59 protein-coding genes, 8 tRNA genes and 1 pseudogene (2 of these 68 only partly in view) are annotated in these 54,286 nt (G+C 62.7%); 52 read left to right on the top strand and 16 right to left on the bottom strand.

Annotation, left to right across the window (positions count from 1 at the left end; translation table 11 throughout):
* A protein-coding gene (locus AC6R19_RS11280) for a glutaminyl-peptide cyclotransferase (protein ID WP_500579915.1) crosses the window boundary here: on the bottom strand, window positions 1-122 show its 5' portion. The gene continues 655 nt to the left of window position 1, outside the view; only the first 122 of its 777 coding nucleotides appear in the window; it begins with the start codon at window positions 120-122; its stop codon lies beyond the left edge, outside the window.
* A gap of 12 nt (window positions 123-134) precedes the next feature.
* On the opposite strand from AC6R19_RS11280, the gene AC6R19_RS11275 reads away from it, so the two are divergent.
* Window positions 135-758, top strand: a complete 624-nt coding sequence (locus tag AC6R19_RS11275; protein WP_500579914.1) for a DUF502 domain-containing protein — start codon at window positions 135-137, stop codon at window positions 756-758.
* 139 nt (window positions 759-897) lie between these two features.
* Here AC6R19_RS11275 and mnmC1 read toward each other — a convergent pair whose 3' ends face one another.
* The 4 genes from mnmC1 to AC6R19_RS11255 all read right to left on the bottom strand — a co-directional run bounded on the left by mnmC1 (window position 898) and on the right by AC6R19_RS11255 (window position 4,865).
* On the bottom strand, window positions 898-3,042 hold the full coding sequence (mnmC1, locus tag AC6R19_RS11270; RefSeq protein WP_500579913.1) for an FAD-dependent 5-carboxymethylaminomethyl-2-thiouridine(34) oxidoreductase MnmC1: 2,145 nt from the start codon (window positions 3,040-3,042) through the stop codon (window positions 898-900).
* Window positions 3,043-3,058: 16 nt separating this feature from the next.
* Window positions 3,059-3,583 carry a flavodoxin FldB gene (gene fldB / locus AC6R19_RS11265; protein ID WP_500579912.1) on the bottom strand — a complete coding sequence of 175 codons (525 nt, stop codon included), beginning with the start codon at window positions 3,581-3,583 and terminating at the stop codon, window positions 3,059-3,061.
* A gap of 56 nt (window positions 3,584-3,639) precedes the next feature.
* The gene (gene trmL / locus AC6R19_RS11260) at window positions 3,640-4,110 is read right to left on the bottom strand and encodes a tRNA (uridine(34)/cytosine(34)/5-carboxymethylaminomethyluridine(34)-2'-O)-methyltransferase TrmL (protein ID WP_500579911.1); all 471 of its coding nucleotides are present in this window, start codon (window positions 4,108-4,110) and stop codon (window positions 3,640-3,642) included.
* A gap of 224 nt (window positions 4,111-4,334) precedes the next feature.
* Window positions 4,335-4,865: a glycine cleavage system transcriptional repressor gene (locus tag AC6R19_RS11255; protein WP_500579910.1), complete on the bottom strand. Its 531-nt coding sequence runs from the start codon at window positions 4,863-4,865 to the stop codon at window positions 4,335-4,337.
* A 135-nt stretch (window positions 4,866-5,000) separates the two neighbouring features.
* Here AC6R19_RS11255 and AC6R19_RS11250 point away from each other — a divergent pair, with 135 nt between their 5' ends.
* The 4 genes from AC6R19_RS11250 (at window position 5,001) to AC6R19_RS11235 (ending at window position 7,115) form a co-directional block, all read left to right on the top strand.
* Window positions 5,001-5,306 (top strand): MTH1187 family thiamine-binding protein, encoded by a 306-nt coding sequence (locus AC6R19_RS11250; protein ID WP_500579909.1) that lies wholly within the window; start codon window positions 5,001-5,003, stop codon window positions 5,304-5,306.
* 15 nt (window positions 5,307-5,321) lie between these two features.
* The gene (locus tag AC6R19_RS11245; RefSeq protein WP_500579908.1) at window positions 5,322-6,128 is read left to right on the top strand and encodes a class I SAM-dependent methyltransferase; all 807 of its coding nucleotides are present in this window, start codon (window positions 5,322-5,324) and stop codon (window positions 6,126-6,128) included.
* Window positions 6,129-6,250: 122 nt separating this feature from the next.
* Window positions 6,251-6,475: a YheU family protein gene (locus AC6R19_RS11240; protein ID WP_500579907.1), complete on the top strand. Its 225-nt coding sequence runs from the start codon at window positions 6,251-6,253 to the stop codon at window positions 6,473-6,475.
* Window positions 6,468-7,115 carry an alpha/beta family hydrolase gene (locus AC6R19_RS11235; protein WP_500579906.1) on the top strand — a complete coding sequence of 216 codons (648 nt, stop codon included), beginning with the start codon at window positions 6,468-6,470 and terminating at the stop codon, window positions 7,113-7,115. The genes AC6R19_RS11240 and AC6R19_RS11235 overlap by 8 nt, the downstream gene beginning before the upstream one ends.
* Here the strand turns inward: AC6R19_RS11235 and AC6R19_RS11230 are convergent.
* The gene (locus tag AC6R19_RS11230) at window positions 7,090-7,377 is read right to left on the bottom strand and encodes an antibiotic biosynthesis monooxygenase family protein (RefSeq protein ID WP_500579905.1); all 288 of its coding nucleotides are present in this window, start codon (window positions 7,375-7,377) and stop codon (window positions 7,090-7,092) included. The genes AC6R19_RS11235 and AC6R19_RS11230 overlap by 26 nt on opposite strands.
* Before the next feature lie 159 nt (window positions 7,378-7,536).
* Here AC6R19_RS11230 and tusA point away from each other — a divergent pair, with 159 nt between their 5' ends.
* Window positions 7,537-7,770, top strand: a complete 234-nt coding sequence (gene tusA / locus AC6R19_RS11225) for a sulfurtransferase TusA (protein ID WP_500579904.1) — start codon at window positions 7,537-7,539, stop codon at window positions 7,768-7,770.
* Between the two features lie 152 nt (window positions 7,771-7,922).
* Here tusA and AC6R19_RS11220 read toward each other — a convergent pair whose 3' ends face one another.
* Entirely contained in the window at window positions 7,923-8,609 is a 687-nt protein-coding gene (locus AC6R19_RS11220) for a hypothetical protein (protein ID WP_500579903.1), read from the bottom strand.
* A 242-nt stretch (window positions 8,610-8,851) separates the two neighbouring features.
* On the opposite strand from AC6R19_RS11220, the gene AC6R19_RS11215 reads away from it, so the two are divergent.
* The 5 genes from AC6R19_RS11215 to AC6R19_RS11195 are packed head-to-tail and all read left to right on the top strand — an operon-like array spanning window position 8,852 to window position 13,555.
* On the top strand, window positions 8,852-9,436 hold the full coding sequence (locus AC6R19_RS11215; RefSeq protein WP_500579902.1) for an elongation factor P hydroxylase: 585 nt from the start codon (window positions 8,852-8,854) through the stop codon (window positions 9,434-9,436).
* Entirely contained in the window at window positions 9,433-10,326 is an 894-nt protein-coding gene (locus AC6R19_RS11210; RefSeq protein WP_500579901.1) for a 5'-3' exonuclease, read from the top strand. Before AC6R19_RS11215 ends, AC6R19_RS11210 begins: the two co-directional genes overlap by 4 nt.
* Window positions 10,323-11,480, top strand: a complete 1,158-nt coding sequence (locus AC6R19_RS11205) for a 4-phosphoerythronate dehydrogenase (protein ID WP_500579900.1) — start codon at window positions 10,323-10,325, stop codon at window positions 11,478-11,480. Before AC6R19_RS11210 ends, AC6R19_RS11205 begins: the two co-directional genes overlap by 4 nt.
* Window positions 11,477-12,613 (top strand): ATP-NAD kinase family protein, encoded by a 1,137-nt coding sequence (locus AC6R19_RS11200; protein ID WP_500579899.1) that lies wholly within the window; start codon window positions 11,477-11,479, stop codon window positions 12,611-12,613. The genes AC6R19_RS11205 and AC6R19_RS11200 overlap by 4 nt, the downstream gene beginning before the upstream one ends.
* 6 nt (window positions 12,614-12,619) lie before the next feature.
* Window positions 12,620-13,555 carry a class I SAM-dependent methyltransferase gene (locus tag AC6R19_RS11195; protein WP_500579898.1) on the top strand — a complete coding sequence of 312 codons (936 nt, stop codon included), beginning with the start codon at window positions 12,620-12,622 and terminating at the stop codon, window positions 13,553-13,555.
* A 129-nt stretch (window positions 13,556-13,684) separates the two neighbouring features.
* Here the strand turns inward: AC6R19_RS11195 and AC6R19_RS11190 are convergent, their stop codons facing one another.
* Window positions 13,685-14,086 carry a hypothetical protein gene (locus tag AC6R19_RS11190; RefSeq protein ID WP_500579897.1) on the bottom strand — a complete coding sequence of 134 codons (402 nt, stop codon included), beginning with the start codon at window positions 14,084-14,086 and terminating at the stop codon, window positions 13,685-13,687.
* 28 nt (window positions 14,087-14,114) lie between these two features.
* Window positions 14,115-15,329, bottom strand: a complete 1,215-nt coding sequence (locus AC6R19_RS11185) for a pyridoxal phosphate-dependent aminotransferase (protein ID WP_500579896.1) — start codon at window positions 15,327-15,329, stop codon at window positions 14,115-14,117.
* Between the two features lie 240 nt (window positions 15,330-15,569).
* Here AC6R19_RS11185 and msrB point away from each other — a divergent pair, with 240 nt between their 5' ends.
* From msrB to AC6R19_RS11135, 10 genes are all read left to right on the top strand, one after another.
* Window positions 15,570-15,977 carry a peptide-methionine (R)-S-oxide reductase MsrB gene (gene msrB / locus AC6R19_RS11180; RefSeq protein ID WP_500579895.1) on the top strand — a complete coding sequence of 136 codons (408 nt, stop codon included), beginning with the start codon at window positions 15,570-15,572 and terminating at the stop codon, window positions 15,975-15,977.
* Window positions 15,974-16,741, top strand: coding sequence for a DUF1499 domain-containing protein (locus AC6R19_RS11175; RefSeq protein WP_500579894.1), 768 nt, complete (start codon window positions 15,974-15,976; stop codon window positions 16,739-16,741). Before msrB ends, AC6R19_RS11175 begins: the two co-directional genes overlap by 4 nt.
* Before the next feature lie 174 nt (window positions 16,742-16,915).
* Window positions 16,916-16,991: transfer RNA gene (locus AC6R19_RS11170), tRNA-Glu, on the top strand.
* Window positions 16,992-16,993: 2 nt separating this feature from the next.
* Window positions 16,994-17,069, top strand: a tRNA-Gly gene (locus tag AC6R19_RS11165).
* Window positions 17,070-17,215: 146 nt separating this feature from the next.
* Window positions 17,216-17,291, top strand: a tRNA-Glu gene (locus tag AC6R19_RS11160).
* 43 nt (window positions 17,292-17,334) lie between these two features.
* Window positions 17,335-17,410, top strand: a tRNA-Gly gene (locus AC6R19_RS11155).
* Between the two features lie 269 nt (window positions 17,411-17,679).
* Window positions 17,680-18,615, top strand: a complete 936-nt coding sequence (locus tag AC6R19_RS11150) for an ABC transporter ATP-binding protein (RefSeq protein ID WP_500579893.1) — start codon at window positions 17,680-17,682, stop codon at window positions 18,613-18,615.
* Window positions 18,612-19,385: an ABC transporter permease gene (locus tag AC6R19_RS11145; protein ID WP_500579892.1), complete on the top strand. Its 774-nt coding sequence runs from the start codon at window positions 18,612-18,614 to the stop codon at window positions 19,383-19,385. The genes AC6R19_RS11150 and AC6R19_RS11145 overlap by 4 nt, the downstream gene beginning before the upstream one ends.
* Before the next feature lie 75 nt (window positions 19,386-19,460).
* A complete protein-coding gene (gene queF / locus AC6R19_RS11140; RefSeq protein WP_500579891.1) occupies window positions 19,461-20,291 on the top strand; it encodes an NADPH-dependent 7-cyano-7-deazaguanine reductase QueF in 831 nt (276 codons plus the stop codon).
* A gap of 76 nt (window positions 20,292-20,367) precedes the next feature.
* The gene (locus AC6R19_RS11135; RefSeq protein WP_500579890.1) at window positions 20,368-20,889 is read left to right on the top strand and encodes an HdeD family acid-resistance protein; all 522 of its coding nucleotides are present in this window, start codon (window positions 20,368-20,370) and stop codon (window positions 20,887-20,889) included.
* Between the two features lie 122 nt (window positions 20,890-21,011).
* On the opposite strand, the gene AC6R19_RS11130 is transcribed toward AC6R19_RS11135, so the two are convergent.
* Window positions 21,012-22,406, bottom strand: a complete 1,395-nt coding sequence (locus AC6R19_RS11130; protein WP_500579889.1) for an adenylate/guanylate cyclase domain-containing protein — start codon at window positions 22,404-22,406, stop codon at window positions 21,012-21,014.
* 240 nt (window positions 22,407-22,646) lie between these two features.
* On the opposite strand from AC6R19_RS11130, the gene AC6R19_RS11125 reads away from it, so the two are divergent.
* The 10 genes and pseudogenes from AC6R19_RS11125 (at window position 22,647) to AC6R19_RS11080 (ending at window position 30,855) form a co-directional block, all read left to right on the top strand.
* Window positions 22,647-23,210 (top strand): nitroreductase family protein, encoded by a 564-nt coding sequence (locus AC6R19_RS11125; RefSeq protein ID WP_500579888.1) that lies wholly within the window; start codon window positions 22,647-22,649, stop codon window positions 23,208-23,210.
* A gap of 80 nt (window positions 23,211-23,290) precedes the next feature.
* Window positions 23,291-23,378: transfer RNA gene (locus tag AC6R19_RS11120), tRNA-Ser, on the top strand.
* Between the two features lie 535 nt (window positions 23,379-23,913).
* On the top strand, window positions 23,914-24,261 hold the full coding sequence (gene hdeA / locus AC6R19_RS11115; RefSeq protein WP_500579887.1) for an acid-activated periplasmic chaperone HdeA: 348 nt from the start codon (window positions 23,914-23,916) through the stop codon (window positions 24,259-24,261).
* 118 nt (window positions 24,262-24,379) lie between these two features.
* The gene (locus AC6R19_RS11110; RefSeq protein WP_500579886.1) at window positions 24,380-25,411 is read left to right on the top strand and encodes an isoaspartyl peptidase/L-asparaginase family protein; all 1,032 of its coding nucleotides are present in this window, start codon (window positions 24,380-24,382) and stop codon (window positions 25,409-25,411) included.
* A gap of 83 nt (window positions 25,412-25,494) precedes the next feature.
* A complete protein-coding gene (locus AC6R19_RS11105) occupies window positions 25,495-25,746 on the top strand; it encodes a L,D-transpeptidase (RefSeq protein WP_500579885.1) in 252 nt (83 codons plus the stop codon).
* A gap of 72 nt (window positions 25,747-25,818) precedes the next feature.
* Window positions 25,819-25,979, top strand: a pseudogene (locus AC6R19_RS11100) (MerR family DNA-binding transcriptional regulator); the annotation flags it as partial.
* Complete coding sequence (locus AC6R19_RS11095; RefSeq protein WP_500579928.1) at window positions 25,977-26,231, top strand: MerR family DNA-binding protein; 255 nt, start codon at window positions 25,977-25,979, stop codon at window positions 26,229-26,231. The pseudogene AC6R19_RS11100 and the gene AC6R19_RS11095, both read left to right, overlap by 3 nt.
* Window positions 26,232-26,566: 335 nt before the next feature.
* Window positions 26,567-28,651, top strand: a complete 2,085-nt coding sequence (locus AC6R19_RS11090) for a hypothetical protein (protein WP_500579884.1) — start codon at window positions 26,567-26,569, stop codon at window positions 28,649-28,651.
* A 4-nt stretch (window positions 28,652-28,655) separates the two neighbouring features.
* Window positions 28,656-29,066, top strand: a complete 411-nt coding sequence (locus AC6R19_RS11085) for a peptidase associated/transthyretin-like domain-containing protein (RefSeq protein ID WP_500579883.1) — start codon at window positions 28,656-28,658, stop codon at window positions 29,064-29,066.
* A gap of 10 nt (window positions 29,067-29,076) precedes the next feature.
* Window positions 29,077-30,855 (top strand): hypothetical protein, encoded by a 1,779-nt coding sequence (locus AC6R19_RS11080; protein ID WP_500579882.1) that lies wholly within the window; start codon window positions 29,077-29,079, stop codon window positions 30,853-30,855.
* Between the two features lie 607 nt (window positions 30,856-31,462).
* On the opposite strand, the gene AC6R19_RS11075 is transcribed toward AC6R19_RS11080, so the two are convergent.
* Entirely contained in the window at window positions 31,463-31,639 is a 177-nt protein-coding gene (locus tag AC6R19_RS11075; RefSeq protein ID WP_500579881.1) for a hypothetical protein, read from the bottom strand.
* Between the two features lie 27 nt (window positions 31,640-31,666).
* Here AC6R19_RS11075 and AC6R19_RS11070 point away from each other — a divergent pair, with 27 nt between their 5' ends.
* The 3 genes from AC6R19_RS11070 to AC6R19_RS11060 all read left to right on the top strand — a co-directional run bounded on the left by AC6R19_RS11070 (window position 31,667) and on the right by AC6R19_RS11060 (window position 32,942).
* A complete protein-coding gene (locus tag AC6R19_RS11070; RefSeq protein WP_500579880.1) occupies window positions 31,667-32,062 on the top strand; it encodes a hypothetical protein in 396 nt (131 codons plus the stop codon).
* A 5-nt stretch (window positions 32,063-32,067) separates the two neighbouring features.
* Window positions 32,068-32,697, top strand: coding sequence for a rhombosortase (gene rrtA / locus AC6R19_RS11065; protein ID WP_500579879.1), 630 nt, complete (start codon window positions 32,068-32,070; stop codon window positions 32,695-32,697).
* Window positions 32,698-32,813: 116 nt separating this feature from the next.
* The gene (locus tag AC6R19_RS11060) at window positions 32,814-32,942 is read left to right on the top strand and encodes a hypothetical protein (RefSeq protein WP_500579878.1); all 129 of its coding nucleotides are present in this window, start codon (window positions 32,814-32,816) and stop codon (window positions 32,940-32,942) included.
* Between the two features lie 20 nt (window positions 32,943-32,962).
* On the opposite strand, the gene AC6R19_RS11055 is transcribed toward AC6R19_RS11060, so the two are convergent.
* Window positions 32,963-33,038: transfer RNA gene (locus tag AC6R19_RS11055), tRNA-Arg, on the bottom strand.
* A gap of 446 nt (window positions 33,039-33,484) precedes the next feature.
* Between AC6R19_RS11055 and AC6R19_RS11050 the strand changes: the two genes are divergently transcribed.
* The 3 genes from AC6R19_RS11050 to AC6R19_RS11040 all read left to right on the top strand — a co-directional run bounded on the left by AC6R19_RS11050 (window position 33,485) and on the right by AC6R19_RS11040 (window position 36,202).
* Entirely contained in the window at window positions 33,485-33,667 is a 183-nt protein-coding gene (locus tag AC6R19_RS11050) for a PA3496 family putative envelope integrity protein (RefSeq protein WP_500579877.1), read from the top strand.
* A 442-nt stretch (window positions 33,668-34,109) separates the two neighbouring features.
* On the top strand, window positions 34,110-34,454 hold the full coding sequence (locus tag AC6R19_RS11045) for an STAS domain-containing protein (RefSeq protein ID WP_500579876.1): 345 nt from the start codon (window positions 34,110-34,112) through the stop codon (window positions 34,452-34,454).
* 14 nt (window positions 34,455-34,468) lie between these two features.
* Window positions 34,469-36,202, top strand: a complete 1,734-nt coding sequence (locus AC6R19_RS11040) for an ATP-binding SpoIIE family protein phosphatase (protein ID WP_500579875.1) — start codon at window positions 34,469-34,471, stop codon at window positions 36,200-36,202.
* A 130-nt stretch (window positions 36,203-36,332) separates the two neighbouring features.
* On the opposite strand, the gene AC6R19_RS11035 is transcribed toward AC6R19_RS11040, so the two are convergent.
* The gene (locus AC6R19_RS11035) at window positions 36,333-37,040 is read right to left on the bottom strand and encodes a 2OG-Fe(II) oxygenase (RefSeq protein WP_500579874.1); all 708 of its coding nucleotides are present in this window, start codon (window positions 37,038-37,040) and stop codon (window positions 36,333-36,335) included.
* 231 nt (window positions 37,041-37,271) lie between these two features.
* Between AC6R19_RS11035 and ccmA the strand changes: the two genes are divergently transcribed.
* From ccmA to AC6R19_RS10980, 11 genes are all read left to right on the top strand, one after another.
* Window positions 37,272-37,934 (top strand): cytochrome c biogenesis heme-transporting ATPase CcmA, encoded by a 663-nt coding sequence (gene ccmA, locus AC6R19_RS11030; RefSeq protein WP_500579873.1) that lies wholly within the window; start codon window positions 37,272-37,274, stop codon window positions 37,932-37,934.
* The gene (ccmB, locus tag AC6R19_RS11025; protein ID WP_500579872.1) at window positions 37,921-38,628 is read left to right on the top strand and encodes a heme exporter protein CcmB; all 708 of its coding nucleotides are present in this window, start codon (window positions 37,921-37,923) and stop codon (window positions 38,626-38,628) included. The genes ccmA and ccmB overlap by 14 nt, the downstream gene beginning before the upstream one ends.
* Window positions 38,629-38,639: 11 nt before the next feature.
* Complete coding sequence (locus AC6R19_RS11020; protein ID WP_500579871.1) at window positions 38,640-39,383, top strand: heme ABC transporter permease; 744 nt, start codon at window positions 38,640-38,642, stop codon at window positions 39,381-39,383.
* A gap of 1 nt (window position 39,384) precedes the next feature.
* Window positions 39,385-39,606 carry a heme exporter protein CcmD gene (ccmD, locus tag AC6R19_RS11015; RefSeq protein WP_500579870.1) on the top strand — a complete coding sequence of 74 codons (222 nt, stop codon included), beginning with the start codon at window positions 39,385-39,387 and terminating at the stop codon, window positions 39,604-39,606.
* A 176-nt stretch (window positions 39,607-39,782) separates the two neighbouring features.
* Window positions 39,783-40,244, top strand: coding sequence for a cytochrome c maturation protein CcmE (gene ccmE / locus AC6R19_RS11010; protein ID WP_500579869.1), 462 nt, complete (start codon window positions 39,783-39,785; stop codon window positions 40,242-40,244).
* Complete coding sequence (locus AC6R19_RS11005) at window positions 40,241-42,226, top strand: heme lyase CcmF/NrfE family subunit (RefSeq protein ID WP_500579868.1); 1,986 nt, start codon at window positions 40,241-40,243, stop codon at window positions 42,224-42,226. The genes ccmE and AC6R19_RS11005 overlap by 4 nt, the downstream gene beginning before the upstream one ends.
* A 37-nt stretch (window positions 42,227-42,263) precedes the next feature.
* Window positions 42,264-42,848, top strand: coding sequence for a DsbE family thiol:disulfide interchange protein (locus AC6R19_RS11000; RefSeq protein ID WP_500579867.1), 585 nt, complete (start codon window positions 42,264-42,266; stop codon window positions 42,846-42,848).
* Entirely contained in the window at window positions 42,811-43,413 is a 603-nt protein-coding gene (locus tag AC6R19_RS10995) for an IMPACT family protein (protein WP_500579866.1), read from the top strand. Before AC6R19_RS11000 ends, AC6R19_RS10995 begins: the two co-directional genes overlap by 38 nt.
* Window positions 43,414-43,718: 305 nt before the next feature.
* Entirely contained in the window at window positions 43,719-48,683 is a 4,965-nt protein-coding gene (locus AC6R19_RS10990) for an RHS repeat-associated core domain-containing protein (RefSeq protein ID WP_500579865.1), read from the top strand.
* Window positions 48,683-48,925, top strand: coding sequence for a hypothetical protein (locus AC6R19_RS10985; protein ID WP_500579864.1), 243 nt, complete (start codon window positions 48,683-48,685; stop codon window positions 48,923-48,925). The genes AC6R19_RS10990 and AC6R19_RS10985 overlap by 1 nt, the downstream gene beginning before the upstream one ends.
* A gap of 330 nt (window positions 48,926-49,255) precedes the next feature.
* On the top strand, window positions 49,256-49,597 hold the full coding sequence (locus AC6R19_RS10980; RefSeq protein WP_500579863.1) for a hypothetical protein: 342 nt from the start codon (window positions 49,256-49,258) through the stop codon (window positions 49,595-49,597).
* 131 nt (window positions 49,598-49,728) lie between these two features.
* On the opposite strand, the gene AC6R19_RS10975 is transcribed toward AC6R19_RS10980, so the two are convergent.
* Together AC6R19_RS10975 and AC6R19_RS10970 are read right to left on the bottom strand one after the other, a co-directional pair.
* Window positions 49,729-49,805 (bottom strand) — tRNA-Asp (locus tag AC6R19_RS10975).
* Window positions 49,806-49,832: 27 nt separating this feature from the next.
* Window positions 49,833-49,908 (bottom strand) — tRNA-Val (locus AC6R19_RS10970).
* 136 nt (window positions 49,909-50,044) lie between these two features.
* Here AC6R19_RS10970 and AC6R19_RS10965 point away from each other — a divergent pair.
* The 3 genes from AC6R19_RS10965 (at window position 50,045) to AC6R19_RS10955 (ending at window position 52,255) form a co-directional block, all read left to right on the top strand.
* Window positions 50,045-50,746 (top strand): DUF4197 domain-containing protein, encoded by a 702-nt coding sequence (locus AC6R19_RS10965; protein ID WP_500579862.1) that lies wholly within the window; start codon window positions 50,045-50,047, stop codon window positions 50,744-50,746.
* Window positions 50,747-51,090: 344 nt separating this feature from the next.
* On the top strand, window positions 51,091-51,429 hold the full coding sequence (locus AC6R19_RS10960; protein WP_500579861.1) for a hypothetical protein: 339 nt from the start codon (window positions 51,091-51,093) through the stop codon (window positions 51,427-51,429).
* 241 nt (window positions 51,430-51,670) lie between these two features.
* On the top strand, window positions 51,671-52,255 hold the full coding sequence (locus AC6R19_RS10955; protein ID WP_500579860.1) for a hypothetical protein: 585 nt from the start codon (window positions 51,671-51,673) through the stop codon (window positions 52,253-52,255).
* On the opposite strand, the gene AC6R19_RS10950 is transcribed toward AC6R19_RS10955, so the two are convergent.
* Window positions 52,235-53,530 carry a hypothetical protein gene (locus AC6R19_RS10950; protein ID WP_500579859.1) on the bottom strand — a complete coding sequence of 432 codons (1,296 nt, stop codon included), beginning with the start codon at window positions 53,528-53,530 and terminating at the stop codon, window positions 52,235-52,237. The genes AC6R19_RS10955 and AC6R19_RS10950 overlap by 21 nt on opposite strands.
* 59 nt (window positions 53,531-53,589) lie before the next feature.
* Between AC6R19_RS10950 and AC6R19_RS10945 the strand changes: the two genes are divergently transcribed.
* A protein-coding gene (locus AC6R19_RS10945) for a BCCT family transporter (RefSeq protein WP_500579858.1) crosses the window boundary here: on the top strand, window positions 53,590-54,286 show its 5' portion. 980 nt of this gene lie beyond the right edge of the window; only the first 697 of its 1,677 coding nucleotides appear in the window; it begins with the start codon at window positions 53,590-53,592; the stop codon falls past the right edge of the window.

Here is a 54,286-nt window from a genome sequence, read left to right as displayed (position 1 = left end):
GTGAAGTGGTCGGCGGGGCGCTCCCGCTCCTCCAGGACCGAGAAGGGCGTGGCCGGCAAGGTTGTCTTGGCGCTGGCGGCAAGAGGGAACAGGACCAGCAGCAGTAGTGTGAATTTGCGCATCAGAAGAAAGCTATGACCAGAGTAAAAACGTTTATTACCTTGACCCTTCTCGGTGGGCTGGCGGTGGTCCTGCCCATCGCCATATTTATCCTGCTGTTCCAGTGGCTGTTCGGCCAGATCAGCGAGCTGGTGGCGCCGGCCGTCCTGTGGCTGGAGGCGCATACCGATTTCAAGGATACCCTCGCCAAGCTGGCGGTGATAGCGCTGATACTGGGTGGCTGTTTCCTGATCGGCCTGCTGGTCAAGACCAGTGTGGGCCGCTGGATGCACCGGCACGTGGATCACTGGCTGGGTCGCCTGGCGCCGGGTTACAGCACCATCAAGGACCTGGTGCTGCAGTTTATCGGCGGTGGCGCCGGCGAGGGGGTACTCTCCGGCCCCGTGGCCAGGGTGCGGATTCACGGTGCGGGCAATCCGCTGTCGGTCACCGCGATCGTCACTTCCCGGCACGACAATGGCGACTTCACCGTCTATGTACCCACCGCACCGGTGCCCACCTCGGGCTTTGTGTTTCACGTGCCGGCGGACTGTGTGGAGATACTGCCGGATGTGACGGTGGAGGCGGCGATGAAGTCTATCGTTGCCTGTGGATCCGGAAGCGGCGCCCTGTTGGCGCCACCGGCGCAAAGCCAATGATCTTGCCCTTTCTGTAGGGTGGATAAGCCTCAAGCGAGTCCACGCCGGGCGCATCCGCCGCCTTGGTTGGTGGATGCGCTTAGCGCTTATCCACCCTACGATTTTCCCGAGTCCCGAGTCCCGAGTCCCGAGTCCCGAGCTAGCGGTTTTTGCCCAGATCGCGAATGGCGAAGCGCGCCGGGTGCAGCGCCTTCGCCAGTTCCGCCGGTACCGGCATCACTTCCCCGCACACCCAGGCGGCGAGCACTTCCGCCGCCAGCGGCGCATAGGTAAATCCCCGCGAGCCGAGGCCGCCGAGCACATAGAGGTGCGACTGGTAGTCGGCCCTTTGCGGAATCAGGAATTTGCGGTTTTTTTTCAGGTCGGCGTAGGTCGAATTTATGGAATCCCAATCCGGCACCGGGCCGGCCACCGGCAGGTAGTCGGGCGTCGCCGCGCGCAGGGCGGCGCGGCCGCTGAGGGGCTGGGCGGCAAATTCCTTTGCGACCTGCGGCAGCATCTCCGCCAGTGTTTCCAGATTTTCCCGGTGCTCTTCCTCGCGCAGGTCCGTTTCGGTTTCCTTTAATTTAAAAGTTGCGCCGAAGCTGTGGCGAGCGTGATGGGCCGGGGCGATATAGCCCTCGCCGCAGAGGGTGGTTTTCAGCTGTTGCGAATCTTCCGTTGCCGCGGCACTGGAGACCTGGCCGCGGATGGGGCGCAGGGGCAGGGCGGCTGTCTGCGGGAACTGGCGGATACCGTTGGCGGTGCAGATGACAACCGCGTCTGCAGATAAAGCTCCCCTCTCCCGCTTGCGGGATAGCGGGCGGGGGAGAGGGCGCGCCGGCGCTGCCGGCGCGGTGCCGAGCTGGAGCCCGGCGTTCCCAGGGGAGTTACCTTCCAGCAACCAGCCATTTTCTGTTGAAATCAGTTCCCCGATGCCTGTATCGAAATGCAGGTGGATATTGTCGTGCCGCAGAAGCGCCGCACAGACCTTTTGCGGCTCCAGCCAGCCGGCTGCGGGAAAATAGAGGCCGTCGAATTCGAGCGGCAGTCCGGCAATTTCTCCGGCCTCTTTGGCGCTCACCGCGCGGGCCAGTGCCTCTGCCTTGTGCAGGTCCAGCCACTGGCCTATCTGTTGCTGCAGCTGTTGTTCCTTTTCACCCTGCGCCAGCTGCAGCAGGCCGCTGAAGTGTGCCGCCTGCGGGCAATACTGCCGGTAGTAGCGCAGCGCGAACATCAGCGCGTGCAGGTTGAAGTCGCCGTTGGGACCGGGCTTGGGGGACAGCTTGGCGTAGAGGATGCCCTGGTCATTGCCGGAGGCGCCGGCGCCGGGTTGGGGGGCCTTGTCGAAGACGTGGACTTCCAGGCCGCGTTCGGCCAGGGCTCTGGCGGTTGTGGCGCCGGAGATTCCCGCGCCTATGACTGCAATTTTTAGTGGTTGCCGGCGAACCCGATCGCGGCCATGGGCCGCTCCTACAGGGGTTTGACTCTGCCTCTGTAGGAGCGGCCCATGGCCGCGATCGGACTGCCCGTTCGGCAGGTGCCAGGGCGTCGAAGTGATTTTGGTGGCTTCGGTTCTCTCCAACTCGCCCCGGAGCATCTCCCGCTTGCGCCCGAACCCCGGCACTTTCTCCAGCGCAAAGCCGGCATCCCCCAGGCCGCGCCTGACCAGCCCGGCGCAGGTAAAGGTCGCAAAGGTGGCGCCCGGCCTGCTCAGGGCGGCGATACTTTCGAACAGCTCCGGGGTCCACATGGCCGGGTTCTTGGCCGGTGCGAAGCCGTCCAGGAACCAGGCGTCGACCTGGCGATCGCGCGCGTCGTCGTCCAGCAGCAGGGAGAGGAAGGCCTCGCTGGCCTCGCCGATCACCAGGGTCAGGCTGACGCGGTCGAAGTGCAGCCGGTGTACCCCTACGGCCAGCAGGGGCGGGTATTTCCCGGCCAGCCGCTCCGCCAGCGGGCGCAGCTGTGGCCACAGATCCAGCGCGCGTCCCAGGTCCTGCGGGTGCAGGGGATATTTTTCCACCGAGATAAAGTGCAGCCGCGCGCCGGCCGGGGCGGTTTTCAGCCACAGCTCCCAGGCGGCGAGGAAATTGAGGCCGGTGCCGAAGCCGGTTTCACCGATGGTGAAGGTGTCGCCGTCTTGCAGTTCCGCCCAGCGTCCGGGCAGGTCGTTCTGTTGCAGGAAGACGTAGCGGCTTTCCTCCAGGCCGGAGGCAGTGGAGAAGTAGATATCGTCGAAGGCGCGGGACAGCGGCTGGCCGTCGTCGCGCCACTCGATATCGGCGTGGGGGTTGTTGTCCGTCACTGCTTTTTCTATCCGCTCAGGGCTGCAAGCCGAACTCGCGCATCACCTGGGCGCACCACTTGTCGAGGCGCTCGCCGCTGAGGTCGAACTCGTTCTCGTCGTCCAGGGCCAGGCCGACGAAGTGGGAGCCGTCGTCCGTCAGCCCTTTGGATTCCTCGAACTCGTAGCCCTCCGCCGGCCAGTAGCCCACAGCGCGGGCGCCGCAGGCCAGCAGCTGCGCGTGCAGGTAGCCCAGTGCGTCCTGGAACCACTGCGGGTAACCCTCCTGGTCGCCCTGGCCGTAAAGGGCCACCGTTTTGCCGGACAGGTTCAGCTGTGCCAGGTCGTCCCAGATATTTTCCCAGTCCTCCTGCAGTTCCCCGTAGTCCCAGGTGGGAATGCCGAAAATCAGGAAGTCGTACTGTTCCGCCAGGGCGATATCGTCCTCGGCCACATTGTGAATATCTATCCACTCGGCGCCGATGCGCTCACGGATCTTCTCCGCGGTCATTTCCGTGTAGCAAGTGCTGGAGCCGTAAAACAAACCGATGGGTGCGTTCATAAACGATCAAAACTTATGTTTCTGTGTAGGGTGTGATGAGTTCCGCGAATTACACCCTACTGGTTCAGGGCGCCGGCAAAGTCCAGCTGGCGCCAGGCCTCGTAGATGACCACCGCGGCGGCGTTGGAGAGATTGATGCTGCGGCTCTCGGGGCGCATCGGGATGCGCAGGGTGTGCTCGGGTCCCACCCGCTTGAGAAACTCCGCCGGCAGGCCGCGGGTCTCCGGGCCGAAGACGATGGCGTCGCCAGGGCGGTAGTCGATCTCCGCGTGGCTGCGTTTCCCCCTGGTGGAGAGTGCCAGCACCCGCTCAGGCCGCTCCGCCTCGACGAAGGCCGCCCAGTCCCGGTGGCGCTGCACGCGGCTGTATTCGCCGTAGTCAAGCCCGGCGCGGCGCAGGCGCTTGTCGTCCATCGCGAACCCCAGCGGCTCGATCAGGTGCAGCTCGGCTCCGGTGTTGGCGCAGAGGCGGATGATATTGCCGGTGTTGGGGGCGATTTCGGGTTGGTAGAGGACGATTTTGAACATGGAACCTGGGCGGTACTGAGTGCTGAATCAACGGTGGTGGCGGCCCTGCTGCCGGGGGCTTCTTGCCAGGCACGGGCTAGGCGCCCCCCTTAAATACATCCCTGTACGCTCTCCATTGCCATCCATGGCCGTGAAAGGTCTGGCAAGAAGCCCCCGGCACCATGGCCTTCGCGTATTCCGTTGCCTCAACCAGCGGAAAGTCATAGGTTGGGGAAGGGCGCGGATTATACCGCGGCGGTCACCGCTTCGCAGTCGATATCGACCCCCAGTTCGTCGGCGATCTCGTCCAGCTCGTCGCGCAGGCCGTCCAGGTCCATGTCCTCCGCCACGCTGATGGTGCACTCGGCGGTGAACAGCGGCTCGCCGCTCCAGGGGGTGCTGCCGTAGCCGGTTTCCAGCTGCTCCATATTGATCTGGCGGGCGGCCAGGGCGCGTGAGATCTCGCGCACTATGCCCGGGCGGTCGTTGCCCACCAGCTTCAGCCGGACCGTCTGCTGCGGGCCCGTGGCCACCGCCTGCGCCTCCTCGATCTGCAGCTTGAAGCCTTCCCCCGCCAGCGCCGCCAGCGTGTCCTTGAGGCCCTGGCAGGCGTCGCTGGGCACGCTGACCCGCAGTATCCCGGCGAACTTGCCGGCCAGGTGCGCCATGCGGCTGTCTTCCCAGTTGCCGCCATTTTCCGCGATTGCGGCGGAGAGCTTCTCCACCACGCCGGGCTTGTCGTCGCTGATCAGGGAAATCACGAGGTGCTGTTGCATGGACTGTTCCTTTGCTGCAGAGGGGACGGTTACACTGCATTGTAGCGACTGACGCTTTGTCTGATAACTCCATCAGCTGGTCGTAAAGGCGTTATTTTCAATGCATATGCCGGTTAATTTGCGGAGGGCCTGTCGATGAAAGTGCATGCGGATCTGTGCGTTATCCCTATAGGTTCCGGGGTTTCTGTGGGTGACTATATCGCGGAGTGCCAGAGGGTATTGGAAGAGGCGGGCCTGGAGCACCGGATGCACGCCTACGGCACCAATATCGAGGGCGAGTGGGACGACGTGATGGCGGCGGTCAAGCGCTGCCACGAGCGGGTACACGCCATGGGGGCGCCGCGCATCAGCACCAGCCTGAAACTGGGAACCCGTACGGACCGCGAGCAGTCATTACAGGATAAGATCGACAGCGTGCAGTCGAAATTGGATAAGCAATAACAACCAGGAGACAGTATGAAAATCAAGCAACTGCTGGCAGCGGTGATATGTTCCGCAACGTTTGTGGGGGCCGCGCAGGCCGGTGACCTCAAGTCGGTGATCGAGGGCGGCCACCGCACCGAGGCCTATGCCGCCCGCGACCAGTACCGCCACCCGGTGGAGACGCTGGAGTTTCTCGGCATAGAGCCGGACATGACCGTGGTGGAGATCTCTCCCGGCGGCGGCTGGTACACGGAAATCCTGGCCCCCTACCTGAAGGAAAAGGGCACCTTCTACGCGGCGCACTTTCCCGAAGACAGCAATGTCGGCTATTACCAGCGCTCCCTGAAGGCGTTCAAGGAAAAGCTGGTCGCCGACAAGGACAACTACGGCAAGGTGAAACTGACCGCTTTCGATCCGGCCAATAGCAGCGAAATCGCACCCGCTGGCAGTGCCGATGCGGTGGTCACCTTCCGCAATGTGCACAACTGGATGCGCGGCGACAACGACCAGAAGGCGTTCGACCAGTTCTTCGCTGCGCTCAAGCCCGGTGGCATTCTCGGCGTGGTCGAGCACCGGGCCAAGCCGGGCACCAGCCGCGAAGACATGGTCAGCAGCGGTTACGTCACCCAGGACCATGTGATCGCGCTGGCGGAGAAGGCGGGCTTCGAGCTGGAGGAAACCAGTGAGGTGAACGCCAACCCGAAGGACACCGCCAAGCACCCGAAAGGTGTCTGGACGCTGCCGCCGTCGCTGAGCCTCGGCGACCAGGACAGGGAAAAATACCTGGCGATCGGTGAGAGCGACCGCATGACACTGCGCTTCCGCAAGCCCAAGTCCTGAGTTGTCGATAAACACTTGTAGGAGCGGCCGTTGGCCGCGATCGGGGTTGATAGAATAGACTCCGACCGCGGCCAACGGCGGATGGCCGCCCCGCCGCTCCTACATTGATTGTCAGAATTTTTATGATCATCCCCTTTCAACAGCTGGATCCCGACACCCTGCAGAACCTGCTGGAGGAATACGCCACCCGCGACGGCACCGATTACGGTGAGCGGGAGGTGAGCCTGGCGGACAAGGTGGCCAGCCTGCGCCGCCAGCTGCAGTCCGGCGAGGTGGTGATCTGGTTCGAGCCCGGCGAGGAGTCGGTCAACCTGGTGCCGGCGCGGGATATTCGGGACCATGCCTGATTTGCTGATCGACCGAACGAAACAGCCGCGAGCGCGCTTCCTCTTCGCCCATGGCGCCGGTGCGCCCATGGACAGCGACTTCATGCAGGCCATCGCGACCGGGCTCTGTGAGCGCGGTGTCGAAGTGGTCCGTTTCGAATTCCCCTATATGGCCGAACGGCGCAGCGGCGGTGGCAGGCGCCCGCCGAACCCCATGCCGCAGCTGCTGAACTGTTACAAAGAGCGGATAGAGAGCGCAATCGGCAGGGGCGACGGCCTGCCGCTCACCATCGGCGGCAAGTCGATGGGGGGCAGGGTGGCCAGCCTGCTGGCCCAGGAGTGTTTTGATCGCGGTGATGTGGCGGGGCTGGTCTGCCTGGGCTACCCCTTCCACCCGCGAGGCAAGCCGGACAAGTTGCGCACGGAACACCTTCTCCAGTTCAGTTGCCCTGCGCTGATTGTGCAGGGCAGCCGCGATCCGCTGGGCAGTGTGGACGAGGTGGCCGGCTACGGCCTGCCGGATTCCATTCGTATCGAGTGGCTGGAAGACGGCGACCACGACTTGAAGCCGCGCAGGGCCAGCGGCTTTAGCCGCGGGCAGCACTGGCAGGCGGCGGTGGATATGGTGGCTGGATTTATTCAGCGGCCTGCAGAATCGTGATCTTTTCCTCTTCCACCAGCACCGGCGCCAGCAGGGACATCTGCGCGCGGCGGTCTTCGCTGGTGTACCAGTGCTGCCAGTGCAGCTCCGACTGCCACTTGGACAGGGTAAAGCGCCGCAGGGGATTGCCCTTCTCGATAAAGGTCTGCCCCTCCACGAACCCCACTGTGCGGTAGGCGTGAGTCAGGATCTTGCGCGCCGCCTCCTCGTAGGTGCTTTGCATGTCCGGGGCGATTTCCCGCTCAATCAATACGTAAATCATCTTCCACTCTTGATTGCCCTATGGTCTCTGTGGATTCTAGCGCGGGCGCGCAAATTGGGGATAGAAGCGAAGAGGGGCAATTTGGCCGACTCAACCGGCAAAGTTGCAGATGACGACAGAGGGCAAATCCCGGAAAATGGCGCTATGAAGTCAGACCCCATGAAACCAGACCACACTCTCGATGCCCGCGGCCTCCTGTGCCCCGAACCCGTCATGATGCTGCACGCCGCAGTGCGCAAGGTGGCCCCCGGCGAAATACTGCAGATGATCGCCACCGACCCCTCCACCCAGCGGGACATACCCAAGTTCTGCCAGTTTCTCGGCTACGAGCTGGTGGACCACGCCGAAGAGAACGGCGAGTTTGTCTACTGGATCAGAAAGGCCGACGTGTAAGGGCCGAAGACGCCGCGAATTATCTGGAGCGGCTGGGGCGGATCTCGTGTTCGCCCATGTCGCGCCCGGCACCGGTATTTGGGCGAATACGCAAAGAAGGGCGAACACAAGGTTCGCCCTACGGTTCCTGTTAAAGAGGTCCCAACAGTGCCCTAGGGAGAAGTCACCAGCGCCGCAATGGCCGCCAGCGCCTCCGGGTCCTCGGATTTGATCTTGTTGGCGATATGGTGCTGGAAGAAATAGCGGAAGCCACTGGTCTCCTGCGCCGGGTAGAGGCACAGGTCGCCGGGTAGTACCGGGGTGGTTTCCACACTGTCGTGATCGATCAGCATGCCGTGAATCTCTCCGCTGGCATACAGCCGCCAGCTCACGACTTCGGTGAGTGTCAGGTTCTCCCGCTGCTCGTCCATAAACACCGCGTGGGTGCCGATGGTGTCGGGGATTTCCTGCAGCACTTCCTCGGCCTTGCTGCTCTCGTACTCGAAGTATTCCGCCGCAGTCTCCAGCTCGACGATCTTGTGGATTGGGGGCTCGTGGAAGATTTCCTCGATGCCCGGATCGTAGTAGCCCTCGAAGCGTCCGTCTAAAGGGTCCTTGATGTCCGGACAGGCCACTATGGAGTTCAACCAGGGGACGAGGCCAACGACCTCGCCATTCGCTTTCAGGCCCCAGCACAGGATTTTCAGGCTGTAGAGATCAGAGCCGCTGGAGCTGTTGGAGTAGAGCATTTCCAAGCCGTCTAGCTCCGGCGACAGGCGGATAAAGCGCTTGCTCGCTGAAGTTTCGATCGGCTCGCCGGTGAAGAGGTCAACCACGTTGGAAAAACTGTGGTCGGTCATGGAGCACCTCCTTGCAGGGCCGGTTGTGGTGCAGGAGGGTGTTTGACTGCTTATCCCCCCTGGGGGCCGGTCAAAGGGCAGGGGCCCCTTTCCGGTGTCCCTGTCACTAAAGGTATATGCTGATTTGCCGAAATACAACCAGCCGTTTAGATTGGTTGATTATCCCTCCGGTGGTTTTACATGACTTTGATCCTCGCAGAGGCGTTGATATAGTCCCCGCCTTTGTCGTACCGGAGAATCCCTTGTCTGCCCTCTGCCTCGAACTGGCCCATCCCCCGACGGCCAGCCCACTGTCTGACCGAATAGTCGCAGTTTTCGATCGCTGCTTCGCCAGCCCAGGCGGTTTCAACACCCGCCTGTGCGGCGGCTTCGACGAGCCCTACTACCGGCCAGCGAACGAGGAGTTGCGCTACCACCGGGTCGAGTTTACCCGCGACTACCCGGCCAGCGCCCTGCATGAAGCCGCCCACTGGAGTGTGGCGGGGCCGGCGCGCAGACAGCTGCCGGACTACGGCTACTGGTACGCGCCGGACGGCCGCAGCGCCGAGCAGCAGGCGGAATTCGAGCGGGTGGAGGTCAAGCCCCAGGCGCTGGAGTGGATCTTCGCCCGCGCCTGTGGCCTGCGCTTCCGGGTCAGTGCCGACAACCTGGAGAGTGGCCTGGGCCCCAGCGAGGGCTTCAAGCGCGCCATCTGGCAGCAGGTACGGGACTACTGCCGCGACGGCGTGAGCGCCCGCGCCGGGACCTTCGCCCTGGCCCTGGCTCACGAGTTCGGGCGCCCGAACCCGCTGAACCCGGCCCTGTACCAACTGGCGGAGTTGTCGTGAGCACCTACCTTATCGATGCTTCCGTCTATATCTTCCGCTACTACTTCGCCCTGCCGCCCAACTGGACCAGCCGCTCCGGCTACGCCACCGAGGCGGTGTACGGTTTTACCAACTTCCTGCTCGACCTGCTCGGGCGGCGGCCGCGGCATATCGCCTGCGCCTTCGACGAATCCCTCGGCAGCTGCTTCCGCAACGAACTCTACCCGGACTACAAGTGCAGCCGGGCCCTGCCGGATGAGGCCCTGGCCTACCAGTTGGCCGCCTGCCGGGAGATGGCGGAGGCCCTGGGTATCGCCAACTTTGCCAGCGAGCGCTACGAGGCGGACGATATCCTCGCCACCCTGACCCGGCTGTGTCGCGATCAACAGCCAATTATTGTCAGCCGCGACAAGGACCTGGGCCAGCTGCTGGATCGCGGCGCCTCCAGCCTGTGGGACTTTGCCGCCGACAGGCACTCCGATAGTGCGGCGATTCAGGCCAAATTCGGCGTGCACCCCGGGCAGATCGCCGACTACCTGGCCCTGGTGGGCGACAGCAGCGACGATATCCCCGGCGTGCCCGGCATAGGCCCCAAGACGGCGGCGCGGCTGCTGGCGGAGTTCGACGATATAGAATCGCTGCTGCAGCGGACCGGGCGGGTCGCCGAACTGAAGCTGCGCGGCGCGGCCGGCATAGCCGCGCGCCTGCAGGAGTACGCGGAACAAATCGAATTGGCCAAGCGCCTGGCCAGCCTCGAAGAGCATGTCGAACTGAATATCGGTCTCCGGGACCTGCAACCGCAGCCGGTGGACATCGAGGTCGCCCAGGCGCTCGCGGACGAGTTCGGCATCGGCGGCCTCAGGGCTAAAATCGGGCGGACACTGGTCGTCGACAACAGGGAAACAGTGTGAACAACCCCTTGAACAACCCAGAATTCACCATCGTCGCCGACGAAAATATCCCCGCGCTGGAGGAATACTTCGGCGACCTGGGCAGTCTGGTGCGACTGCCGGGACGAACGCTCAGCCGCGAGCAACTGATGGAGGCGGATATCCTGCTGGTGCGTTCGGTCACCCGGGTAGACGAAGCGCTGCTGCAAGGGACCCCGGTGCGCTTCGTCGGCAGCTGCACCATTGGCACGGATCACCTGGACACTGCCTGGCTGGAGGGGCAGGGCATCCACTGGAGCGCCGCCCCCGGCTGCAACGCCAACTCGGTGGTCGAGTATGTCTTCTGCGCCCTGGCGGCCCTGGGAATTGACTGGAGCGGGCGCAGCTTCGGTATCGTCGGCTGCGGCAATGTGGGCGGCCTGCTGCAGCAGCGGCTGCACGCGCTGGATATTCCCTGTGCCGTCTACGATCCCTGGCTGCCGGATAACCCGGACGCGGCGGGCCTGGACCGGGTGTTGCAGCAGGACGTGATCTGCCTGCACGCGCCGCTGGTCAAAGGCGGCCCCCATCCCAGCTTGCATATGATCGGCGCCGAACAGCTGGCGCGGATAAAGGATGGCGCTGTGCTGATCAGCGCCGGCCGCGGCGCGGTGGTGGACAACCGCGCGCTGCTGGATTTGCTGCGCGAAGGTAAGCGCTTCACCACGGTGCTGGACGTGTGGGAATCCGAACCGGACATTGATACCGATCTGCTGCAGCTGGTGGATATAGGCACGCCGCATATCGCCGGTTACAGCCTGGACGGCAAGCTGGCGGGGACGCGGATGATTCGCGAGGCATTGGATAAATCGGGACTCGGGAACGGGGGGCTATTGTCGTTGTTGGAACCGCCCGTGGCCGCGATAGGACTTGCGGCTTCGACGGACTCCGATCGCGGCCACAGGCCGCTCCTACAGGGACACCGAGTCCCGGAGATCCTGCTGCAGATCTACGACCCCCGCGAAGACGACCACCGCCTGCGCGCGGCCGCAAAAGGCGAGCTGCCCATGGCCAAAGCCTTCGACCAGCTGCGCCGGGAATACCCCGAGCGCCTGGAATTCTCCCACTTCCGCATCGATGCCGCTGTCCTGACCGAATCCCAGCGGCGGCAATTGAAAGTACTGGGGTTGCAGTGAACATCAAGAAGCTCGGACTCATCATCAATCCCTGGGCCGGCATCGGCGGCCCCGCGGGCCTGAAGGGCAGCGACGGCGCCGAAACCGTGCGGCGGGCCCTGGAGGCGGGTATAGAGCCCCAGTCCCACAGGCGCGCGGCCATAGCGCTGGAGGCGCTGAAGCCGTTTGCGCAGCAGCTGGAGATTCTCTGCTTTGCCGGAACTATGGGCGAGGCCGCGGCAAAGGACTGCGGCCTCCAGGTCACTGTCATCGGCGCGGCGGAGTCGGATCCGTCCACTCCCGCGGACTCCGAGCGGGCGGCTAAGGCGATCCGCGATGCCGGCGCCGACCTGATCGTGTTTGTCGGCGGCGACGGCACGGCGCGCAATATGGTCAATGCCCTCGGCGACGACTTCCCGGTGCTGGGCATTCCCGCCGGAGTGAAGATGCACTCCGCCTGCTTCGCCATTTCCCCCAAGGCCGGCGGCGAGGTGTTGCGGCGGTTGATGGCCGGCCAGCTGGTGGACCTGCACCAGCGCGAGGTGCGCGATATCGACGAGAAATCCTTCCGCGAGGGCCACGTCAGCACCCGCTATTACGGCGAACTGCTGGTGCCGGAGGAGGGCCATTTCCTGCAGGCGGTTAAAAATGCCGGGCGCGAGGTGGAGGAACTGGCGGTCGCGGATATCGCCGCCGATGTGGTCGAGGATCTGGATCCCGACACCCTCTATATTGTCGGTCCCGGTTCCACCACCCTGGCGGTGCTGAACGAACTGGGCTGCGAGGGTACCCTGCTGGGGGTGGACCTGCTGCGCCGCGGGCAGCTGGTCGCCGCGGACGTCAGTGCGCCGGAGATCGAAAAGGCTATCGAAGCGCACGGTGGCCCGGTAAGAATTGTGCTCACCGCCATCGGCGGCCAGGGCCACCTGATCGGCCGCGGCAACCAGCAGTTCTCGCCCAGGGTGCTGCGAGCGGTGGGGCGCGACAACCTGATCGTCGTCGCCACCAAGACCAAGATCACCGAACTCGGCGGCCGGCCGCTGCTGGTGGACAGCGGCGATCCGCAGCTCGATGAGGAGTGGAGCGGTTTTATTCGCGTGATCACCGGCTACCGGGACGCGATCCTGTATCCGCTCAGCAACGGGGATTTTTAAGAAAAGATGTCGACAAACTGGCAGGCCCTGCTGGAGCAGGTGGAAAGCAAATTAAACGAAGGCAGCCCGGACAGTCGGCGACTCTTCCACGGCCGCGGCCGCTGCTACGAGGGGCTGGAACAGGTCTGCGTGGACAGCTTCTTCCCGGCGCTGCTGGTGACTTTTTTTGAAGAGTACGAAGGCGAAGAGTCGCTGTGCGAACAGCTATGGCAGCTGGCCGAGCCCCGCGGCTACCTGGGTGTGGCCGCGCAGCGTCGCTATCAGCGGAGCGCCCCGGTGGATTGGGGCCGAGGCCAGCCGGTGGCGGCGCCGATAGCGCGCCGTGGTAACTTGCAGTTCCCGCTGACGTTCGAGCGGCAGAATGTGGGCTTCTTTCTCGATATTGAGCCCGGCCGCCGCTGGCTGGAAGAGCGGGTCAGGGACCACATTGGCACCGAGAACCTGAAGCTGCTGAACCTGTTCGCGTTTACCTGCGCCTTCTCTGCCGTCGCCCGCGCCGCGGGTGAACTGGAAGTGGTGAATATCGACGTGAACCGCGGCGTGCTGAATCGCGGCCGCGAGAGCCACACCTTCAACCAGTTGCCGCTGAAAGGCATCAAGTTTTTGCAGTTGGACGCGCTGCGGGAATTCAACCGCTTCGACCGCCGCGGGCCCTTCCAGTTGGCCGTGGTGGATCCGCCCACGCGGCAGAAGGGCAGTTTTGATGTAAGCCACAATTACGAAAAGCTGCTGCAGCTCCTGCCGGGCTGCCTGGCGGAGGAGGCGGACCTGCTGATGGTGATCAATTCGCCGCGGTACAGCGAGGGGCATTTTCGCGCATTGATCGAGGGGGCAGACAGCCGCTTCGAGGTGGTGGAGCGGCTGCCGCAGAATCCGGACTTTCCCGATCGGGACCCGGATGCGGCACTGAAGATGCTGCACGTCAGATTCCGCCGCCGTTAGGTGATTTGGTCCCCTCTCCCGCTTCCGGGAGAGGGGTTAGGGGAGAGGGTGCGCCGGCGTTGTTCAGGGGTCATTGTGGGCCCGCAGGCCCTCTCCCCCAGCCCCTCTCCCATGAATGGGAGGGGGGAGTCAGATCGAGGAAAACTCCCGCATCAACCGCTCCATCAACTCCTGCATCTGCGGCGATGAGCCGTGGCGAACTGCGTTGTCCAGCAGCTGTGCATTGCTCTCCCCGGACTCGATTCTGTTCACCAGCAACAGAAATCCCCGGTGACTCAGCGCCGCCTCCTCCACCGCCTCCTGGCGCACCAGCTGGGAGAAATGGATATAGCCGCTCTGCTTCAGCCAGCTCATGGCGCCCAGGCAGGCCAGGTGACGGGGGGAGTGCAGGCCGAATTCGTCCGGGGTGTCCGGGCCGGCGATATCCTCCACATAGACGGTGGCCGGTGCCGGGAACTGGTTGAACAGAGCCAGCAGTATCCTGCCGGCGTCGCGGTAGAAGTCGTGAATATGCAGGTCGTCCAGCATCATCTGATTTGAGTGTCATCCAGCTTGAGTACTACTGCGTGTATCGTTCCAGGAAGTGCCCGAGGCGCTCGATCGCGTGGGACAGGTCGTCGGCGCGGGGCAGGAAGACGATGCGCAGATGGTCCGGGGCATCCCAGTGGAAGCCCCGGCCGTGCACCAGCAGTATCTTTTCCTCGCGCAGGAAGTCCAGCACCAGCTGCTCGTCGTTCCGGATCTTGTGGCGGTCCAGGCAGAGTTTCGGGAACAGGTAGATGGCCCCCTTGGGCTTGACGCAACTGACGCCGGGAATGTCGTTCAGCATCTCGCAGGCCAGGTCCCGCTGCTGGCGCAGGCGGCCGCCGGGCAGCACCAGGTCCCTGATGCTTTGGTAGCCCCCCAGCGCCGTCTGCACCGCGAACATCGCCGGCACATTGCCGCACAGGCGCATCGACGACAGGATATCCATGCCCTCGATAAAGCCCCTGGCGCGCTGTTTGGCGCCGCTGACGATCATCCAGCCGGAGCGGAAGCCTGCCAGGCGGTAGGACTTGGACAGGCCGTTGAAGCTCAGGCAGAGCAGATCCCCGGCCAGTTTCGCCAGGGGTGTGAACTCGGCGTCGTCGTAGAGGATCTTGCTGTAGATCTCGTCGGCGAAAATTACCAGGCCGTGGGTGCGGGCAACTTCTACAATTTCCTCCAGTAGCGCACGCGGGTAGACGGCGCCGGTGGGGTTGTTGGGGTTGATCACGACTATGCCGCGGGTGCGCGGGGTAATCTTGGCCTTGATGTCCTCGATATCCGGCAGCCAGCCGGCCCCCTCGTCGCAGCGGTAGAGCACCGGGTGGGCTCCGGTCAGGTTGGTGGCCGCCATCCACAATGGGTAGTTGGGCATCGGCAGCAGCAGTTCGTCGCCGTTGTTCAGGAGCGCCTGGGTTGCCATGGTGATGAGTTCGGAGACGCCGTTGCCGAGATAGATATCGTCTATCTCCACCCCCTCGATGCCGAGGGTCTGGCTCTCCTGCATAATGGCCTTGCGCGCGGCGAACAGGCCCTTGGATTCCACGTAGCCCTGGGCCTGGGACAGGTTGTGGATCACATCCTGGATAATCTCGTCCGGGGCGTCGAAGCCGAAGGGGGCCGGGTTGCCGATATTCAGTTTGAGGATGCGGTGGCCTTCCTCCTCCATGCGGTAGGCCTGCTCCATCACCGGGCCGCGGATTTCGTAGCAGACGCCGTGCAGTTTTTCCGACTTGAGTATGTCCTTCATGATGTTGGCAACTCTTGCAAATAGGGGGCACTTCTGCGGTTCGGGGCCATGGCCGGAAAACCGCGCGTTTGCGCCAGCTGCGGCCGGGCGTGTCGGCGGGTTTTGGCCCTGCGGGACAGCCTTGGGCGGGTGGGAATCGCTTCTGGCGATTTCCAGGAATGCTGCGCGACTGGGCGGACGGGGTTGGGTCCGCCGGACATATTGCTAACTTGATACAAATAGCGAAACGGGACCGACAGTATGTCAAAAGAAAAAGACGATAACTACTGGCGCGACAGGCTGACGCCGGAAGAATTTCACGTTTGTCGCGAGGCGGGCACGGAGCGGCCTTTCACCGGCGAGTACTGGAATGTGTTCGAGGACGGCGTCTACCGCTGTCGCTGCTGCGGCGAGGTGCTGTTCGACTCGGACTCCAAGTTCGAGGCCCACTGCGGCTGGCCCAGTTTCGACGCCGAGGCAAAAGAGGGTATTGTCGAGGAGCGCCCGGACAACAGCCTGGGGATGCAGCGCACGGAGATAGTCTGTGCCAGGTGCGGCTGCCATCTCGGGCACGTTTTCCCCGATGGCCCCACCGAAACGGGGCTGCGTTACTGTGTGAACTCGCTGTCGGTGAAACTGGACACCGAGACGAAGAGGCAGGGCAAGTGAAGGAGGCCGTGGGCAGGAGGAGGCACTGGAGCCGCTGGCTGCTGCGGGCGCAGTGGCTGCTGCTGGGAGCCATCTTCGCAGCCGGGCTGGCTCTCAGGCTGGAACTGGTGCACTTCAAACCGGTGTTCCAGGTCTTCAAGTTCGCCGGCCTGGCGGCGCTGGGGGTCGCCCTGGCCAGCATGCTGGTGTTTATCTGGGGGCTGGTGAAACGGCACCCGGACAGCCGCCGCAATGCCCTCTGGGCCGTGGTGCTGGGCCTGCTGCCGGTGGCGGTGCCACTGCTGACCGTGGGCAGGGACAACTTCGATGTGCCGCGGATTCACGACATCACCACCGATATGAGGGACCCGCCCCGATACCGGGCGGTGCTGTCCCTGCGCGACAAGGGCGACAACAGCCCGGCGTACGGGGGCGAGGAAGTGGCTGAGCAGCAGCGGGGTGCGGATATCTACGCGGATATCCGGCCGCTGCAGCTGGAAATGCCGGTGGTACGGGCCACCGAGGTGGCGGCGGAGGTGGCCGAGGACCTGGGCTGGCGGGTGGTGGCCCTGGAGCCGGGGCGCGGTCACCTGGAGGCGGTGGACCGGACCCCGCTGCTGGGATTCAGCGATGACATAGTGGTGCGGGTGAGAGCCGGGAACGGCGGGTCGCGGGTGGATATCCGCTCCAGCTCCCGCGTCGGCGTCAGTGACCTGGGGGCCAATGCCGAGCGCATCCGCCGTTTCCTCAATGAGCTCGGGGCCCGCGCCGCGGAGGTGGAGTAGGGCGCGGCCCCCACAAACCCGCGGATTCGGTAAGTGCCTGACTATAAAAGAAAAAAATACAGAAAAAGTTTCGATGCGGGTGTTGACAGCCCCCCGGGTGCTACATAGAATGCGCCCCACTTCTGACGCAGAGCGGATCTTTGAGACGCCAAGCGGCACAGAAGTGAGTCCGGGGTCCCCTTCGTCTAGAGGCCTAGGACACCGCCCTTTCACGGCGGTAACAGGGGTTCGACTCCCCTAGGGGACGCCACTGCGGGAATAGCTCAGTTGGTAGAGCGCAACCTTGCCAAGGTTGAGGTCGCCGGTTCGAACCCGGTTTCCCGCTCCAGGTTTTCTACTCTTTGTAGAGCGGTGCATAGATAGTGCTACAGCATGCTACGGAGAGTTGCCACTGAAATTTTCAGTGGCGATGCCACCGGCAGTGTGGCAGCATTGGTTCCCAGGTCTCGTGCCGGGGCCAAGTGCAAGTTTTCTGTCCCCATCGTCTAGAGGCCTAGGACACCGCCCTTTCACGGCGGTAACAGGGGTTCGACTCCCCTTGGGGATGCCAACACGGCCCGGCAGCTTTGACAGCTGCCGGGCATACAGAAAAGGCGGGAATAGCTCAGTTGGTAGAGCGCAACCTTGCCAAGGTTGAGGTCGCCGGTTCGAGCCCGGTTTCCCGCTCCAAGTAAGAAAGCCGCTCCATCGAGCGGCTTTTTTTTGCGTGCGATTAGCGGACCCTGTCGGGCGAACACAAGGTTCGCCCCCTACAAATGTGCCGTTGTCGCCTGTAGGAGCCTGCTTAGGCGAAAGGAACCGTGCTCCGTAGTGTTTGCTTGCAAGCAAGCTCCTACAGGGTGCCCGATCCATTCCTGGCGTTTCCCGCAATCTTTGTCCGGTTGAAATATCCCGCCCAAGCGCGTTGAATAGCGCCCTCAGTTCCATCGGAGGCAGTAATGACCGCCGCGCTCTCCATTAAAAATCTCGAGAAAACCTACGACAACGGCTTCCGCGCGCTGAAGGGCATCAGCTTCGAGGTGCAACCGGGGGACTTCTTCGCCCTGCTGGGGCCGAATGGCGCCGGCAAGTCCACCACCATCGGCATCATCTGCTCGCTGGTGCGCAAGTCCGCCGGCCAGGTGTCCATCTTCGGTATCGATATCGACAAGAACTTCCCCGCGGCCAAGGAGCTGCTGGGAGTGGTGCCGCAGGAGTTCAATTTCAGCCAGTTCGAGAAGGTCTACGATATCGTCGTCACCCAGGGTGGCTTCTACGGCATGCCGCGCAAACTGGCGGAGGCGCGCACCGAGAAGTACCTGAAGCAGCTGGGCCTGTGGGACAAGCGCAGCACCCAGGCGCGCATGCTCTCCGGCGGCATGAAGCGCCGCCTGATGATCGCCCGCGCACTGATCCACGAGCCGAAGCTGCTGATCCTCGATGAGCCCACCGCCGGCGTGGATATCGAACTGCGCCGCTCCATGTGGACCTTCCTCGAGGAGATCAACCGCCAGGGCACCACCATTATCCTCACCACCCACTACCTGGAAGAGGCGGAGAGCCTGTGCCGCAATATCGCCATCATCGACAAGGGCGATATCGTCGAGAATACCTCGATCAAGTCACTGCTGAAGACCCTGAACCGGGAGACCTTTATCCTCGATTCCGGCGCAGCGCTGAGCGTGTGCCCGGACCTGAAGGGTTTCGATGGCAGGCTGATCGACGAGCACAGCCTCGAGGTCACCGTGGAGAAAGGCCAGTCCCTGACCGAATTGTTCACCGCACTGGGAGAGCAGGGCGTGACCATCACCAGCATGCGCAACCGCGCCAACCGCCTGGAGGAGCTGTTCGTCTCCCTGCTGGCGGAAGACAGGAAAGAGGGGGCAAAACAGTGAACGGCAACGCAACCTGGACCTCCTTCGCCACCATACTGCGCCGCGAGGTGCGCCGCTTCACCCGCATCTGGCCGCAGACGCTGGTGCCGCCGGTGATCACCATGTCCCTGTATTTCGTGATCTTCGGTGCGCTGATCGGCAGCCGCATCGGCGATATGGGCGGCTTTTCCTATATGGAGTTCGTGGTGCCCGGCCTGATCATGATGGCGGTGATCACCAACTCCTACGCCAATGTGGTCTCCTCCTTTTACAGCGCCAAGTTCCAGCGCAATGTGGAGGAGCTGCTGGTGTCGCCGACCCCCAACTGGGTGATCATGGCCGGCTATGTGCTCGGCGGCGTGAGCCGCGGCCTGATCGTCGGCCTGGTGGTCACGCTGATTGCGCTCTTCTTTACCGACCTGAGTGTGCAGCATGTGGGCATTACCATGGCCATCGTCTTCCTGACCGCGGTGCTCTTCTCCCTGGCCGGTTTTATCAATGCGATCTTCGCCAACAGCTTCGACGATATCTCGATTATCCCGACCTTCGTGCTGACGCCGCTGACCTACCTCGGCGGTGTCTTCTATTCCATCGAGCTGCTGTCGCCCTTTTTCCAGGGGTTGTCGAAGCTGAATCCTATCCTTTATATGGTCAACGCCTTCCGCTACGGCGTGCTTGGTGTTTCCGACATCAACGTGGTCTGGGCTTTCGTCGGCGTGCTGGCTTTTATCGCCCTGCTGTTCGGCTGGGGCCTGCACCTGATGACCCACGGCAAGCGCTTGCGGCACTGAATTGTTCGCCCGCTCTCTCCCCTCTCCCGCTTGCGGGAGAGGGGCCGGGGGAGGGGGCCCATTCCGAGAAATCCTATGAATCGCGAAGACTGGCAAAACCTCCCCCTTGGCAAGGAGACCCGATACGAATCCGCCTACAATCCGCAGCTGCTGTACCCGATCGAGCGGGCCATCTCCCGTGCGCACCTGGGGCTGGCCGGCGACAAGCTGCCGTTTGCCGGCGAGGACGAGTGGTGGGGTTTCGAGCTCTCCTGGCTGAGCCCCAAGGGCGTGCCGCAGGTGGCGGTGGGCAGATTCACCTTCCCGGCCAGCAGCCCCCGCATGGTGGAGTCCAAGTCCTTCAAGCTGTATCTCAACTCCTTCAACCAGACGGTGTTCGAGTCCCGGGAGGCGGTGCGGGAGACGCTGGTCGAAGATCTGAGCGCGGTGGCAGGCGCCGAGGTGGCTGTTGTCCTGTACGAGGTGGAGGACCGAGCGCTGGCGGTGCAGAAGCCCGAAGGCTTCTGCCTCGACGGGCTGGATATCGAAGCCCGCCAATACCAGCCGGACGCCGCGCTGCTGAAACTGGAAGAGGGGGGCGAGCCGGTCAGTGAAGCCCTGTACAGCCACCTGCTGCGCAGCAACTGCCCGGTCACCGGCCAGCCGGACTGGGCCACCGTGTCCATCGAGTACAGGGGCCCCGCATTAAAGCGCGAGGCGCTGCTCGCCTATATTATTTCCTTCCGCGAACACCAGGACTTCCACGAGCACTGCGTCGAGCGCATCTTCTGCGACCTGCAGCAGCTGGCGGATTTTGACGAACTGACCGTCTGCGCCCGCTACACCCGCCGCGGCGGCCTGGATATCAATCCGCTGCGCAGCACAATTCCGGGTAAAAAACCGCCGCCGAGATTTGCGCGCCAGTAATAGTCCCTTGTTCCGTCGCCTCTATGGTCTTTAATGAGGGAAATGGGTAAGGATTCTGCTCGAGCGGGAGGCGTGTATGAGAGATGCGGGTTTCGGCGGCAAGGCGATGACCACACTCGGCATCCTGACGATCGCCCTGGGTGCAGTGGCGCTGATGGTGCCGGCGATCACCGGGCTGTCCGTCGCCATGGGCGTCGGCGTGCTGGTGCTGATCGGCGGCATACTCCGCCTGATCTGGGCGTTTCGCTCCGGCAGCCTGGGCAAGGGCATACTGGGTATTGCCCTCGGCCTGCTGACCATAGTGGCGGCGGTGATACTGCTGAGCCATCCGCTGTTTCTCGCCAGCACGCTGATCATGCTGCTGGCGATCTATTTCATCGTCGACGGTATCGCCGAGTTGGTGGCCGGATTCCGCGCCAAACCGGAAACCGGAAAGACCTGGCTGGAATTGGGCGGGATAGTGTCGATCCTGCTGGGTATGGTTTTGTGGATGCAGCTGCCGTTCTCCGGGGACTGGGCGCTGGGCATCCTCTTCGGCGTCAAGCTGATTTTCGTCGGCATCATTATCGTCTCGGGGGCCAGGCCGGTGGAGGCATAGCGTCACCGCCTGCGTCATGCGGCAGGTGAGAACAACTCCAGAACCGGCCGACACATCCCGACCACTGAATTCCGCAACGCGCGGGCAGGAAGCTCTTAATGCCCCAGGGGCGAGTAGTTGCGTTAAATGATGACCTTACTCTTCAAGGTCGCCGCGGCCTTTTCCAGTGAATGCAACACCTTGTCCTTGTCGTAGTTGCGGATCTTGTCCAGGTCCAGGTGCATCGAGAAACCGGGCGCGTGGTCCTCGAGATAGCTCTGCTGGCCGCCGAGGTTCTTGCGCAGGTCGGTGACCTGGTAGACCTTCACCGGTGTACTGAAACCCTTGACGGTAATATGGCCCTTGTCCCGGCACATGACCGAGTGCTTGATCATGGCCCAGGTCTCGTGGCTGATCAGGATTTCCCCTGGCTGCGCGGCGCCCTCGAGCCGCGCAGCCAGGTTTACGTGGGTGCCCATTACCGTATAGGACTGGTAGTTGGCGGTGCCGAAGATGCCCACCGTGCAGTAGCCGGTGTTGATGCCCATGCGCACCTGCAGCGGTCGCGCAATCCCCTTGTTGTACCATTCCTGCTTCATCTCGCGCACCCGCTTGCGCATCGCTAGGGCCATGGCCACGCAGCGCAGGGCGTCGGACTTCGGGCCCTTGCTGTCGTCGTCACCGAAAACCACCATCACCGCGTCGCCGATGAACTTGTCGATAGTGCCGCCGTACTGGCCGGCGATGCGGGCCATTTCGGAGAGGTAGCTGTTGAGCAGTTGGGTAAAGGTCTCGGCCTCCAGCTCTTCGGTCAGTTGACTGAAGTCCTTGATATCGGAGAAGAATACCGTGAGCAGTTTGCGCTCGGTTACCAGCTCCCCTTCGCGGCCGGTGGTCACCGCGCGCCACAGGCGCTGGGGCAGGTACTTGGACAGCTTGTAGGTGCGCATCTTACCCGTGTGCTGGTCCCTGGTGAGTGCGCGGTTGGTGTCCTTGAGGTGGGCTATCTGCTTGTGGGTGTAGTAGGCCCAGGCGCAGAAGTAGGTGAATACGCCGATCAGGCTGGCGGCGCTGATGGTCAGGTCCGCATTCACCACCAGCGCCGGCTCGTGGATCAGGTAGCCGGCGCCTGCGCCCAGCACCAAGCCGGTATTGTGTTCGAACCAGCGGCGCCCGCCGCCCTCGGTGAGCGCGTTGAACTGGACCATGGTAACGAACAGCAGCGCCGGCAGCAGGCTGAAGTTCGCCAGGGCGATGGCCATGCCGATCAGGGTGGCATCGCAGAAGGAGAGGATGCGGCGCAGCTTGCGGGCGTGGTCGCCACTGGCCTTGCGGCTGATCTGGTAGGCGATTGCGGTGTAGGCCAGCAGTAGGGCCGCCATGCCAAGGGGGATCACCTTGTCCGGGTTCCAGGGTGACGACCAGTTGACGGCGTTCATCAGGGTGCCCGCCGCGGCAAAGCAGATCAGGGTGCGGAAGTAGAGCGGATAGCGGGGATCGATGCTCCGCCCGGCATTCTCCTCAGGCTGGTCCTGCATTTGTGATTGTTCTTTGTCCGTTTGAGCAGAAATTAAGCAGTTAGCGGGCGACAATCCGGCGGGCCCTGGCCCGGTCTTGTTTCGGAGGTGGCATTGCCGCGACTGACAGCCCGGAAGTGTACTCCGATGGAACCAATAATGCGAAATGTCTGTGAAGCGGCGCAAACTCCGGGACTCCCGCAAGCCGGAAAAGCCCATTTGAGGTAGAATCCGCCGACTGAGTTTCGACTGGAGAGCGCCATGGATGCCCTGACCGCCCTGCATAACCGAGTTTCCACCGGCCTGTTGACCGACCCGGCCCCGAATGCACAGCAGCGGCAGAATATCTTCCGCGCGGCCCTGCGCGCGGCCGACCACGGCTGCCTGCGCCCCTGGCGTTTCCTGCTGGTGGAGGGGGAGGCGCGCAACCGCCTGGGCGAGATCTTCCTGCGCGCGGCGGAAGAGGCCGAGGGGCCCCTGAGCGATGCCCAGCGGGAGCGCACCCTGGCCATGCCCCTGCGCGCGCCCCTGATCATCGTCGCCATCACCCGCCTGCAGGAGCATCCCAAGGTGCCCTTCCTGGAGCAGCATATGTCCACCGCCGGCGCGGTCCAGGCCATGCTGACCGCGGCCTACGCCGAGGGCGTCGGCGCCTACTGGCGCACCGGCCCCCTGGCCTCCAACCCGCGGGTTGCCGGGGAACTGGGCCTGGCCGGGAACGAGCGCATCGACGGCTTTGTTTACTGCGGCACCCCCCAGAAGCCCCCGCGCCAGGCCCCGGAGCTGGAGGTGGCCGACTATTTTGCCGAATGGAGGGGGCGATAAGGGTTGCGCTGGGGGCTCTGTTTCTGTAAAGTGCGCGCTCGCTGAACGGGGCTATGTTCCTGATTTAGCTAACAATTTACGGTGAGGTGTCCGAGTGGCTGAAGGAGCACGCCTGGAAAGTGTGTATACCGAAAGGTATCGAGGGTTCGAATCCCTCCCTCACCGCCACTACCAAACGAAAAAGCCCGGCTATATAGCCGGGCTTTTTCGTTTGGTCGGTGAGGGGGATCTGGATGAGAACCCCCGTTCGAGCCGCAGGCGCGCAGCGCCGGAGACCAGCGGGGCAGCGAAGCTGATCCCTCCCGCATCTCGGAAAGTCCATTGAAGTCATGCCGGGCTTTTTCTGCCCCCTCCTTTCCACCCTCTGTCGATACCTGCAGATTGGGATTCCATCCCGCCACCAGGGCTAAAGAGAGTTGTGAAAATTTATTGCGGGTTACTCCCTTGAATAAGGAAAAAAGCGTCTATTCTGTCTAGGGACTGGTGTGCTCTTACGAGAGAGCAGAGTCGGGATTTTCCGCAGCGGGGTGCCGGCGCCGGTATTCCGTGTGACGTGCCGTACTCCAGCGCATTCGCCGAGTAGAGGTCGTGTTCGCCGCGATCGCTGCCAGCGGTGGCGGGCAGAAGCCTGTGTGCGGTATCCCAGGATTCGAACTGCAGTCAATTCCCGGGGCGGCGCCCCGCAAACCGTGGAGAAATCACTGTGAAGAGCATCAAGTTCATACTTCCCCTGGCCATTGCCGGCGTTGCCGCATCGGCCGCCGTCGCAGACCCCAAGAAGCCGGCCAAGGACTGGACCTGCGCCGACTTTGTCGCGATCGATGACCAGTACAAGCCCAAAGTGGTTTACTGGGCAGCCGCCTATTCGAAGCGCGGTAAGCCGGAAGATGTTTTCCTCGATATCGAGGGTACCGAAAAGGTAACACCGATGATTATTACCGCGTGCACCAGAGCGCCGAAGGAGTCGTTCTGGAAAAAATTTAAGGAAGAGTGGCACAAGGTCGGCAAGGACACCAAAGACGAAATGAAGAAGATGAAGGAAAAGATGTAAGGCATCCGCCCAGGACAAAGCCCGGCAAATGCCGGGCTTTGTGTTTTTATGTCTGCACTTTGTTCGATTCCCGAAAAATGTTAATAAATGCCGGTTTGCCCGATAAAAGGTTTCAATCATGAAAATAACAACCCTATCCGTATTGCTGGCCGGGCTTCTGTGCTGCCTGTCCCTCCAGGCCGCAGAGCGCCCCCTCGCCATCGCCATCCACGGCGGCGCTGGCACCATCGAGAAGAGCGAAATGACCCCGGAGCGTGAAAAGGCCTACCGAGACAAGCTGCGTGAGGCGCTGGACGCGGGGTACGGCGTGCTGGAAGAGGGCGGTACCAGCCTGGATGCGGTGGTGGCGGCCATCACCGTGCTGGAGAATTCCCCGCTGTTCAATGCCGGCAAGGGTGCCGTCTACACCTACGACGGCCACCACGAACTGGATGCCTCGATCATGGACGGCAAGACCCGCCAGGCCGGCGCCGTGGCAGGGGTAAAGCGCATCGAGAGCCCGATCGGGCTGGCGCGCATGGTGATGGAGGATTCGCCCTTCGTGATGCTGTCCGGCGAGGGCGCCGAGGCCTTCGCCGAGTCCCGGGGCGTGAAGCTGGTGGACAACAAGGTGTTCGATACCGAGCAGCGTCATCAGCAGTTGCAGAAGGCCAGGGAAAAGCTGAAGAGGGAGCAGAAGCGGGACAAGGACTACCGGGCAGCGGTGGACCGGTTGCCGTCGCCGTTCAAGATGGGCACGGTCGGGGCCGTGGCCCTGGACAAATTCGGCAATATTGCCGCGGGCACCTCCACCGGCGGCATGACCGCCAAGCGCTACGGTCGCATTGGCGACTCCCCGGTGATCGGTGCCGGCACCTTTGCCGACAACAGCTCCTGTGCCGTCTCCGCCACCGGCCACGGCGAGTACTTTATCCGCTACAACGTGGCCGCGGATATCTGTGCGCGGGTCTATTACCAGGGCAAGTCGGTGGCGCGGGCCGCGGACGAGGTGATCGACAAGGTGCTGACCCCGGCGGGCGGCACCGGCGGCGTGATAGTGCTGGACGCGGCCGGCAATATCGCCATGCCCTTCAACACCAAGGGTATGTACCGGGGCAGCCGCACCTCCCGGCAGCCCGCGGAGGTGGCGATATTCGGGGACGATGAATAGGCTCTACGTAAGTAAGGCGCCAGCGGTACTAGGCTGCTGACTTCATGGCATCCAGATAATGCATCCAACTCTACGGTAGCTATGTGGACAGGAACACCCACAGGGTGGTGCGGGCCGACGTGAACACCCGCAAGTACCGCCACCCGCCCGGTACCTACTACCGCGGCGCCAAGATAGATTACTTTATCCGTCTCAACGGCGGCATTGGCTTTCACGCCTCCGGCGGCGAGCCAAATTACCCCGCCTCCCACGGCTGCGTGCGTATGCCGCGGCAAATGGCGCAGAAGTTCTTCCGTCATGCGCCGGTGGGCACACCGGTGACTGTTACTCACTGATGGCGCCGGCTTGGCACCCCGTGGCTTTGGTCTTATGGTGGAGTTTTGGTTTCTTGCAAAGGCCCCGGACAGATGAACGACAAGGATGCACTGACAATCGGCCGCCTGGCGGATTGCGCCGGAATAAACGCGGAGACGGTGCGCTACTACCAGCGCCGCGGCCTGATAGCCCAGCCCCCAGACCGGTGGAAGGCCACCGGATTTACCCGCGGGAAACCCTCGAGCGGCTGTTGTTTATCAAACGCGCCCAGGAGCTGGGCTTCACCCTAGACGAGATCGTCAACCTGCTGGCGCTGGGGAATGCCCAGTGCAACCAGATGCGGGAGGTGGCGGAGTACAGGCTTGATGGCGTGCGTGGCAGGACCGCCGACCTCAAGCGTCTGGAATCGGTGTTGGCCGGGCTACGGAAGCAGCTTCCATATCCAGTAGTCGACGGCGGCGTGCTTGCTCCGCCTGTTGTTGGCCTTGTCCAGGCCCGCTTGTGACGAAAAACTTCTACTTGGCACGATTGGCTGAATCTGTAGAATTGTGTGACTCCTATCACAAAAAATAATCGAAAGGACTTTTGTTGCCAGTATGGAGCTTCGAATAAGAGTGTTTTTGGTCTTGGGGGTTATCGGGATGGCCGGATGCGCTTCCGCGCCGCAGCCGGCTGCGGAACGGGCTCAGCCGCCCGAAGTTGCGCCGGTTGTCGCGGAAACCCGGGCGGAGCCCGCGCCGGCGGTTGCGCCGTCGGTCCTCGAGTTGCCGCCCCTTCCCGAAGATGAAGAAATCGATGTAAAACCCTCCTCGCCGATTTCCGTTCGCCTGCCTGTTGATAATGGCAGCTGAGCCGGTAGCCGCGCGCGCCGGGACGCCGTTGGCCTGGTCCCTGACGATGCTGGGCCTGCTGACGCTCTACCTTTTCCCCGAATTGATCTTCAACGCGAAACTGGTCGCTGTGGCCGGCGGGCGCGGCAGTTCGGACGAGGCGTTGCGCTCGGTGGAGTTGTTCGGGCGCACCGTGTCGGGCATCGGTGTCAGCCTGTTGCTGGCGGACCTGTGGATTTGCGGGCGCCTGGCGCGGGGCATTGCCAGGCCGCTGGCCTGCCTCGGGCTGACCTTGCTGCTGGTGTGGCCGCTGGTGTTTTACGGGCAGAAGTGGCTGGTGGATCGCTGGCTGGTCGATCCCTCCACACCGGAGCAGCGCCAGCGGGCGGTGCTCAGCCAGTTGCTGCGGGCGAGCCTGGCCGACAACACCATCGCCATCGACGCCATTCCCGGCAACGGCGACCAGCCGCCGAGCTCGGCGGAGATGGCGTTCCTGACGCTGTTTGGCGCCCTCGCCTATGCCGATCCGCAACTGACGAGCGCGATAGAAGAACAGCGCGGTGTCATCGCCCGGCAGTTCGTGCGCAACCGGGTCTATCGGGATTTTTCCGAGCATTACCGGGCCTACCGCGACCTGCGCAAGGAGGTGCGGCAGAGCTATCGCGAATACCTGGATCAGAACGAGAAATACCGGCGCGAGCTAAACGACGTCGGCGACCGCGCCGGCGAGCTCTGGCAGCAGGCGGAACAGCGGGTGGCGGACGGCTGGCGGGAATACCGGCAGGGTGTGGAGCGTCTGGACCGGCGGGCGTTGTCGCTGGCGGAAGAGATGGGCCCCTCCCTCTACCGCTATTTTGACCGGCGCAACGCCTGCAGGACCGACACCTGCCGGAAGAGACTAGACCAGCGCTACCGCACGCAGATGACCCGCAGCCCGCTGGGCTATGTGGAACCGACGCACTGGCTGATCGCAAGGGAGGTCTCCGCAAGTGAAAACCTCCTCAAGAGCGGCCTGATGGCCGCGCTCACCGGCGGGGTATCCGTGGCCCTGCAGGGGCTGGACAAGGTCACCGGTGGCGACGGCGGCTGGGCCGACAAGGAGTACAGCTACACCGACGACAAGGACCACTATCGCCGGCGTGTGCGATTGCTGCTGGAACCGGAGTTCCGGCAGCAATCCGGCTATCCGTCCACGCTGGACAGTTTCGACGAATTCCGCAGCCACGCGCAGACAGGGCGCAAGGTGGCGGACTGGTGTCGAGAGCGGGGCATGGCCCTGCCGGAAAACTGGATCATGGCGCAGCGGGCGGAATTCGACCGGGCCGCGCGAGCGGCGGTGCGCGAACGCATCCGGGCCAGTTGGCGCGAACGCGCCGATGGCATGCCGCCGGGGCTGTCCTGGGACAGGTTCCAGCAACAGGATGCGGTACAGCGCGAGATCCGTGCCGCCATGGGGCGCTTCTACATAGCGGGTACCCGCGCAGACTGGAACAACGCCCAGTTCAAACGGCGGGTACTGGACCCGCTGGTGGAGCGCGAGGCGCAGCGGCTGGTTGCCGAAGTGGAAGCGCAGACGGCCACCTTTGCCGACGGCGGTGTCAATGAGGCGCGCGCAAAACGCGCCCTGCGCGCGACGCTGGTGCCGCCGATCTCGATGACGCTGTCTCTGGCCCTGGTCCTGATGACACTGGTGAAGATCCCCCTCAAGGCCCGCGGCCTGTGGCGGCAGCACCGCGGCCGGCCGTCGCGGCTGTCCGGCCGCGGGCGGTTGTCGCTGCGTCTCGGCCTTACCGCCGGCATCCTGCTGGCGCCGGTACTGCTGGGCAAGGTGTTTTTGCCCAACCCCTATGTTGAGCAGAACCGGGCCACGCACTATTTCCTGGAAAGGGTCCGGGAAAACGGCAGCCCGCTGGGGGCGCTGGCCCTGGGCTGGGCCCTGCGGGCGCAGCCGGTCATGCTGCCCGCCGGTCTGGGGCTGGAACAGGAGCTGCGGATTTACCGGGGGTTTGCCGTGTTCGAGCCCCGGCTGCAGCGATGGGACAGGGCCTGGGCCGCCGTGGGCCGGCGCTACCGTCAACTGAAAGAGACAGAGTGATTCCATGACGCTGACAAACAGACGCATGATGCTGGCGTGGCTGGCACTGGTATTCGGCTGCCTGCTGCTTTACTGGTTTTCCCACCATGCCAGCGGCCGGCACGCGCTGGCCGGCCTCCACGAAAAAGTGCGCGGCTGGGGCGAGGCGAGCCACTACCTGCTGGCACCGCTGGACGGCGAAAGCGAGGTGGAGCCGAGCCCGGCCCCGGAAAAGGTGGCCCTGCGGGTGCGGGTCAATGTTCCCTCCGCGCGCGTGCGCATCATGAACATCGGCCCCCGTTACCGGTCCGGTATGCGGTTGCCGCCGGACAATTACGATATCGAGGTTTCCGCCCGCGGCTACCGCACCGAGCGGCGCTGGGTAAAGGTCAGCGCGGAAAACGCCGAGCCGGAATTTATTCTGAATCCCCTTTAAGGCCCCAAGAATGACAGACAATACGGATCGCAGCGGGACGCTGGTCTCGTCGGTTGGAGAGTTGCTGCTGGATTATTTCGGCCAGGATGCCGGGCAGGTGCAAGTGGAAGGGTGCGAAAGCGCCAGCGCGCACCTGTCCCTGGAAAAATACTGGCGGCTCAGTGCAAGCCTTCACCATAAAACCCTGACCGGTGCCCATCGCGGCAACAACTACGGCAGCCACACCGCCTGCCGGGAGGCGGCCGGCAATACCCGGCGCGCCATCGAGGCGGGGGAAATGCCCACCTACGTACAGGCACTGGAGCAATTTGTGGCGGGTGGCATCGAGCGGGCCACCTGGGAATCGGAATTTCGCATCGGCGATCACTCCGAAACCTACCTCTATACCCACAGCTGCAGCAGCTGTGGCGGCCAGGGCCAGACGCGCTGCTCGCCCTGCAGCGGTTCCGGCAAGACCGGCTGCCACTACTGCAGCCGCAGCGGCCAGCGCCACTGTGGCACCTGCAGCGGTTCGGGGATAGAGGGGCACGGCCAGTTCCGCAAGCCCTGCTATTCCTGCGGCGGTTCCGGCCGGCAGCGATGCAACCATTGTTTCGGCAGCGGGCAAACCTCCTGCGGCAGCTGTTCCGGCAGCGGCTCGCAGTACTGTTCTCCCTGTGACGCCACCGGCTACTTTACCGAGCATTACCGCATCAGTGTGGGAGCCCGCGGGCAGTTGGCGGCGCAGTATCCGGAGTCCCTGGATGACTGGCAGCGGCGCTATATCGAGGCGGCCGTCAACGACGCCGTGCGCTGGGCACCGCTGAGTGCCTCCTGCCGCCTGGACGAGCGCAGTGTCCTGCGCAGTGAGCCGGCGTATCCGCTCCAGTACACCATCGACGGCGACCTGCTCTTTACCGAGGCGGATCTGACCCTGCGGCGGAAAAAGGGCCACGGCCTGTTTGTGGGGGAGACCTGCCGCACCTACCAGCTGGACGAGCTGGGGGACGCCCTTTTCGAACCCATGGCGGACCAGCTCGCCGACGGTGAGGATAGCGCCCGCCTGGGAGCGGCGCTCAACAATCGCGCCGCGCAGAACTGTCTCGCCTGCCGGGCGGAGTCCGCCAGCGTGGAGCAGACAGTGTTGCGCCGGGCGGGGATTGTCAGCAGCGCAGCGGTCGGGAATTTCCTGCAGAAATACCGCGCACTCGCCGCAGCCCTCAGGAAAAAGCGTTCGCAACAGTCGTTGAAGGACTGGGCACTGAAGGCCCTCAAGTACACCGCATTGATTCTGCTATCGATCGCCACCATCGACATGTGTTTCGACAACCGCATCGGCTGGGAGGATTCGGGCCTGATCATGCTGGCGGCGGAACCCCGGAGCTTTTTGCACTGGCTCTGGTACTACAGCGAGTACATCTGGTTCTCGGGGTTGATCGAGACCCGGGGCGTATTCGCGGGCGGCATACTCGGTTGCTACCTGCTGGCCCGCTGGCAACTGCTGTCCCGCCGGCGCAGTTCCAAATTCCGTTTCCTGGTGGGGCTGGCGCTGACCAATATCCTGCTGGTCGGTCTCTTCATGATGTTCTCGCCGGTGTTATTTCATATGGGCGCGACCGGGTTTGGCGTGCCGGGGGTGGCGAATGCGGTCACCGGCCTGGTACACAGCCTGATCCTGTTGCCGGAGGCGGTGATCCTCGGGCTGCTGATCGCTATGGCGCGCCTGCGCCAGGGCAAAGACCTGGCCGTGAAAAAACATGTGACGGCGGTGGCCTCAAAGCCCTTGCTGACTGACCTGGGGTATCGCTGATCCCTGGGGCTGCTGGGCCGTATCGCTGTAGTGTTTTCACCCCGTCCCCCCCGCCGGTGGCTGCGTGCGCATGCCGCCGGAGATGATGTGGAAGTACTACCGCCACGTCCCTATCGGCACCCGGATGGTGGTGACCTGCCGACCGACAGCTCCCTTCCCGTGTTTTCCTCGTCGCACCGGTGCAGGTAAACTCTGCGCCCAATCCAGCGATATTTCCGGGGGGACATCCTTGGCCAAGAAGAGAAAAACCGCTTTCGTCTGCAACGAGTGCGTAGGGCCCCATCGGGACGGGTATCGACTAAATTCCCGCGCTGCCGTCGGCGGCGCGTGGTTCGCAGGACTATCAGGGACAACAACAGGATCAGTGCCGGACCCGCGGACCCACCGCCACTGCTTGGGTAGGCGCGGTTGCCGCTGAAGGCCGGCTGGGACCTGTCTTGCCTGTGATCCCGCGCCGGGGTTGAGGTGCAGTTCTGGTGGGCTGCCCTTTCCCTTTCCACCTGGGCTTTGCTATCCCGTGCGATATACCCCTGCTGCTCAAACACGGGTTCCTCCACGGCCACCAGTGAGGTGTAGGGGGTAACCAGGCCGTATTCAACCGCGAGATTCACAATCGCATCTTCACTGTCAGCGTCGTGGCGTAGATCCACAGCCGCTCGAGTTCCGGATTGTGGGTATCGGTTGCCGGGTACTGCAGGTCGGAGGTGTAGCGCACCTCGCGGTCCAATACCTTGCCCTCGATTGCGGGCCTGGCCGGACCGTCGCCCCAGTAGTGGCCGAACACGAATTAAGTGAGCCGGAATGCATCCGGTTGCTGGCGAGGCTGGACCGCCTGAAATTGATCGAACTCCTGCCGCTGAACCGCTACCGGGTGATCGTTGCCAAGGAGTTCCGCTGGCTGCCCAACGGCCCGATCCAGCGGTTCTTCCAGAAGGATGTGCAGCCGGACTTCCTGGCCTCGAGCTTCTCGGGCCCCGGGGAAAAACTGGTGTTCCGCACCGGAATGCTGTCCCGGGCCGCCAATGCAGAGTTGATGAAGAAAATGGACCGCCTGCTGGCACAGTTCGACGAGCTGCACGATGCGGACACCAACCTTGCCCTTGAAGAGCGTTTCGGTTCCAGCCTGCTGGTTGCGCTGCGCCCCTGGGAGTTGCAACATTTCAGCCAGTTGCGCCGCAGCAGTATGGAAAAGTCATTCCCCAAGTAAGAGACATGTTGAAAGACAAAGCTGACTGTTTCCCGGACGCCTTCCGCCGCGGGGCTCCACTCGCCTGGCTCGCGGTGATCGTGATCGCGGGACTCGCACACCTGCTGCCGGAGCCCGTGCGAGAGTGGCTGTTGTACGACCGCGGGGCGATCGCAGGCGGAGACTACTGGCGCCTGGTCAGTGGGCACTTCCTGCATACCAACCTGAACCATCTCCTGATGAACTGCGCGGCCCTGGCCGTCCTCTGGACCATGTTTGGCCTTTACCTCCGTGCGCTGAAGACTGCGGGCCTCCTGCTGCTGCTATGCGTGCTGTGCGGCGCCGGCCTGTTTGCCTTCGCCGGCGACCTGCAGCGCTACGCGGGGCTGTCCGGGGCGCTGCACGGCCTGATCGTATGGGGTGCTGTGGAGGACATCCGGCGTGGCGAGCGCCTGGGAGTCGTGCTGTTGCTGGGGACTGCCGCAAAAATAGCCTGGGAACAGCTGGGCGGGGACACCAGCGCAACCGCAGCATTTATCGACGCCGACGTGGCGGTAGCTGCTCACCTCTGGGGGGCGGTCGCCGGGCTTCTTGTCGCCCTGGCGGCGGTTCCGCTGACGCGGCCCGTTATCCGGGGCAGGGCGGTATCGCAATGACCTTCGATTACCAAGGGGGCAGGGCCACACTTCCCGGCGGTCCGCAGAGGTGGCATATTCGGGGATAATCTGTAGGCAGTGTGCTAGATTTCAGCGGTTAGAGACGGAGTTCAACCATGAAAAAGAGCAGCAAGGGATACAAGAGGAGCCGGCGTGAGATAGAGCGCTCGGTGCGGCTTTTCTGGGGTGGTGTGCTGCTGGCGGGGCTGTTTGCGGTCCTGCTGATGCACGCCGCCCTGGCCTGATCCGCGCCGGGCGGTCGGTCTGGCGCCCCCGGGTGGACTCGAACCACCAGTCCGGACTTAGGAGGTCCGTGGTTTATCCTGTTAACCGACGGGGGCGAAGGGGCCCGGCCCGGCGGATTGGAGCCGCGCCTGCCCGAGAAGGCGGCTATTCTAACGGCAGTCCGCCCCGCTGTCATGTGCTGTCTCTGCCATTGGCTTTCCCGCGGCCTCCTTCCCCATTGCCGCCGCTTTGCAGTGTTTGTCACCACCGGTAACACCGGCGCTCTCCCGGTTACACATGCCCCGTATCCCGGCTTTCACCAATTTGTCGAAAAACTGTCGCAATCAGGTCACGGTTCACCGGTAATTTTGCGCCACCGACCCGGCTTCCGCGGGAAGTTTTTGCGCGCCGCTCCGGAGTTCCGAAAGGGGGGCGGAAGCCTTCTTTCCGGGGGGCAAAATTTTGCTTGACCGGGGTCGGCAGTGCTGGCTAATCTGCGATGGCACAACAAAAACAACACGGGTGTTTCTGCTCCTGCAGATCGAGATTGTGGAGTTTCGTTATGAGTGGCAACGTTAGCGGAAATGACTTCGATTTTGATACCGACGACATCCCCCAAATAGCAAACGAGGTACTTAGACAGGCCACGTCGCAGCCACCCCGCGATGCCCGCCGAATGGTCGAGGACAAGCTGGAGGAAATGCGCCTGAGACGTGAATTGATGGACTACGACTTCGACTTGTAAACCGCATCAGAAAGGCGCCAGCAATGGCGCCTTTCTGCGTTCTGAATCGCAAGTGAGGTGCGATCACGCGACCTTTACCCGTTGAGGCAATCCATTTACGGTTCGTCCTGTTTAATGGAGCCTATGCGGGTTTGTGATTGCTTTTGTGATCACTTGAGGGCCAGTCTGTTTGCGCTTCCGCCTGCCGCGGCAATCCGGCGGACAGGTTGGGCTCTGCGGTGCATGGATCTGCAGCCGCTCGGGTCTGTAGTTGTTCGATAAAAAGTTGCCCGAGAAAAATTCGCATTTTCATCTGCGGTTGAATGCAGTTTGCGTCCGGTCGGTTTCGGGGCCGGACACATCAAGTTTTTTGATTGATTCATGCGACTTTTTTCCCGGGCGGCAATTATCTGGATCGGGATGATCTATTTAGTTGTTGAGAAAACGGAAAGGGAAATTCGCAATGGTGGTATCGGAACAAACTCCAGCCCGGGTCTCCACCGAGCTGTCGGAAAATGGTAACGCACTGGTCATTCGCGTGACCGGAAGCTTCGACTTCAATATGCACCGCGACTTCCAGCGGGCCTATCAGAACCTCTCTCCCTCCCCGAAACGCTTTTGCATCGACCTCTCCGAAACCCAGCATCTCGACAGCGCCGCCCTGGGCATGCTGCTGCTGTTGCGCGACCACTGCCTGGACGAAGAGGGTGGCCCGGCGCAGTGCCAGGTGGAACTGATGAACGCCAACGAGCACGTGGGCAGGATTCTCGCCGTTTCCAATTTCGACAAGATATTCACGATACGCTGAACCCGGTTTTGAAAGTGGCGGGCCTATTCCGGGTACTGGTGGTGGAGGGCGATAGCGGGGAGTCCGCGCTCCTGCAGCAGCTGCTGGACGGCTGCGCCGAAAGCGGGCAGGGGCTCTCCCTGCAGGTGAGTCTGGTTGAAGATACCGCCGCGGCCCTGGAGAACTACGGGATGCTGCGCCCGGACCTGGTAATTTTCGGTCCCCTGGCCGCGCCCGCGGCCAGTGCCGATGACCTGCAGCAGCTGCGATCCCGGGCCGGCCTGGAACCGGTGCCGATACTGTTCGTGATGTGCGAGCGGGAGTCCATCACCTCCGCCAGCCTGCAGAGCGGCTGCGACGATATCCTGCTGAAACCCTACAACCCGAACCTGGTGCAGCTGAAGCTGGCCGCATTGCAGCGCTTCAGCGACTTCAACCGCAGCCTGCTGGCCCAGCGCGACAGGATCCGCCGGCACCACGCGGACCTGCTGCAGGAGCAGGCCGGGGCGCGGGAGATATTCCACCGGATGGGGCATGAGAGCTGCCTCGACCAGACCGAAGCCATCCGCTACCACCTGTCGCCGCGGGCGGTCCTGAACGGCGATGTGCTGGCGGCCGCCTACGGGCCCGGCGGCAAGCTGATGCTGCTGCTGGGGGACTTTACCGGCCACGGCCTCGCCGCCGCCGTGGGCGCGGTACCGCTGACCTCCATCTTCTACTCAATGGTGGCCAAGGGTTTCTCCCTCAGCCACATACTGCGCGAGCTGAATGCCAAGCTGCACAGCGTGCTGCCCCCCGACATGTTCTGCTGCGCAGCCATGCTGGAACTGGATCCGCACAAGGAGCATATCCGCCTGTTCAACGGTGGCATGCCCTCTGCCTGCCTGCGCCGCCGCAATGGCAACCTGCGCCTGCTGGAATCCCGCCACCTGCCCCTGGGGGTGCTGGACCAGGCCGCCGTGGAAGACGCCATAGTGCATATCCCGGTGGAGCAGGGGGACCGCCTCTACCTGTGCAGCGACGGCATCCACGAGGCGCGCAACCCGCGCGGCGAACTCTTCGGCGAGCAGCGCCTGCTGCAGGCCCTGTCCGCGGAAGTGCCGGAGGGCGAGCACTTCGAGCATATCCTGGCCGCGGTGGGTCATTTCAGCGCCCACCAGCACGACGACCTGTCGCTGGTGGAGGTGGCGCTGGACAACGCCGCCCCCTGGCGCGGCGTGGCCTGGGAACTGGACGGTGAGCCGGACCGGAAACCGGTGCGCATCGGCGACTGGTCGATCAACTTCACCCTGGGGCCGGAGGAGCTGCGCGATGCGGACCCTCTGCCGCTGCTGCACAGCGTTCTGGCGCAGGTGCCCGGGGCGGGCAGCTTCCGGGATCCGCTGACCATTGTGCTGGGGGAACTGTTCCGCAATGCGCTGGAGCACGGCCTGCTGCAGCTGGACAGCGGGCTCAAGGAGACGGACCGGGGATTTGCCGAGTACTACCGCCAGCTGCACCGCGGCCGCAGTGCGCTGTGTGAGGGTTGGATCCGCATAGCGCTGCGCTGCCGCGATCGCGGAGGCCGCGGCCTGCTGGAGGTGGTGGTGGAGGACAGCGGCCCCGGCCTGCCGGCGCGGATCGGCAGCGGCAACGCCTATTCCGGCCGCGGCTTGCCGCTGCTGCGGGCCATCTGCCGCAAGGTCCAGACCCAGCCCGGCAGCAGCCGCGTGCGCGCGGTACTGAACTGGGGGCAGCCGGCGCGTCGAAACCACCGCGCGCCGGCCTAGCCGCAATACTGTTGAGTAGGCCACTCTTGTAGGAGCCTGCCTGCAGGCGAATTGCTACGGAGTTCCTATATAGTTCGAGTTCGCCTGCAAGCAGGCTCCTACAACCCGGAACACCTTACGGCAACCCGGGTCACACCTGCTGTGCCGCGTCCTCGCCTGTGCGGCCGAATTTCCTGCCCAGCCACCCCTGCAGCCGCTTCAGCCGGTAGGAAAACCGCCCGTCCCTGGCCTTGCGCGCCTTGTCCGCCTCGCTCACCAGCCAGGCGACCTGGATCACCAGGCGCTGGCCCTCGAAGGGCAGGTGGCCGTGAAAGGAGTTCTCTGCGCGCTTGAAGGCCACCAGGGTGCCGTAAGCGGGTTTGATCTCCGGTACCACCATGTCCTCGTAGTCGTCGATCCGGTTCAGGAAGCGCAGGCAGCCGTTGCCGTCCAGGGTCCACTCCGGGTTCAGGTACAGCAGCGCCGTGGCCACCTTGGACTTGCCGTCGGTGTGGATATTGCCGTGGCGCTTCTTCAGGGAGCGGCTGATGGAGACATAGGTTGGGTACTGGGACAGTCGCTCGATACCCAGGTTGTCGCCGATGGTGTCGGCGAAACCGGGTTCCACCAGGGACTCGATCAGGGTGTTGATGGCGTCGCCGCACTGCTCCTTCTCATGGGGCAGGTAGCCGGCGCCCTTGAGCCGCGGAAAATCCTCCAGCAGTGACGGCATCAGGTCCCGGGACAATACCTCTTTGGCGATAAAAAAGGGGAATGGCTCGGACCTGACCAGGGTATCCTGGTTGGTCAGGGAGGAGGGCTGCAGCCAGCTGCTGGTCTCGGCGGCGATGGTTGTCATTGTTATGCGTCCTTATTGCGTTGGAGTTGCATCGCGCGAGGTGGCCAGCCGCCGGTTGTACATCGCCGATACCGCAGTCCCTCGCGTGTCGATTCCGCCAACATAGCAAAGGGATATTCCGCTGCCAACAATTCCCCGGAGAGGGCGGCCGGACACTGAATCCAATGCATTTGCCGCCATAGCCGGTATAATGCCGCTCAGATTTTCATCAAAGACCGACACTGACGGCCTATGCCCTCCAACTCGCCCAACCTGCTGCAAGTGTGCGACCTGTCCTGCGAAAGGGACGGCCGCCGCCTGTTCGCCGGCCTCGGCTTCGAGTTGGCCGCGGGCGGTGCCCTGCAGATAGAGGGAGGCAACGGCGCCGGCAAGACCACCCTGCTGCGCACCCTGATCGGCAGCGCCTCCGACTTCGCCGGGCGGATACTGTGGAACGGCGAGCCGCTGCCCGGTGCCCTGCCGCAACTGCGCGAATCCCTGTTGTATATCGGTCACCGGGCCGGCGTGCGGGGCGGCCTGACGCCGCTGGAGAACCTGGCCTGGTACGGCGCCGACCGCGATGCCGCACACAGCGCCCTGGAACAGCTGGATCTCTACGGTTTCGAGGACACCCTCTGCCACCAGCTCTCCGCCGGCCAGAACCGCCGCGTCGCCCTGGCGCGCCTGTTCCTGCCCGACGCACCGGCCCTGTGGGTGCTGGACGAGCCGCTGGCGGCACTGGATGTGGCCGGGGTGTCCTGCCTGCAGGGACAGATGGCCTGTCACCTGAGCCGCGGCGGCAGCATCCTGCTCACCTCTCACCAGCCGGTGGCCCTGGCACAGCTGCAGCGTATCAATCTGGCCGACTATGTCGTCGTGGAAGAATTTGCGGGAGGCGAGGATGCCTTCGCTTGATGCCCGGTTGGTTAGCGGCCGCAGTGCCCCCGGTTTCGGCGCCCTGCTGAAGGCGGAGCTGCTGCTGGTCCTGCGCCGGCGCGCCGATATCGCCAACCCGCTGCTGTTCTTCGTCACGGTGCTGGCGCTGCTGCCGCTGGGAGTGGGGCCGGAGCCGCAACTGCTGGCCAGGATGGCGCCGGGCATCATCTGGGTGATGGCCCTGCTGGCGACCCTGCTGTCCCAGGAGAGCCTGTTCCGCAGTGACTTCGAGGACGGCACCCTGGAGCAGATGACCCTGTCCCCGCAGCCGCTCTATTTCGCGGTGCTGGCCAAGTCGGCGGTGCACTGGCTGGTCACCGGCCTGCCGCTGGCGCTGCTGTCGCCGCTGCTGGGATTGATGCTGAACCTGCCCGCGGCCGGCTACCCGGGCCTGTTTGTCTCGCTGCTGCTGGGCAGCGCCAGCCTGAGCCTGATCGGCGCTGTGGGCGCCGCGCTGACGGTGGCGCTGCGCCGCCCGGGCCTGCTGCTGGCGCTGATCGTTATGCCGCTCTATGTGCCCGTGTTAATCTTCGGCACCGGCGCGGTGCAGGCGGCCATCGACGGCTACGCCTACGGCGCGCAACTGGCGATCCTGGCCGCGCTGCTGGCCGCCGCCGCGGCCCTGGCGCCGCTCGCCGCCGCGGGCGCCATCCGCATCAGCACAGATTCTTGACGGAGGTTTCCTTGGCCTGGCAATGGTTTCACCGCTTGGGTTCGCCGCGCTGGTTCTATCAGAAGACCGGTGCCTGGCTGCCGTGGCTGGCGCTGGCGAGTGTACTGCTGCTGACCGTCGGCAGTGTCTGGGGCCTCGGCTTCGCGCCCGAGGACGCCAAACAGGGCAACAGCTACCGCATCATCTATATCCATGTGCCCGCCGCCTTCCTGGCCCTGGCCGGCTACTACATCATGGCGATCAGCGGTGCCATCGGCCTGATCTGGAAGATGAAGCTCTCCTTCGCGGTGATGCGCGCGGCGGCGCCCATCGGCGCCGTGCTCACCTTCGTGGCCCTGTTTACCGGCGCCGTCTGGGGCAAGCCCACCTGGGGCACCTACTGGGTCTGGGATGCGCGCATCACCTCGATGCTGATACTGCTGTTCCTTTATATCGGTGTTATCGCGCTGGGCCGCGCCTTCAGCCGCGAGCCCGTGGCGGACAAGGCGTGTGCACTGCTGGCCCTGGTGGGCACGGTGAATATCCCGATCATCTACAAGTCGGTGGACTGGTGGTTTACCCTGCACCAGCCGGCCACTATCAAGCTGACCGAATCCAGCAGTATTGATCCGAGCATGTTCTACCCGCTGCTGACGATGATCGTCGGCTTTTACTGCCTCTACGCCTGGACCCTGATAGCGCACACCCGCGCGCTGGTGTTGCAGCGGGAGTGGCGCACCCAGTGGGTGCGGGAAGAATTGGCGGAGGGCAAATAAGATGGAATTCCAGTTTGTCGGTTTTGCCGATTTCCTGGCGATGGACGGCCACGGCCCCTATGTATGGATCGCCTACGGCGTGACCTTTGCGGCGCTGGTCGCGCTGGCCGTCTATCCGTCCCTGCGCCGCCGACAGTTGCAGCGCGAGCTGCTGCGCCAGCAGCGCATCCAGCAGCGCCGCCGGCAGGTGCAGCAAAACAAGGTCGTCACTGAGCCGGCGTAATCGCGGCTTTTCTCCCTCTCCCGTTTGCGGGCGAGGGCACGAATTGACCCCCCTCTCCCGCTTGCGGGGGAGGGGTTGGAGGGGGGGGGGCTTCGGCGGCCTCCCCCTCTCCCTAACCCTCTCCCCGAGGGGAGAGGGGACACACAGATTGCAATTTCCGGAGCACAGCGAAAACAATGCACCCAGCACGCAAACAGCGCCTGATCCTGGTCATAGTCCTGGTCGCCCTCTCCAGCGCCGCGGTGGGCTTCGTGACCTACGCGATGCGCAACAATATGGATTATTTCTACGCACCCAGCGCCTTCGCCGCCGGCGAGGTGCCCTTCGAGAGGCGCATCCGCGCCGGCGGCTGTGTGGTGCCGGGCAGTGTGCAGCGCGCACCGGACAGCCTGGACGTGCGCTTTGCGATCACCGACGGCGAGGCGGACCTGCAGGTGGTATTCGACAAGATACTGCCGGACCTCTTCGCCGAGGGCGAGGCCGCGGTGGTGACCGGCCGCCTGCTGCAGGACGGCACCCTGCGCGCGGACCAGGTACTGGCCAAGCACGATGAAAACTACACGCCGCCGGAAGTGGCCGAGTCCATGGCCGCCGATGCCAGCTGCGCGGGCGGGGCCCGGAACGGGGATAAGATATGATTCCGGAGCTGGGCCACTTCGCCCTGATCGCCGGCCTGCTGCTGTCCCTGGCGCTGGCCGCAGTGCCTGTGGCCGGCAGCTTCACCGCGCGGCCGCTGTGGATGGGGGCGGGAAGACCCCTGGCGCTGGGGGTGCTGGCCTTTACCGCGTTGGCCTTTATCTGCCTGACGATTGCCTTTGTGCAGAGCGACTTTACCGTCAACTATGTGGCGCAGAACTCCAACAGCATACTGCCGCTGCACTACAAGATCACCGCCGTATGGGGCGGCCACGAGGGCTCGATACTGCTGTGGCTGCTGATCCAGGCCGGCTGGGCCGCGGCGGTGGCGCTGTTCAGCCGCCAGCTGCCGGCGGAGCTGGTGGCACGGGTGCTGTCGGCGCTGGGCCTGGTGCTGGTGGGCTTCTTCCTGTTTATCCTGCTCACCTCCAACCCCTTTGATCGCACCCTGCCTTTCCCGCCGCTGGAGGGCACCGACCTGAATCCGCTGCTGCAGGATCCGGGTATGATCATCCACCCGCCGCTGCTGTATATGGGCTATGTGGGTTTCTCGGTGGCTTTTGCATTCGCAATCGCCGCGCTGCTCGGCGGCCAGCTGGACGCCGCCTGGGCCCGCTGGGCAAGGCCCTGGACCGCGGTGGCCTGGTCCTTCCTGACCCTGGGTATCGCGCTCGGCAGCTGGTGGGCCTACTACGAACTGGGCTGGGGCGGCTGGTGGTTCTGGGATCCGGTGGAAAACGCCTCCTTCATGCCCTGGCTGGTGGGCACGGCGCTGATGCACTCGCTGGCCGTCACCGAGAAGCGTGGCCTGTTCAAGAGCTGGACCATTCTGCTGGCGATCTTCGCCTTCTCCTTGAGCCTGCTGGGTACCTTCCTGGTGCGCTCCGGCGTGCTCACCTCAGTGCACGCCTTCGCCACCGATCCGCTGCGCGGCGGCTTTATTCTGGCCTTCCTGGCAGTGGTGGTGGGCCTGTCCCTGCTGCTGTTCGCGCTGCGCGCGCCAGCGGTCAGCGCCAGCAGCGTGTTTTCGTTCCGCGCGCGGGAAACCTTCCTGCTCGGTAACAATATCCTGCTGGTGCTGGTCATGGGCATGGTGCTGACCGGCACCCTCTACCCGCTGCTGGCCGATGCGCTGGGCTGGGGCAAGATCAGCGTGGGCCCGCCGTTCTTCAACCTCTTCTTCGTACCCCTGATGGCGTTGCTGTGCCTGCTGCTAGGCCTCGGCATCCACGCGAACTGGAAGGACAGCCGCTGGGACAGGCTGCTCGGCGCCTGGCAACTGCCGCTTGCCGTGGCCGTTGTCGCCGCCCTGGCCCTGCCGTTTGCGTTCAGTGAATTCCACTGGGGCGCGGCGCTGGGTATTTTCATCGGCGCCTGGGTCACCGCGGCCAGCCTGGCCGATATATTCGCCAGGACCCGCAACGCGGAAACCCTTATCGCCGGCTTGCGGCGCCAGCGCGCCAGCTACTACGGCATGCACCTGGCCCATATCGGCCTTGCGGTGGCCGTCCTCGGTGTCGCACTGACGACGGTGTACAGCGTCGAGAAGGACTTGCGCATGGGTGCCGGCGACAGCCACAGCGTGGCCGGCTACGATTTCCGCTTCGACGGCGTGCGTTCGGTCCGCGGACCCAACTACCGCGCCTCCGAGGGCGTCCTCTACGTGAGCAAAAACGGCCGCGCAGTGGCGGAACTGCACCCGCAGAAGCGCAACTATTTCTCCGGCGGCAACACCATGACCGAGGCGGCCATAGACTCGGGCCTGTTCCGGGATATCTACGTCGCCCTCGGCGAGCCGCTGGACGAGAACAACCCCAACGGCGACTGGGCGGTGCGACTGCAGTACAAGGCCTTCGTGGTGTGGATCTGGCTGGGTGCACTGCTGATGGCCATCGGCGGCGGCATCGCCGTGGCGGACAAACGCTACCGCAAGGTGAAGGCCGCGCGCGCGGCGGAAGTCGACGGCGCCTTGGCGGCTGTATAGGCCCCGGCCGCCGCATAAAAGGAAAAACAACCGGACTATGGCAAGGTTAAAGCTGTTTCTGCCGCTGATTATTTTCGCCGCGCTGGCGCTGCTGTTCTGGCGCGGCCTTTTCCTGAATCCCCAGAAGCTGCCGTCGGTACTGCTGGGCAAACCGGTGCCGGAATTCTCCCTGCCCAAAGTACTCGACGAGCAGCAGATGATGGAGCGGGGCGACCTGCCTTCCCAGCCCTACCTGCTCAACGTCTGGGCCACCTGGTGTCCGCCCTGTCGCGCCGAGCACCCCTACCTGAACAAGCTGGCGGAGGAGGGCGTGCCCATCGTCGGCGTCAACCTGCGCGACGATCCGGCGGATGTGAAGAAGTGGCTCGACACCATGCACGACCCCTACCTGTTCAGCGTCGCCGACAGGGAAGGGCGCCTCTACCTGGACCTGGGTGCCACCGGCGCGCCGGAGACCTTCCTGGTGGACGCCGAGGGCGTGATCCGCTGCAAGCATATGAGCGTACTGGACGACCGCGTTTGGCAGACCAAGTTGCAACCCCTGTACGAAAAACTGCAAAAGCAATCCTGGGACGAGTTCGCCGGTGAGCTACCAGATTCCCTGCTCGCCCGTTGTCGCTGAGACCGAGGAAAAGAAGAGTCGCTTTATCTGCTGGCTGGGGCCGGTCGAGGACAAGGCGGCCTTCCAGCGGCAGCTGGACGCGGTGCGTGCCCGCTACCCGGACGCCACCCATCACTGCACCGCCCTGGTGATCGGCAACCCCGCCAACCCGGAAGTGATGCAGTCCGACGACGATGGCGAACCCGGCGGCAGCGCCGGCCGGCCGATGCTGGAACTGCTGCTGAAGCAGGAAGTCGGCAATGTCGGCGCCATAGTCACGCGCTATTTCGGCGGCACCAAGCTGGGTGTCGGCGGCCTGATGCGCGCCTACCGCGGCGCCGTCGGCGCGGCGCTGCAATCCGTCGAGCTGAAACCCTTTGTCCCGGTGATGCAGGTGAGTGTTGCCTGCGACTTCGCCGGGGAGTCCCGCCTGCGCTTTCTCACCGGCCAGCACGGTGGCAGCTGCGTCAACGCCGTCTACCGCGACAAGGTCACCGTGCAGATCCATCTGCCCCAGGACCGGTGGCCGGCCCTGCGGGAGCAGCTGGTCGCGGAAGGTTTTGAAATCTGCGCGCCCGCCGAATAGACAGCGCCTGTTACTCTCCCTCCCGGCGCCGGGCTGCCGCCGAATTAGTCGTTGCCTGAAAAAACCGTTCGGTAGTGGCTCCGCCGGAAAAATCCCGGAAACCCGGGCGGCAACTCTTCAGGCAAATAAATCAAAAAAAATCGAAAACTGCCGGGTTTTTCTGCACAAGGATTTCCGTGTCTGTCCGGCTTTTAATTTCCGTTTTTTTCGCAATGGATCACAGCGCTTACCTTTGCTGCAATTTCCACTTGCTTTAGAATTTTGTCCTTCACGGAAGATGTGCGGAACAGGTTAAGGGATTGTCGATGCAATTGAATGTTGAGAATCGTCGCGGCGCTCGCTATCGGGTCAGAATGGGATGGGCGTACCAGGCGGGAATTCCCCAAAACGTCAACGCCCTCCACTTGCTCGAAAGTTTCGACGACGAAGTTCTGGAGCAGATATACGATCAGTTTCTCGCCTTCGAGACCCCGCTTCCCGATCCCTTCGCGCCCGGCAGTCGCCGCGAATTCGAAAGCCGCACCCTGCTCGATCCCCACACCGGCGCACCGGGCCACCTGAGTGAGCGTCAGAAGAAGATCTACCTGGCCCTGCTCGACAATCGCCTGATTATCGAGGAAAACCCGCTGGGCGAAGACGACCTGGCGGAGCGCCAGTCCCTGCTGCTGCCGAAAATCCGCATGGGCCTACAGCAGATCATCGCCGAAGAGCGGGCCGAGGCGGCGCGTATCCAGAAAGAGCACGAACAGCGCAACGCGCTGGAAAAGGTGGGTGCCTATATTGAGCGCGGCGCCGCCGGCCTCGGCAGTGCCGCCTGGGACCTGGCGGTGTGGACCAAGGATGTGCTCGAGGTGGCGGTGCTGATCAACCCTCTGCGCCAGGCCAGTGCGGCGGCCTCCGCCGCCGTCGACTACGCCCTCCACGACAAGCCCCTGGAGCAGTCCGCCCGCGAGCACCTGTCCCGGGTGCACAGGGAGGTCGTCGATGTGCTGGGCTTCGACCCCGCAAAGATTTCTGCGGAGCAGCTGGAGCAGGCCTTCGAGATCGCCCAGCTGATCTACGACGAACCCGCCCTGCGCGGTGCCGTCACCCAGTTCGCCAGGGACTATGTCAAGGCCCAGCACAGCCTGGAACTCACCGAGCTGGCCGGCGGCGGAGTATTTGAAATCATCCTCACCATAGTGCTGGCGGCCTTCACCGGCGGCGTCGGCGCCGTGGCCAATATGGCCAAGAACACCCGCCTGCTCAGCCGCTTCAAGGCGGTCGGCGAGCTGATGATCGAGTTCGCCAAGGGCCAGAAGCAGCGCCTGGCCCTGGCCAGGACCCGCGGCGCCCAGGCCCAGGGCGCAAAGTTTGCCGACCTGGAATCCGTCGATGCGCCCGCCCCCCAGCAGGCGGCGACCAGCGCGCCGGCGCGAAAGTCGGATTCCGTCAGCACCGACAGCGCCGGCGCAGACAGCGATTCGCAGGGCCCGGCCGAATCAACCGGCCCCACCGAGGCGGACAAGACCAACAGCGAGACCGGCAGCAACCAGAATGGCGAAACCAGCCAGAGCAACGCCAATGCCCTGGAGGGCGGCGAGCCCATCAACCTGAAGACCGGCGAGGAGCGCCTGACCCTGGTGGACGCGGTGCTGGACGGCCCGCTGCCATTAACCGTGGCGCGCACCTATCGCAGCAGCAACCCGAAGGATTTCGGCCTGGGTTGCGGCTGGACCCACACCCTCTGCGAGCGCCTGGAGTACCGCGGCAAGGGCAGGCCGCTGCACTTCCACGACGCCGAGGGCCGCGTCATAGCGCTGCCGGTGCCCGGCGCCAGCGGCCGCAGCCACAATGTGGTGGAGCGGCTCAGCCTAACCCGTATCACCGACGAGCACTGGGTGATTGCGCCCTACGGCGCGCCCAATGGCGTGCAGAAACACTTCAAGGCCGCCGACCCCTTCTCCGAATACCTGGACCTGGCGGAAATCCGCGATGGCTATGGCAACGGTTATCTCTTCCACTATATCGACGGGCGCCTGATCTGCGTCGAGAGCAGCCTCGGCGAGGCGCTGCATATCAGTCCCGCCGGCGATCGCATCGGCGAACTGAAAAAGGAGACCCGCGACGGCCGCATCGCAACCCTGGCCAGCTACCAATACAGCGACGAAGGCGACCTGATCGAAGCCTCTGATGCCGACGGTCACAGCGAGCGCTACCAATACCACAAACACGTCATCAAACAGCGGACCCTGAAGAGCGGCTACAGCTTCCACTTCGAGTGGGACGCCGAGGGTCCCGGAGCCCGCTGCCTGCGCCAGTGGGGCGACCCCATCGACGGCCAGGCCACCTACAGCTACCAGTTCGACTGGGACGACGACGGCAGGGGCGTCACCGTCACCGACACCCGCGGAGGTGTGGAGCGCTACCGCTTCAACGAACGCGCCCTGCCCATCTACCACCGCGACCCGGAAGGGGGTGAAACCCTCTACAGCTACAACCAGCTGGGACAGCTGACCAGGGTCCAGCTGCCCGGCGACGAAGGTGTGGAGCGCGAGGAGTGCTACGAGTACGACAGCCACGGCCGCCTGATCAAAAAGATCGATGCGGCGGGCGGCGAGCACCGCATCGAATACAACGCCGAGGGCCTGCCGGAGAAAATCACCAACCCCGCCGGCTACTCCTGGCAACGCCGCTACAACAAAAGCGGCCAGATCACCGAAAGCATCGATCCCCTCGGCCACGCGACAAAATACAGCTACAACCCCATCGGCCTGGTGGGCAGCGTTACCGATCCCCTCGGCAACGCCACCCGCTACCTGTGGAACCCACAGGGCAAACTCACGGCGGTGCACGACCCCATGGGCCGCGCCCGGCACTACCGCTACGACGGCGCCCAGCGCCTGGTGGAGGTCCAGCACGGCCCCAGCCAAAGCACCCGCTACGATTACGACGCCCAGGACCGCATCAGCGCAGTCACCGCCCCGGACGGCACCCGCACCCAGTACCGCTACAACCCCCAGGGCCTGGTAACGGAAATCATCGACGCCGAGGGCCGCAGCACCCGCTACGAATACGACGGCCTCAGCCAGGTCAGGGCGCGCACCAACCCCGACGGCAGCCGCCTCGAGTATCGCTACGACGGCGAGCGCAACCTGGTCGGCCTCACCAACGAGAAGGGTGAGCGCTACACCCTCAAATACGACCGGGCCGAGCGCCTGGTCGAGGAAGTGGGCTTCGACGGCCGCGTCACCCGCTACGCCTACAACCGCGCCGGCCACCTGGTCAGCAGCCGCGCCGTCACCGATCCGGACAGCGGTAAGGGCATAGACACCGTCTTCGAACGCGATGCTTTCGGGCGGCTGCTGCAGGAAGTCACGCCGGACGGCGCCACCAGTTTCCGTTACAACCGCGCCGGCCAGATGGTCGAGGCGGAAAACGCCCACCGCAAACTGCGCTGGGAGTACGACGCCTGCGGCCGCGTCACCGCCGACTGGCAGGACCAGGCCAAAATAAGCCACAGCTACGACGCCGCCGGCCACCGCACCGCCACCACGTTGCCCGATGGCGAAGTGCTGAAGTTCGCATTCAACCCCGCCGGCCAGTTCGAAAGCCTGCACCGCCGCCCCGCCGGTGCCGACGCGGAGCAATTGCTCACCTCAATTGCGCGCGATGAGCTGGGCCGCGAGATCCACCGCCAGCACGGCAACGGCCTGGTCGGCGAGCGCGACTACGATCCCCAGGGCCGCCTGCAGAAAATGCGCCTGGGCAAGGCCGCCGGCCCGGTCGAAGATCCCGTGCCCGAAAATACGCCGCGGGCGCTGCTGCACGAACGCGGCTATCAGTACAACGCCGCCGGCCAGCTGGCACAGATAGAGGACAGCCTGCGCGGCACCCGCAAATACCACTACGACGCCCTCGACCGCCTCACCCAGGTGGAGGGCCCCAACCCCGAACACTTCGTCCACGACCCGGCCCACAATATCCTCGCCGCCGCCGGCTCCGCGGAAGAGGCCCAGCAACAGGCCGGCGCGACAGAGGTCAGCGGCAACCGCCTCGCCTTCCGCGGCGACACCCACTACCGCTACGACGTCCACGGCAACCGCATCGCCGCCCTCAGGGGCAAGGACCAGAAGCTGCAGACCCGCTACCACTACAACAGCCGCCAACAGCTGGTGCGCGTCGAGCAGCTGAAGGTGGAGCAGGGCGGGGAAGAGCGGCTCCAGCGGGAGACGCTCTATCAGTACGACCCCTTGGGCCGGCGCATACGCAAGCGGGATTCCGGCAGGCGCATCGACTTCCTCTGGGACGGCGATGTACTGCTGCGGGAGACGGCTCGCGATACCCAAACGGGGCAGGACCTGAAGTCGCGTACCTACTACTTCGAGCCGGGCAGCTTCAAGCCCGTCGCCTTAAGCGAAGAGGGGAAGGTCTATCACTACCACCTGGATCACCTGGGTACGCCGGATGCATTGACGGACGGCAATGGTGAGGTGGTCTGGAGTGTCAGCTACCGGACCTATGGCAATGTGGCGCTTGCGCATTGCGATGCTGTCGAACAGCCGATTCGGTTTCAGGGGCAGTACTTCGATGAGGAGACCGGGCTGCATTACAATCGGTTTCGGTATTATGATCCGAAGATTGGAGCATTTATAAGCCAAGACCTTGTTGGGCTATTGGGTGGAGTTAACTCCTATCGGTATGCTCCTAACCCTATTGGTTGGGTAGATCCATACGGCTTAACATGTAAAGAGAACTCTTGGAACACCTTCCAAAAACGTACCAAGGGCCATTTTGCAAGTAGTACTGAAGCTGCTGACAGTTACAAAAAAGTGACGGCTGCTCAGAATTCGGCCAAAGGGAGCAGGCCGAATCCATCTACGTACTTGCCCACTTCGTACATTGAAGCCCATCTTCAAAAATTTGAATCTGGTGCTTCTTATCTTGTACCAGAAGATATTCTTGACAGATTTGGACGTGATGTATTGGGTTGCCCTGATAATACTCAATTTGTAATGAGTGCTGAGGAAATGAATGATTTGCTCAGAAGGGCTGGTGGTGATGTTTCATATATAGAAAGGGAGCTTGGGATTCCCAAAGGAGCCTGGGAAGGCCGAACTTTAAAGCGTATTGATATTTCCGATCCAAGGTCACTAAATCTCCGAATGCCCAGCGGAAATGAATTTGGGGCCAATGAAGAATGGCTGGCAGGAGGTCATCTTCCTACGGGCTATTCAGAAGCAATTGTCGATAAGATTCCGAAAAATATGTATACAGAAAGTGGTATTTAATGATGCTAAAGAAGATTTCTGAAGAGCCATGGAATTACACACTATATCAGGATGGAGATAAAATAATAATGTCTGTATTGTGTGGGACCAGTGCTATGTATGAAATAACATTGCAGCTAAAAAAAGAAGAAATAGAAGAGCTCAATAAAGGCGGCGCTGCTTCCATGGCGGCTAAAGTTAGAGAAAAAATAAGTGCATACGCTGACAGGAACATTAAAAACTTTCAGCATCCTAAATCTTAGGTTTTTTTGAGCTCTTCGAAAAAGTGAAAAGGACACCCAGAGCGCCGAGAAAAGCCGGCAGCAGAGTTGATTATCCATGCAGTACAGCACTCGACGATTTAGAAGTTTTTTTAAAGAACACATTAGAGATAAAAACACACTTGATGAGATTTTATATCACTTAAGCGAGTGCAGGGCCGCCAATAGAATCGGATTTAGATATATACACGGACGATTGATGAAATACAGAAAGGATTTTTCAGATTACTTCCCATTTAGTGAAGATGAGAAAGAGATGATCGATGATCTATTCTGCTTCTGGGGGTGATTGGCTCAACGTGGAAGCAATATTTGGAAGAAAGAACAGTGGTGACTGAGAAATATTATCTAATGGCAAATGTTGACAAAAGTGATCCATCTCAACCCCATAGCAGTGAATGGCCCAAACTGATTGCCTATTCATTCAATCAGAGAAAAATCTTAATGAAGGAGGGGAGAGGTCACGGCCTCATGGGGGGGGAAGTTTCTTTGGAAAAATTCAACCCAAATGATTGGAAGGATATTTTTGTCGCGACGAACTCTACATGGTTTTTAGATATGATATCTAATGGAGCTTTATTAAGCCTGACCAGTGAAGAAAATTTCAAGAAAATCTTGAATAAAAAATGTGGAATTAAAATAGTCGATTATTAGTGAGGTGAGTAAAATGATAAGAGCTGTTGATTGTAAAAATGGTTAAATATAAAGAGTTTCTGACGATTTTATCGAGCAGAGTTCTCGTTATATAAAAAGCCCCACTCTTGTGAGTGGGGCTTTCTCGTATATGGCGGACCGGACGGGACTCGAACCCGCGACCTCCGGCGTGACAGGCCGGCATTCTAACCAACTGAACTACCGGTCCGCGGTAGGTGCACCCCCTCTCGGGGAGTGGTGGGTGGTACAGGGGTCGAACCTGTGACCTACGGCTTGTAAGGCCGCCGCTCTCCCAACTGAGCTAACCACCCATGTCAGGGGCTGCGTATCTTAATGAAAAAATTGACTCGGTCAACTCGGATCGTGCCCCTTGAGCGGGAAGTTTGTCACTGTCTGACTGCAAAAGGTGCGGTAATATTGGCGCATCTGAAACCTGGGAGATCTTCCATGAAACAATGTTGGATACTGGCAGGGGTGTTGGCGCTGGCGGGCTGCCAGAATATGGAGGCTGTTTCGCCCTGGATCGATGTGGGCAACCAGGTGGCCAAAAATGCCGGCTACGATACTGATTCCCGGCTCGCCAGGGGCATCAAGGATGTCCTGTACACCAGCACAGACCGCGCCAGCACCGGGCTGTCGCAGGCGGGCGCGTTTCACCTGCGGCTCCCGGCAGCGGCCCGGCCGGTGGTCGACAGCCTGCGCCAGTTCGGTTTCGGCAGCTATGTGGACAAGCTGGAAATCGCGATGAATCGCGGCGCGGAACAGGCGGTGGCCGAGGCGGCGCCGGTGTTCAAACAGGCGATTACCGGCATGACGGTCACTGATGCCCTGGGCATTATCCGCGGCGGTGATACCGCCGCAACCGACTACTTCCGGGGGCAGACCGAAGGCGCACTGCGCCAGCGCTACCAGCCGATTGTGGAGGCGAACCTGCGCAAGACCGGCTTCTATGACCAGTACAAGAGTATGCTGGCGGTCTACGATCAATTGCCGATCGCCAACAAGCCCAGCATGGATCTGGAGCGGCATGTGATCGACAGCAGCATGGCGACACTGTTCAGTCGTATTGGCGAAGAGGAAGCGTTGATCCGCAAGGATCCCGTTGCGCGGGGGAGTGTGCTGATCGGGCAAGTTTTTGGTGAGGAGTAGTTGGCTCCTTCAGTTCTGGCTGCCGGACTTTGCCGGCTGACTGAGCCCGCTTAATGCGGGCTTTCGTTCTTATTTGGACCGGACGCGATTCGAGTCGGCAACCTCCGCCGTAACAGGCCGATATTCCAGCCACCCGAACTACCGGGGTGCGGGTATCAGTGCCTGTTCATTGATCGAACTCCCGCCCGCGTTGGCCATTTGCTCCATTCCTCATTCAGTCTATGCGCTTTGATAGAATTTGCTTCCTCAGACCGGATTAATTCTATATAAACTGAGTATGTAAAGCCTGTTTGGCCAAATTTTGGTCTGTCGTTCAAAGATAAAGACAACTGTTTGGGGGGGATATGTTACAGGCACTGATAGCCGGGGGTGTGATATACGGCCTGTTCAATTTCCTGGAGCGAGGTAAGGACCGCGGCCTTGACGGCTTTACTTCAATCACTTTTGTGCTTGCGCCGGCTCTGCTGCTGTTCCTCGCTACACTGGGATTCGGCTTCGCCGGGCTACCCCAGCAGTTCCTGCTGCCGCTGGTCTCCCTATATTTCATAGTGCCCACCCTGATGCTGCGCCTCCAGTATGAGTTCAGCTGGAAAAGTGCCTGCGGTTATGGAGCTGTGGTATTTGTCGTGGCAATGGTGGTGGATATCCTGTTTTCTGTCGGTATCTCTGCGCTCAGTAGCTGACGCATTCAGTAAACAGAAAATCGTTGTTGCGAATCATATCCGCATATACTGTAGAGCAATCATGAGAATACTTTTTGTTGTTGTCGCGATGGTCCTGGTCGGTTATGCGACGGGGCCGCAACATCGAAGCTTTGCGAAGTGAAGACCGCGAAGCAGAAACAGTGCAGAAAACCCTATAGCAGTCATTGGTTTGCCAGTTTATACCAGTTGCCGCACGGACAAGCGGATAAGGATTCAGTTGATGAAGAAATGCTCAAATACCAGGACCTTGGTGGCCACCTGTCTTTTGCTGTCCGCCTGCGGCTCCGCTGATATCAAGGAGCAATCCAATCCGGCGGATGACACTATCACACTGCAGGATTTCTGTGCGGTCAGCGAATGCCGCCGCAACGTGCAGGTGAGCCTGCGTACAGAGCGGGAGGAGATCAATGAAACCCTGCCCTTGTTCTGGCCTGTGGTGCAAGGGCGTTCAATATCGGTGCTTCCCGGGGAAAAGCTCTACATTGAGGTCGCTGTGGTCGATGGTGAAATTGGAGGCATTCGTCGAGTCGATCAGGTCGCCGATGCCGAGCGCACCCTGACTTTGGAATTTACCCAGCCAGGGGGTGGTCTCGGGATGATGCTCTCTGTTAAGAATCCCTTCGATCAGCCGCTGAAATACCATATCGACATGGTCGACTTCGCCGGCAATCTGCACCAGACCAGCAGCTGCCCTGTTGTCGCCGCGGGCGGAGCCTTTGAAAGCTGGCCGCATCCCATTCCGGAGCTGCGTATCTCCGGATTGCACTTTCTCGAGGAAGACGGGTCATTCAGTTGCGAATACTGAACTGACCAAGTCCGTCCATCGGTCAGTCAAGTTTCCGCGCCGGACCAAACGCGGCCGCAAAGCCGCCGCCCGCGGTGCGGAAATTGGTGGTCTGCCCCTGGTACAGGCGGGCGCAGTGAGCAATTGCTCTCCGCCGTAAACATAGGTGCGCACGTCGAATTTTAGCGGCTTTCCTTCCGCGTCCAGGTAGCGCTGCGCCGCCGGCACATAGGCCTGGGCCAGGTAGTCGCCCTTCTCCAGCAGTTGCTGCCACACGCCGCGGGTTATCTTGTCGCCGCGGTAGGCGGCCTTGCTGCCGTAGCCGCTGTAGGGTTTGAAAAAGTAGTGCTTGCGCCGCGCCCATAACTCCTCGGCATTGTCGGCAGTGAGTGCCACTGCCTCCGGTATTGATTTCCGTAGCGCCGAGAGGGTTTCCGTGTCAACGCCCATATCCTCCAGCAATTGATCGTCGCTGAGGAAAATCAGGTTGCGCTTGTTGGCGTACAGCAGGTGGTGGCGCGGGTTCGGGGTGACCACGGCGGCATCTGCCAGGTAGGTGTCGCGCACCGGGCGGTTTTCAGGATCGCTCAGGGGGAAATCCGTGAGGCGGTTGTAGACGAGATCGAATGCCCGGCCGTCGAAGCGCAGGCTGTTGCCGTCGAATACAAGTTGTTCCGGTGCGGCGATCTCGCATTCGATGCCCAGATCGCGGAGCCAGTTGCGGAACAGCAGGAACTCCGGATACAGGTACTGCTGCTGGGGCGCCTCGTCGACAATCAGCACGCTTTCGAGTGGCTGCTCGCCTCGCGCCAGCCGCCACTCGCTGCGGAACATGGCCTCGAAGCGGCCGAGCACACGCTCCAGCTGCCAGTCGCCCAGGTAGTCGCGCACGGGGTCGCAACAGAAGTGCTGGCTGTGGGTCATCAGTGCGCTGAGGAAGGCGCCGCCGGCGTTGGTGTTGATTTCGATCAGGCTGGCCCCGTCCGCCGTCGGGTGGAAGTCGAAACCGGTGAACAGGCCGCGGGTGCCCTGGTCGGGGTATTGATCCAGGTCCCGGATCTGCTCGGCGAAGGCGGGGAGACTGATCACCCGCTCCACGGCGCGTACAGTTGCCGCCATCGCCTTTTGCTGGGCGCCGTTGATAAACACGCCGTAGGGCGCAAACAGCTGCTCGTGTCCGGGCAGGGGATCGGGGGAGAGACTCTGTTGGCGCAGCGACTGGCGCAGTTGCGCGTCCAGGGCGCCCCGGTCGAGGGTAATGCAGTGGCAGTAACGGTTCAGTGCGACGGTGGGCATGGCGGGATTCCTGGTGGTTTGTTCATCGTTATGGGGACGCATGGGAAGGAGTCAAGCACATGGTCGGGTCCGGCGAAGGCGATGGAAACCTGTACGGGCTTGCCCCTGTCGGCACATGGCGATACTTTTGGGAAAAGGTTGGGGCAAGAATAGACAAGGCGTGCCATAACGGCGGCGAGGCGGCGAGGCGGCGCAGGAGGGCTGGAGCCATCGACTTTCCCGACGGAGCAACAAATCGGCTGAAGCCCATCACCTTCTGGCCTGCGCTGATCGGCATACTGCTGGTGCTGGCATTTACCGGCGCGGATGAGCGGCAGTTTGTCGCTATCACTACGTCGATCAATTCCGCCATTATCGACAACTTCTCCGCACTGTTTCTCTACTCCGCCGTTGCGTTGCTGGCTCTGTGTGTCTATGTGTACCTCTCTCCACTCGGGCGATTGCGTATAGGCGGGGCAGGGGCCACACCCATCTACTCACCGTTTCGCTGGTTCGCGGTATCGCTGACCACGGTTATCGCCATGGGCATCCTGTTCTGGGCGGTGGCCGAGCCGGTGGTGCACTTTCGCGAGCCGCCGGCGTTCATTGATATAGCGCCGGGCAGTGCTGCGGCAATGACATTTTCCATGTCCACCGTTTTCGTGCACTGGACGCTGGCGCCCTATGCGATCTATACCGTCGCCGCGCTCACCTTTGCACTGGGTTTTTACAACTGCGGTTACGGCTTTTCCGTGGGCTCACTATTGCGCCCCCTGC

This window comes from Microbulbifer sp. SE14, assembly GCF_059834885.1.
Note: the sequence above shows the minus strand (reverse complement) of the source record. Positions and strands in the feature narration are given on the sequence as shown.

Coding starts and splice junctions, on each gene's coding strand:
- AC6R19_RS10955 (WP_500579860.1), top strand. CDS start 51,671: ATGAAGAAATGCTCAAATACCAGGACCTTGGTGGCCACCTGTCTTTTG.
- AC6R19_RS11245 (WP_500579908.1), top strand. CDS start 5,322: ATGAAAATCAAGCAACTGCTGGCAGCGGTGATATGTTCCGCAACGTTT.
- AC6R19_RS11085 (WP_500579883.1), top strand. CDS start 28,656: ATGACGCTGACAAACAGACGCATGATGCTGGCGTGGCTGGCACTGGTA.
- AC6R19_RS10965 (WP_500579862.1), top strand. CDS start 50,045: ATGAAACAATGTTGGATACTGGCAGGGGTGTTGGCGCTGGCGGGCTGC.
- AC6R19_RS11125 (WP_500579888.1), top strand. CDS start 22,647: ATGGATGCCCTGACCGCCCTGCATAACCGAGTTTCCACCGGCCTGTTG.
- AC6R19_RS10985 (WP_500579864.1), top strand. CDS start 48,683: ATGATGCTAAAGAAGATTTCTGAAGAGCCATGGAATTACACACTATAT.
- AC6R19_RS11045 (WP_500579876.1), top strand. CDS start 34,110: ATGGTGGTATCGGAACAAACTCCAGCCCGGGTCTCCACCGAGCTGTCG.
- rrtA (WP_500579879.1), top strand. CDS start 32,068: ATGTTGAAAGACAAAGCTGACTGTTTCCCGGACGCCTTCCGCCGCGGG.
- AC6R19_RS11220 (WP_500579903.1), bottom strand. CDS start 8,609: ATGACCGACCACAGTTTTTCCAACGTGGTTGACCTCTTCACCGGCGAG.
- AC6R19_RS11235 (WP_500579906.1), top strand. CDS start 6,468: ATGCCTGATTTGCTGATCGACCGAACGAAACAGCCGCGAGCGCGCTTC.
- queF (WP_500579891.1), top strand. CDS start 19,461: ATGAATCGCGAAGACTGGCAAAACCTCCCCCTTGGCAAGGAGACCCGA.
- AC6R19_RS11240 (WP_500579907.1), top strand. CDS start 6,251: ATGATCATCCCCTTTCAACAGCTGGATCCCGACACCCTGCAGAACCTG.
- tusA (WP_500579904.1), top strand. CDS start 7,537: ATGAAACCAGACCACACTCTCGATGCCCGCGGCCTCCTGTGCCCCGAA.
- AC6R19_RS10950 (WP_500579859.1), bottom strand. CDS start 53,530: ATGCCCACCGTCGCACTGAACCGTTACTGCCACTGCATTACCCTCGAC.
- AC6R19_RS11060 (WP_500579878.1), top strand. CDS start 32,814: ATGAAAAAGAGCAGCAAGGGATACAAGAGGAGCCGGCGTGAGATAGAG.
- trmL (WP_500579911.1), bottom strand. CDS start 4,110: ATGTTCAAAATCGTCCTCTACCAACCCGAAATCGCCCCCAACACCGGC.
- AC6R19_RS11130 (WP_500579889.1), bottom strand. CDS start 22,406: ATGCAGGACCAGCCTGAGGAGAATGCCGGGCGGAGCATCGATCCCCGC.
- AC6R19_RS11035 (WP_500579874.1), bottom strand. CDS start 37,040: ATGACAACCATCGCCGCCGAGACCAGCAGCTGGCTGCAGCCCTCCTCC.
- fldB (WP_500579912.1), bottom strand. CDS start 3,583: ATGAACGCACCCATCGGTTTGTTTTACGGCTCCAGCACTTGCTACACG.
- ccmE (WP_500579869.1), top strand. CDS start 39,783: ATGCACCCAGCACGCAAACAGCGCCTGATCCTGGTCATAGTCCTGGTC.
- msrB (WP_500579895.1), top strand. CDS start 15,570: ATGTCAAAAGAAAAAGACGATAACTACTGGCGCGACAGGCTGACGCCG.
- AC6R19_RS11255 (WP_500579910.1), bottom strand. CDS start 4,865: ATGCAACAGCACCTCGTGATTTCCCTGATCAGCGACGACAAGCCCGGC.
- AC6R19_RS11080 (WP_500579882.1), top strand. CDS start 29,077: ATGACAGACAATACGGATCGCAGCGGGACGCTGGTCTCGTCGGTTGGA.
- AC6R19_RS11230 (WP_500579905.1), bottom strand. CDS start 7,377: ATGATTTACGTATTGATTGAGCGGGAAATCGCCCCGGACATGCAAAGC.
- AC6R19_RS11135 (WP_500579890.1), top strand. CDS start 20,368: ATGAGAGATGCGGGTTTCGGCGGCAAGGCGATGACCACACTCGGCATC.
- AC6R19_RS11090 (WP_500579884.1), top strand. CDS start 26,567: ATGGCAGCTGAGCCGGTAGCCGCGCGCGCCGGGACGCCGTTGGCCTGG.
- ccmD (WP_500579870.1), top strand. CDS start 39,385: ATGGAATTCCAGTTTGTCGGTTTTGCCGATTTCCTGGCGATGGACGGC.
- ccmA (WP_500579873.1), top strand. CDS start 37,272: ATGCCCTCCAACTCGCCCAACCTGCTGCAAGTGTGCGACCTGTCCTGC.
- AC6R19_RS10990 (WP_500579865.1), top strand. CDS start 43,719: ATGCAATTGAATGTTGAGAATCGTCGCGGCGCTCGCTATCGGGTCAGA.
- AC6R19_RS11195 (WP_500579898.1), top strand. CDS start 12,620: ATGTCGACAAACTGGCAGGCCCTGCTGGAGCAGGTGGAAAGCAAATTA.
- ccmB (WP_500579872.1), top strand. CDS start 37,921: ATGCCTTCGCTTGATGCCCGGTTGGTTAGCGGCCGCAGTGCCCCCGGT.
- AC6R19_RS11190 (WP_500579897.1), bottom strand. CDS start 14,086: ATGATGCTGGACGACCTGCATATTCACGACTTCTACCGCGACGCCGGC.
- AC6R19_RS11185 (WP_500579896.1), bottom strand. CDS start 15,329: ATGAAGGACATACTCAAGTCGGAAAAACTGCACGGCGTCTGCTACGAA.
- AC6R19_RS11150 (WP_500579893.1), top strand. CDS start 17,680: ATGACCGCCGCGCTCTCCATTAAAAATCTCGAGAAAACCTACGACAAC.
- AC6R19_RS11005 (WP_500579868.1), top strand. CDS start 40,241: ATGATTCCGGAGCTGGGCCACTTCGCCCTGATCGCCGGCCTGCTGCTG.
- AC6R19_RS11275 (WP_500579914.1), top strand. CDS start 135: ATGACCAGAGTAAAAACGTTTATTACCTTGACCCTTCTCGGTGGGCTG.
- AC6R19_RS10960 (WP_500579861.1), top strand. CDS start 51,091: ATGTTACAGGCACTGATAGCCGGGGGTGTGATATACGGCCTGTTCAAT.
- AC6R19_RS11250 (WP_500579909.1), top strand. CDS start 5,001: ATGAAAGTGCATGCGGATCTGTGCGTTATCCCTATAGGTTCCGGGGTT.
- AC6R19_RS11110 (WP_500579886.1), top strand. CDS start 24,380: ATGAAAATAACAACCCTATCCGTATTGCTGGCCGGGCTTCTGTGCTGC.
- AC6R19_RS11000 (WP_500579867.1), top strand. CDS start 42,264: ATGGCAAGGTTAAAGCTGTTTCTGCCGCTGATTATTTTCGCCGCGCTG.
- AC6R19_RS11050 (WP_500579877.1), top strand. CDS start 33,485: ATGAGTGGCAACGTTAGCGGAAATGACTTCGATTTTGATACCGACGAC.